Raw genomic sequence first — 57,671 nt, 5'->3', positions numbered from 1 at the left:
GTCGGGCACGGCGCGGACCTCGGCGAGTGCGTCCGCGAGGCGCTGCGCCGTGGCGTCGAGCGCGGTCTCCGCCGCGGCGGCGCGGCCGTCGGTCTCCGTGGCCGTCGGGTCGGCCGGGGCGAGGTCGGTCTGCTGCCCGGGCGGGGCGAGGTCGGCCGGGGCGAGCGGGCGGGCGTGGCCCAGTGTCCGGGCCACCTCCGACAGCAGTTCCAGTGCCTCGGCGAAGCTGCGGGCGGCGTCGCCGGGGTCCGTGTGGTCGACGGTGACGGCGGTGTCCGGCCCGTTCGCGCCGGTCACCTCCCAGGCGATCCGCCGGTCCAGTTCGGCCGGCGCGGCGCCCGCCTGGAGGGTGGCGGCGTGCAGCAGCCAGTCGACGGGCGCGAGGGCGAGATCCGCCGCGGTGACCGTGCGGGGCGCCGAGCCCTCGGCGGTGGCGACGCACCCGAGCTGCGCGGGCGGACCCAGGAGCGTGCCGAGCCAGGCGTCGAGCTCGGGCGCGGCCAGGGCCCGGGGTGTCGCGCCGAGCGCCTCCCACTCCGGCGGCGCGGGGGTCGCCGAGACGACGAGGGCCAGCCGCTGGTGCAGCACCCCGCCGCCGCGCGGCGTCCTGGCCACCTCGGGGTCGGGCGGCCGGTGGCCCTTGGCGAGGCTGTCCAGTGTGGCTCCGGCCGCGGCCGGGCCGCCCCGCAGCGTCTGGTGGACCGACTCGGCGAGCAGCAGGTCGGCGACCGCGTCGACGGCGTCGTCGAGCCGCTTCAGCTCGTCCTCGATCGCGGCGCGCTGGACCTGGTCCGGGGTGAGTCCGGCGCTGCCCCACGGGACGGTCCCGGCACGCCAGGCGGCGCGCAGCCGCAGTCCGTCGACGACGTTGCGGGCCGCCACCGACTCCGCGGGCTCCCCGCTGTCCTGCGTCTTGTTCGCGACCAGGGGGTACAGGGCCCGCAGGTCGTCGATGAAACGGTCGAGCTCCACCCCCGGATGTCCCTCGTGCAGCCCGCGTTCGAAGCGGTGGCCGAGGCCCGCGCCGAGCGGCTGGTCCGCGCGCACCCCGTCGATGAGCGCGAGTGCCTCCCGTACCCGCCGGGAGGAGAGGTCGACGGCGTACGTCTCCTCGCCGCCCCGGGTGAGCCGTGCGCCGCGCAGCACCGCCGCGGTGGCGGCGTGCGCCATCGACGGGGCGTGGACGTGGCCGCCGGGGTCCGTGCGGGCCCGGGCGGGCTCGTCCGACGGGCCGACCCTGACCGGCACCTGCCGCGGCGCGGGGTCGGGCCGCAGGTCCTCGACCCAGCCGTACGCGCCGACATGGACGCCCAGCGGCTGTGCCTGCCGCATCAGCCGGAGGCGCTCGGTGCACAGGGAGGTGATCCACGGGTCGATCCGGTGCGAGCAGGTGTCGAGGGTCTCGGTGAAGAGGCGCTCCAGTTCGGCGCCGGGCAGTTGTTCCAGGTCCCGCAGGTCCGCGCGGATCCGGGTCAGCGGCGCGAGGGCCCGGCGCACCTCGGCCGGGCCGGGCTGCCGGGCGGCGCGCGGGTCGGCGAGGAAGTCACCCAGGGTGCGGTCGCCGGTGACGCCGGCGAGGCGCTGGCCGAAGCGGGTCCAGGCGGTCGGGTCGGGGCCCGCGCGGCCCGGCGCCACGTCGATCAGTTCCGCCTCGAACCGGTCGTCGGCGGCGGCGAGACCGCGCCAGGCGAGCAGGTCCAGCGCCGCCGTGTCGTAGGCGCGCAGCAGTGCGTGGCGGAGCATCAGGAACAGCAGGGGGCGGGGCGGGCGTCCGGCGGGTGCGGTGCTCTGGTCGCGCAGGGCCGCGGGGGACGCGGTGCGCAGCCAGGAGAGGTAGTTGACGGCCAGGGGCTCGGTCTCGGACAGCGGCTCACGCTGGACCATCGGTCCGGCGAAGTCGTGGGCGAGGTCACCGAAGGTGAGCCGCAGGGCCCGTGCCCTGTGCGGCCCGTCCCCGAGGGCGTCCAGCAGTGCCCGTGCCGTCGTGCGTTCCAGGGCGTGCCAGGGGGCGGGGTCCACGCCGAGGAATCCGAACAGGTTCGTGTGCAGGTCGGGGCCGAGTGCCTTGCGGATCTGGGCGCCCTGTGCGCTGGCGTGCTGGCCGAACACCTCGATCAGGTCGGCGTCCGGGTCGGTGGAGCGCCCCAGGCGCGGGGCGGTGGCGGCGGCGGTCCGCCAGCCGCGCAGCAGACGGCGCAGCCACACGGGCAGGGCCTCGCCCAGCGGCTTGCCGGCGTCCGGCCCGGGGGTCCAGCGGGTGAGGGAGCTGACCGGCAGCAGCCCGTAGGGCACCGGTCCGGCGCGGAACGCGGGCAGCGGCCCCCGCGCCCGGACGTGGGCGTCGGCGTGGGCGCGCAGGGCTCGCGCGGTGGCGTCGCCGATGTCGGGGGTCATCATCTGATCGAGGAAGTGGCCGAGGGTGGCGGGCCACAGGGCCGAGGCCATCGCCCGTGCCGGGGTCTGCTCGTCGCGTCCGGCGCCGGCGATGTGGTCGGCGGTCCGCGGGGCGAGGCCCAGCGCGCTCGTGAAGCGGTGCCCGTCCGTGCCGGGGACGGCGGCCGGGGCGCCCCGTGCGACGGCGAAGCTCGCGGCGCCCGCCGGGTCGGCCTGCGGGTGGTCCGAGGGCGCGCCGGCGGAGTTGTTGGTCCTGGCTCCCTGGGGCACGAACGCCAGGCCGCGGCTGAACCGCAGTCCGTCGAGGAGTCCCGCCAGTTCCTCGGCCTGCCGCAGCGGATCCTGTGTGGTGCGCACGCCCGTGGCGAGGACCTGGTCGAACCCGGCGGCGAGGTCCTCGGGCGTGAGGGGGACGACGACCGCCATGCCCGCCTGGACGGCCTCGTCGAAGGAGTACGCCCACCGCAGCGCGGGTTCGACGGCGAGGCCGTCCGGCGTCAGCGCGACGGAGTCGTCGAGTCCCTCCTCCTCTCCGTCGGCGCTCATCCGCAGGGTCAGCGCCAGGCCCTCGCGCACCGGCTCGCCGGTCGCCCGGTGCACCACCGCACCGCCCCGCAGGCAGCTGACGATCCAGCGGTCGGGCAGCAGGGGTGCCTCGGGCGCCCGGTGCCAGCCCGGTGGCCGTGGCTCGCGCGGCGGGAAGAGCGGCGGTCCGTCGCCCTGCGCGGGTTCGGTGCGCTGCACGATCCACGCCGCACGCTCCGGCGTCGCCTCCGCGAGGAGCAGGGTCCAGGACCGGGCCTGCGTCATGCCGTCGCGGACCCGCCGCCAGTACGCCTCGCCCGCGTCGGCCTCCGTGTCGGTGAGCAACGGCTCGAAGCCGTGCGCGAGCAGGCTGTCGGGGTAGATCCGCACCAGCAGCCGCCCGGTCCTGCCCGCCCGCTCCCGCCGGAAACGCGTCTCCAGCCGTACGGGGAGCAGCGCCAGCGGGTAACGGGCGTCGAGGCCGCCGATCCGCTGCACCGGGTCCTTGACGAGCCGCGCCAGCTCGGCGCGGAGGGTGTCCAGGGCCCGCTGCTCGGCGGCGCGGGCCGTGTGCAGGGCCTTCAGCGCCTGCGCGTGCTCCTCGGCGAGACGCCTCCGGTCGCCCTTCGGCGCCGCGGCGAGTGCCCTGCGCGCCGCGGCGAGCCGCCCGGCCGCCCGGCCCCGCTCGTCCTGTGCCGTCGCCCGGGCCGCCCGCAGCCGCTCCGCCCTGTCGCTCATGGGGTGTTCTCCTCCGGGAGCAGGTCCGAGCCGTGGATCGCGACGCGGAACGGCCGTTGCAGGGTCACGTGGGCCAGATCGGAGCCGTTGGCCCCCTTCGCGCCGCGTCCCTGTTCGGCGTGCCAGGCCAGCTGCGGCTCGCCCGGCGCCGGAGCCACCTGGGTCGTGTCGGGCAGCTCCGCGTCCAAGTCGATGTGCCCGAGCGTGTCCAGTGCCGCCGCGTCCGCGACGAGATGGGCCCAGTTGAGGTCGTTCCAGGCCGTGGGCTGTGCCGCGTAGTGCCCGTCGTCCGGGTCGAGGCCGAACACCGGCTCGGTCGGCTGCTCCTGGAGCATGAAGTACCAGCCCTGGTCCTGCTGCGGGTCCTCGTCGCCGCGGACGTCGTCCGGCAGCAGGTCGAAGCCGTAGAAGGAGATGTCGGGGTCGAGCCGCCCTTCGAACACCGGGAACTCGCGTTCCTCGCCCAGCGCCCGTCGCCCCTGGTCGAGGACCGTACGCACCGCGTAGACCAGGGTGTTCGGGAAGCGGCGCAGGATCTCGCCCTTGACGAGCAGCACCACGTGGCCCTCGCGCGGGGCGGGGGTGCGGCCGGTGTGCGCGCCGAGTGCGGTGGCGGGCCCCCAGCGGTGGATCTCCTCGATGTCGCGCAGGGTCGCCGGGTCCGCCGCGCCGCCGCCGGGTCCGGCGACGCCGCGCACGTCCCAGAACTGGCGGAAGTACGTGCCGCGCTGGTCGGTCGGGTACTCGTGGTAGAGCAGTTCGCGCCCCATCTCGTGGCTGAGTCCGGCCATGTACGCCTCGACGAAGCGCTGGTTGGTCCTCAGCAGGGTCGCCGTATCGGGCGGGATCCGGCCCACGCCCGGCAGGAGCCACTCCTGGTCCAGGTCGCGCAGCGGCTCGTACATCGGTGCCTCGATCGACGGCGCCGCCATCACCGGCTCCAGCGGGTCCTCGTCGTCCCAGCGCACCCAGGGCGCGACGGTCAGCCGGTGGCGCAGGCCCTCGGCGACCGTGCGGCCCGGCTGCATCCGGTCGGCCAGCGAGTCCGCGAGCCCGCCGAGATCCGCGACCGTCAGCCGTGGTCCCGGCGCCGGAACGGCGTTGAGGTCGCCCAGCGCGTCGGCGAGGGCGTCCCGGAAGCGCACGGCCGCCGCCAGCCCCTGAGCGGGGGGCACGTGGTCCGCCGGCACCGGGCCCTCGTCCCATTTGCCGGGGACGCTGAGCGCGGGCACGAAACCCTTCGCCGGAGACAGGTCCTTCACGTCCTCGGGCCGTGCGTCCGGGTCCAGCACGCGGCGCCGTCCCAGGACGGCCCGCCGTGCCGTCCGGGTCCGCGCGAGGACGGCCGCCCCGGCCGCCAGTGCCGCGAGGCGCCCGGCCCGGTGCCGCGTCACCCGGGCGGCGGCGACCGTTCCCGCCGCGGCCGCGAGCCCCATGGACACCTGCCGTCCGGCGCCCGGCAGCACGCCCGCGCGGTCCAGGGCCTCGGCGACCCGGGCGCGGGTCACCAGCACGGCCGGTGTCTCCACCGGCGGCCGTGCCCGCACCGCCGCCGTGTTGAGCCGGGCGAGCAGCGGCGCCGTCCCCTCCTCCCGCAGCCGGGCCGCCCTGCGGCCCACCGGTCCGGCCGGCCGCAGCGCCCGCCGCAGCCCGCCGTCCAGGGCGCCGTCCGGCACCGGGCTGCGCCGCAGCCGCTCGTGCACGGTGATCGCCCCGGCCTGCCCGGTCGCCGGGCCCGGCGCCGTGAAATGCGCGCGCAGCGGTGCCGTGACGGTCAGGAGGTCCGGTGCGGGCAGCGGTGCCAGATGCCGTTCCAGCAGCCGCTCGGACGCGGCCCGCGAGATCTGTGCCCGGCGGAGTTCGGCGTTGGCGGCGAGGATGCCCTCGACCTGGTTCCACGCCTCCGCCATCAGCTGCTGGTCGTGGGCGCGGACGACGTCGGCGCCGAGGCCGGCCGCCGCACGCAGCCTCGGGTCGGCGTTCAGTTCGTGGAACCAGCGCGGCGGTGCGCCGTCCTGCGTCAGCAGCCGGTCGGCGGCGGCCTGCCAGCGTGCCCACAGCGGAGGGGCGACCGTCAGCGGGGCGCCGGGTGTCCGGAGCAGTTCGGCGGGCCGGTTGAGGAGCTCGGCGAGCGCCGTCACGAACGGGGCGCGCTGCTGTGCGCTCCACGGGCCGCTCTGCGTGTCCGGGGCGATCAGCGCGCCCTCCATCGCCAGCGGCGTGCCGGACGCGGGCGGCAGCGCCGGGTCCGGCGCCCCCGCGAACATGTCCCGCAGGCCCGTGCGGTCGTCGGCGGGACGTGCCCGCAGCCGCCGTGCCAGCGTCTCGAAGTCCGCGGCCTCACCGGTCCGGAAGTTCCACGCGTGGTACACGGGCAGGCGCACCCGTGCGGCGCCGGGCTGCCAGGCGGGGGTGAGCGCGTCGACCGTGTCGTCGAGCGGTTCCCGCAGCCCGGCCAGCCTGCCCCGCTCGAACGCGGGCACCAGGAACGCCCGGTAGCGGGTGCGCGGTGCCAGCCGGCGGGCGGCGAGCAGCCGTGAGCGGATCCGCCGGGGCTGGTGCCGTACGACGTCGTCCAGTGTCTCCGTGGTGGCGTCGAAGCCGTCGATCTGGACATGGGCCCACGCCCAGCTCTGCGCGAGCAGCGGCAGGCTCCCGGCGCCGTCGACGGTGATCGCGGCGAGGGTGCCGTCGCCCAGGGCGGGGCTCTCCTCCACGAGGGCGTCCTCGGGCAGCACCGCCAGGACGGTCCAGGGCCGCAGCCGCCCCCGCACGCTCTCCGCGCGGGCCGGGGTGAACCGCCAGGGGAAGTCGGGCTGCGCGAACTCCACCGCGGGGAAGACGCTCGGCTCGGCGTCGTTCTCGTCGGCCCCGGGGAGGGTGCGGATCACCACGCGCGGGTCGACGGCGGCGATCTCGCCCGGGCCGAACAGCTCGAACGGCACGGTCACGGGGCGCCGTTCGCCCGCCGCGTCGATCCCCAGCGTGATCGGGACCGCGGCCCGCGCGGCTCCGGTCGCCGTTCCGTCGGGCCGGTCGATCTCGCGTGCCAGTCCGCGCCGCAGCCAGGGCAGGAACGCGTATGACGCCGGGGTGGTCATGGCGTACCCGTCAGCTCGTGCGCGGGCACCACTTGCAGGTCCGCCCGGTCGTCCGCCCGTTTCCGCGCCCTGTGCGCCGCTCCCTCGGTCAGTCCGGTGCCGAGGCCGGGACGCGCGGAGAGGGTGTCGAGCGAGGCGACGCCGTACGTCTCCGCGGCGAGGACGACACCCCGGTCGGCGGGCACGGCGGGGGTGAACCTGCCGCTGCCGGTGTTCTCCCAGGCCGACACCGCGCGGCTGCCGCGCGGTACGGCGGCGAGCTGGAGCTCGCGTTCCAGCGGGGCGCGGGGCGCGGGGCGGTCCTGCCAGGGCGCGTCGACGATCCGGGTCTCGTACTCAAGCCGTGCGGACTTCAGCGCGGCGAGCGGGGCGTCGACGAAGTCCCCGCCCACGCTCACCCCGGCGTCCATCTCCTCGAACGAGGGCCGTGACAGCTGCTCGGTCTCGGACAGGTCCTCGAAGTCGCCGGGCGGGAAGTGCTCGCGGACCACGTCGTAGTGCGTGGTGAGGGAGTTCCCGACGGCGACGTCGTGCAGGTCGAAGCGGTCGGGGCCCTGGATCTCGTACTGCCCGAAGCGCTCCAGCGGCCGGTTGAGGGGAAGGACCGTCTGGCGCAGGGTCGCCGAGCCCATCGGGTGCAGCAGCGGGGTGCCGGGAGCGTTCGGCGGGGGCCGCAGGGCGACGGCCGCGGCGAGGTCGGGTGCCAGTCCGGGCGACCAGTTGTCGGCCCTGCGGACGGCTGCCTCGAGCAGGGGCCAGGGGTCGCTCGGCGGCAGGGAGTTCTCGCGGCGCTCGCCGAACTCGGCGTCGAAGGGCACGCAGACGTCGAAGAACAGCAGCGACAGACAGCCCTTGCCCCAGGCGTGGAACGGCGCCGGGCCGGTGAGGTGTCCTTCGACCGAGATGCCGGCGATCCGGTCGGTGCCGTGGAAGAGGCCCATCCCGGCGTCGAAGTCGACCCGGAACGACAGCGGGGCGAGCACCAGGAGCGCGTCGAAGCCCAGCCAGCCTTTGACCGCGAACCCGCCCGCCTCGGCGTAGAGCTCGGCGCGGGCGCCGAACTGCCGTGTGTTGGACGTGAGCGCGAGATACGCCTCCAGGCTCACCCGCGGGTTGTCTCCGGTGCCCAGTGCGACGGTGACCCGGCGCAGGTCGGGGAAGCCGGGCGGCGGGGTGAACTGCGGGTTCATCCCGCCGACCGCCAGCGCGAGGTTCGGCGGGTCGGCCCAGGAGAGCCGCAGCGCCATGTCTCCGGAGACCGGGAAGGCGGCCACGTACGAGTCGTGCAGCGAGGCGTCCACGGCCAGCAGCCGCTTGGCGTTGTCCAGTACGGCGACGACGTCGACCTGGAGCGAGACGACGGGCGCCTGGTCGGGCAGGGTCACGGACGCCTGTCCGACGAGGGCGAGGGTGACCGGTTCCGGCACGTCGAGCAGCACCCCGAGCTCGGCGCGGACCAGCGTCGGTGTGCCCCAGCCGAGGATCGCCATCGGCCCGAACACGGAGCGGCCCGGTGCCACGGGGAAGATCGTGGTCAGGTTGGAGACCAGTGTGTGGGCGTTCGCCACCGGGTCCTGCGGGAACAGGATCGCGTCGACGGCGCCGGTGCGCACCCCGGACAGGAACGCGTCCGTGTCCAGACGGCGGTTGACCGCCGCGAGTCCGCCGACGCCGTTCAGCGTGAACCCGTAGCCGAGCTGGATCGGCGGGAACTCCGCCGATATCGCGATCAGCAGCGAGAAGCCCGGCGCGGGCAGGGCGGCGCCCTGGGCGTCCTCGGTGTCGAGGACACCGACGGCGGTGACGCCGATGTCCAGGATCTCCAGTTCGAGGATCCCGTGGTAGCGGCCGGACTCCGGGTCCCGCCGGACGAAGCCGCCGCCCGTCACCACTCCGGCCGCGTCGACCACCAGGCCGAGACCGGAGGGCGCCAGCATCTCGAAGCCGATGTCGAACGGGCCCGCGTTGCCCGGTTCGAGACGGACCGGCAGATGCACGCCGACCTGGTCGGCGGCGTACGCGACCGGGCCCACCGCTCCGGAGAGCGCCGCCGACGCGCGGACGTCCAGTGCCGGTGTCACCCCCGCGCCAGCCTCCCCGCGCACGGCGAGGTCCACCCGGTCGAAGCGCAGCGCAGCCGGTCCGGTGTGCGGATGGAGGGTCACCTCGAAACCCGCGCCGGCCTGGAAGTCCAGCCCCGTACGGGTCGACCAGCCGAGTCCCAGGGGCAGTTCGACCCGGGTGTCCCCGGCACCCAGCATCGTGCCGAGGAAGCCGTCCAGCGAACCGGCCGACAGCACCAGCGCCGCGTCGCGCGGCTCCGCGCCGAGCACGACCTCGACGTCCCCGCCCCGCACGTCGACACCGACGGACAGGGTCGCGCCGGCCAGTTCCAGCCGGTTGCCGCCCGGCTCGCCGAGGACCACCGCCGCGGCGTCGGGGGCGAACACGAGCGAGAAGCCCAGGCCCGCCGACGGCAGGGTGTGTCCCGGTGCGAAGGGATAGCGGACCGAGGTCTCCCCGGGCCGTACGACCACGCCGAGCTGCTCCGCCAGGTCCGTGCCCGCCCTCAGCCGGAACGTCCAGTGGCCGCCCAGGTCGACGTCCTGCGCGATGCCGTCCGGCAGCATCGGCCCGATCAGGATCCCCGGCAGGGCGGCGCCCTCGGCCGGCAGCTCGGTGACCGCCAGGCCCACATCGGTGTGTCCGCCGGGCACCGGCAGGTCGAAGAACGGCACGGTCAGCCCGTGCCGCAGCGGCCGCGCCGGGGGCCCGGTCGCCAGCTCCTGGACCGCCTGCGCGTACGCCGACGGCACCGGGCCGACCGAGGACGACAGGCCGAGCGCGAGCGTCAGTTCGCCCAGCAGTTCGGCGGCCTTGCGGAACTCGAACTCCGCGGTGCCCCAGCCCAGCACCCGGGCGGGGACGTCCGCCGGGTCGGCGAGCACCTCGGGCAGCCGCTCCCACTCGAACCGGGTCCGGACGAACCCCGGCCGCTCGCCCGCGGGTTCCACCGTCTCGAACCGCACCGCGCCGAGGAGTTCGAGGACCGAGAAGAACCGTGGCACCTCGTTCAGCAGGTACTCCGCCAGCAGGTACTCGAAGAGGTTCCTGGCCAGTTCCCCCATCGCGGCCGGATCGACTCCGGGCGGCACGTCGCCGAGCGCGTCGACCGCGAGATACACGTCCCCGGCCGCCTCGATCACGGCGACGGTCTCTTCGGGCCCGGCGTCGTCGGCGAGTGCCCCGGCCGCGGCGGCGGCCTGCACGGCGGCGTCGGCGACCGCGACACAGCCGGGCGGCAGGCCCTGGACGTCCCAGCCCAGCTGCCACATGAGCCGCCGGAAGGACTCGGCGTCGCGGAATCCCCGGTCGAGCGGCTCCACGGCCGCCGCCAGATGACGTGCCACGACGTTCAGGGTGGACCGGTCGTCGCCGCTCATGCCGGATACCTGGGTGTGTAGTCGATGTCGATCTGTCCGTGCTGGGTGGGGTCGAGGAGGTCGACCATGGCGTAACGGCAGACCGGGCAGAACTGGTACGCCTGATCGTGGGTGCCGGGCACGGAGAAGTGCTGCTGCCGCATCAGGCAGATCCCGGTCGGCCGGTACACGTCGCAGTCGAAGATGACGCCGTTCTCGTACAGTCCGACGATCCAGGACGAGAAGCGGGGCGGGTTCGGGACGGTGCCCGCGGCGAAGTTGGTCGCCGGGGTCGGCGTGGGCAGGCCCGCGCCGCCGCAGGGGCCGTTGGCGGGGGCTCCGTCCGCCGCGTTGAGCGGGTTGCGGGTGGCGTTGATGCGTGCCCGGACCGTCGTGTGCATCAGTTCGAGGTCGTCGCCGAAGACCCGGGCGGCCGCGTCCGGGTCGGGCGCGCGCACGGGGCAGATGAGCACGGAACCGCCCGGGAAGTCCGCGACGGTGAAGACGGCCGCCGTCAGTGCCTCCAGCTCCAGTTCGGGATCGGCGACGGACACGACGACGAAGCGGTCGCTCGGTGGCGGGGCGGTCACGAGCGGACGCTGCCGGAACCGCACGACGTCCCCGACGGCGAACTGCTTGGCGTGACCGGCCTCCAGACGGACCCGGTAGTCGGGCGCTCCCAGATCCACCGGCTGAGCGTCGAGGACGCCCGCCCTGCGCAGCCGGGGCCAGCGCCATTTCACCTTGCCGGCGTCGAGGTTGCCGCCGGTCAGCAGGGTGCTGCGGGGCTGCACGTTGGGGGCGGAGGCGAGTTCCGCCACCCGTGTCGCGGGCAGTGCACCGCCACCGCCGTACTCGTCCTGGAGGGCCATGGAGTGGCCGAGTTCATGAGCGGCCGTGGTCCACACGTCCAGATGGACCGTGGGGATCGTGTCGGACAGGAGGTTCTTGCCGAGCCCTCCGGCGGCGTCCTCGATCCGGTGGTGGTCCTCGTCGTCGGTCGTCATGCCGATGGTGTTTCCCGAGGGGGTCCGGGGCCGGGTGCTGCCGCCGTTGCGCCGGGAGTGCACGAGCATCAGGATGCGGTCCTGGTCGGCGCCGCCGCGGATCCATCGGTGGCCGACGGTCGTTCCCGCCGGATCGGACAGCGCGCCGAGGAAGTCGTCGAAGTCCTGCTCGTCGAAGCGCGACGGGTGGGGGCCGGTACGGCGCATCTCGTGGAACCGTTCCGCCGCGGGGCGCTCGCCCAGACCGTACGCGAACGCCGTGTCCGGCTCGTTCAGCAGGAACAGGTCGTTGGTGGCCGGTGTGGGCGGGGCGGCGATGTGCACGGCACCCGCCGCGCCGCCCGCCGCGACGGCGGTGTCCTCCTCGCGTGCCTCCGCCCGGGTGCCGGACACGTTCGAACGCCGGACGACCTCGCGGGCGTTGATCCCGGCATCGGTCGACTCGACCCATGCCATGAAGTAGTTGAACCTGTCCTTCAGCAGGTCGTACGGGCGGGTCCGGCGTCGCTTGCGCAGACGGGTGACGATCCCGCGGGCGAGCTTCTCGAAGCCGGGCCGGTCGGCGGTGGTGAACCCGTCGGGCAGGATCAGCACATTGACCGAGCGCGTCATGTCGGCGAAGCCGGGGCCGTCGATCAGGGTCAGGGTGACGGGGGTGTTCCAGGGGCCGGTGGCCCTGGCCGTCGCTGTGCGGCTGATCGAGAACGGTGCCGGGAGCGTCGCCGTGATCGTGGCGTTGCCGGTGCCTGCCGCTCCGGTCAGCAGCCCCGTGGCCGAGGCGACACCGGTCGTGGCCGCCGCGCTGGTCGTCCAGACGACCGCCGGCGACACGGACCCGGACAACCGCACGTAGGTCCGGTCCGTGGCCGTGGGCGCGTTCTCCGGGCACCATGCCGTCAGATCGCCGTAGAGGCCGTCGGCGAACTTCGCGAGCAGCGTGAACCGGTTTCTGCGGACACTCTGATGCACGGTGAGCGTGCCGGGGGTGAGCCACATGTCGGTGATGGAGCTGTGGATGTGGAAACGCTTGCGGGCGGTGAACGTCGACGCGCCCTCGGTCACCGTGGCCACCACGAGGAAGTCGAGGAGCCGGGGCGAGGCCGACAGCGGCGCCGTCACCGTCACCTCGCCGTTGGTGCGGTTGACGCTGACCCCCGCGGTCCCGGCCGCACCGGACGCGAAGTTCTCCCGGAACGTGACGGTCACGCCCGGGTGCGGGTTGTTCGCCCGCCGGTTCCCGTTCGTGTCCTGGATGGCGAGGAGATGATCGAGGCGCGGGCCGACGACCCCGGGGACGAGATGCAGGTCCTGGGCGGACTCGCCGGGCCAGAACAGAGAGAGGACCGTCATGGTCAATCGCAGGGAGCTAGAGGAAGTGCGTTCTCCGCGGCACGAGTTGCGCCGCGCGGAATCGACCTGCCATCTCCATGCTGCGACGGCGTCCGCCCGACCGCAACAGCAGCCCGTCCGAGGACGGCGTCCCGGGGACCGGCGTCCGGAGCGCCCCGGACCGGAATCCCGCGCCCGGCGGGACGGCCCGCTCAGGCGCCGTCGACGTCGGGTACGCCCATGACTTGGTGGAGCAGCCGGCGGTCGATGACGATGATCGGCGTGGTCAGGCGGGCGCCGAACTCGACCAGGGCCGTCTCGATGCCGAGCAGCGCGGCGGTGAGCCTGGCCCGGCCGATCACTCCGGCCCGCACGGCCGTCTGGCCGATCAGCACCCGCATCGTGCCGATCGCTCCGGCCAGCTTCGCCGCCGCCTCACGTCCGTTGAGGGGAAGCTGTCTGAGGGAGGAGAGCACCGGCTGGAGGGCGGACTGCGTGGAGGGGATCAGCCGGGGCTCGATCCCCCGGGCGGTCAGCTGCGCGGACATGGCGTTCATCTGGTTGGTGACCAGGGCCTGCGAGGTGCGGCCGATCTCGGGGCCGAGGCCGCCCTGGCCGAGCACGACTCCCTGGAGGCGGTTGGGGTCGGTCTGCCGCAGCAGGGTCGCGGCGTTGTTCGTCTCCCGGGCGATCCTCAGGTAGTCGTCCGCGAGCTTCAGCACGGGGTCGCACAGGGCGCGCACGCGTACGCCGAGCGCGGGGCCGACGCCCTGCAGGCGGTTCAGGGCCAGCTCTGCCGCGTCACGGTTGGTCTGGATGGTGCGGGCGGTGTTGAGCACGTCGCCGAGGTGGTTGAATCCGCCGGGGCCGATGACCCCGCCCTGCGCCTCGAACAGCGCGGCCTCGTGCGAGCCCTGGTAGATGCCGTGCATCGCGCCGCGCGAGGAGTTGAAGAGTGCCAGAAGTGCCTCGGAGAGCTCCAGAATGAGTTTTTCGGTCGGATCCACGTCCTGCGCTCCTACTCCGCGACGATCGACTGTACGAGGGTGTGCAGCTCGGCGTCGTCGAGGACCGGGTCCTGCTCGACCGGCGGCTCCTCCTCGACGGGCCGGTGGGACAGCAGCAGCGCGAGCATGGTCACGGTCCGCAGTTCGTCGAGCACCGGCGCCGTCTGCCGTTCGAGGGCCGCGATGGCCTGCGCCCCGGGATCGACCCGCCCGTCGACGATCCCCGTCTCCGCCGCCTGGAACTCCTCCACCGCCCCGATGGTCAGAGGGCCGACGAGACCGTCGAGCTCCAGCGCGTCCCGGCCCTGTTCGGCGCGGAAGACGTTGAGCAGCGCCTGGACGTACTGCACTTCACGCCGCAGATTCACGCCGTCGCGGCCGACCGACTGACTGATGGGCACGGGGGCTCCTCCCCACAGGCTCAACCGGGTGTCGTCCGCCCACGATGACAGCGCCGCGGGCCGCACATCCGTGTCCCACGCGCGGGAGGGCACCGGGGTTACCCCGGCCGGAGGACACCGATCCCGGCCGCCCCGGGGCGGGTTCGGGGCGGCCGGGCGGGCGTGCGGCAGGGCAGGGCGGGATCCTGGGACACGGGGAACGGGAGCGGCGCCGCACACCGCTGCCCGGCCCTTGTGCCGTGCTCGCGCCGGCGGCTGCCCTTCCGTCCCGGCGGCCTCCCTGACCGGCCCGCCTCCCTGACCGAGCCGCTCCCCTGGCCGAGCCGCCTCCCTGACCGGCCCGCTCCCCTGACCGGCCCGCCTCCCTGACCGGCCCGCTCCGCGGGTCTCATGCGCTGCTCCGGCCCCGTCCGCCGGCCCTGTCCGCCGGTTCCGGCATGCGGGGCTCCGGCACCGGCTCGCCGTACCTCCGCGGGCGGCGCCCCTGCCGTGGGGCGGCCGGCTCGTGCGCCGGGACGGCCGGGCGCCGCCCGGGAACTCCGGGGTGTCTCGTCACAGATGCGGTACGACGGCGACGGGGCAGGTGACGTGGTGGATCGCGGCGTGGGTGACGGGCCCGGTCCGTGGGCCCAGGGGGCGTTCGGCGAGGCGGTGTCCGACGACGAGGAGACTCGCCCCGGTCGAGGCCCGCACCAGCGCGGTCGTGGGCCTGTCCTCCACCACGGTCGAAAGGACGTCCACGTCGGGGTACTTGTCGCGCCACATCCGGAGGGCGGCCTGGAGGAGGTCCAGCCATTCCTCGCCCTGCCAGGCGTCCTGCACCGGTCCGATGCCGCCGGGGCCGGGGCCGGGACCGGCGCCGACGAGACCGGCCGCCTGCCAGGCGTGCACGGCCCGCAGCCGCGCCCCGCGCAGGCGGGCCGCCTCGAAGGCGTACTCGACGACCTCGTCACGGACGTCGTGGACGTCGACGGCGAGCACGACGTCCCGGTACCCGGTCTCCGTCGACGCGCCGCCGTCACCGGCAGGGAGGTGTTCGTCGGCCGCCTCCTCGTCCGCCCGGACGAGGACGACGGGGCACGTGGCCCTCGCGACCACGCCGAGGGCGACGGACCCCACGAGGAATCCGGTGAAGCCGCTCAGGCCCCGCGAGCCCAGGACCGTCACATCGGCCTCGCCGGCCGCCTTCAGCAGGACGGGGACGGCCGGCCCCTCCGTCTGCTCGTCCACGGGACGGAGCCGGGGGCACTCGGCGCGGACGCGGTCCCGCGCCTGCCGCAGCGCGCGCAGGGCCAGGTGCCGCCGGGCGGCGTGCGCGATCTCGCGCTCGCCCGGCCGGGGGTGCCCCTCCCACGCGTGGACCAGACGCAGCGGCCGTTCCCGCCGCTCCGCCTCGCGGGCCGCCCATGCGGCGGCGGCGAGGCTCTCGGCCGATCCATCGACTCCGACGACAACCGGCGAAAGCATGTCGGCACCTCCAGCGCTCGGTCTGTCCTGTCCGGTGTCAGCGTCCCGCCGCGGCCCGGGCGGCGGGAGAGGCTCCCCGGCACCTTCCCCGGGGCCGTCCGGCCCCCTCCGCACGCCCTGCCGCGAGTCCGCGGGTGGGCCGGCTCCCCGCCTCCCGGACCCGGTGGCCGAACAGGGCCGGTCGGCCCTGGTGGCGGTGCGGCCGGCGTGCTGTGCTGGACGCGGCGGGAAGGAGCCGGCGAAGGACGCGGAGCGACGGGCCACCCGGGAGGCGTGCGCCGCGTGGCCGGGATCCGCGAGAAGCGAGTGCTCCTTTCCCGCCGCCAGCATCTGCTCTCCGGAGGAACCCGCCCTCCCGCCGGGCGGCCCTAGCGTCCCAGCGGCACCCGCCACACCAGCCTCGTGCCGCCCTTCTCGGGGTTCTCCAGTTCCAGCGTGCCGCCCAGCTGCTCCGCGCGCTCCGCCATGTTGCGCAGCCCGCTGCGCCGGCCGTCCCGCGGGATGCCCACACCGTTGTCGGTGACGGTCAGCCGGAGCTCGTGCCCGTCCGTCGCCAGCAGTACCTCCGCCCGGTCCGCGCGGGCGTGGCGGGCGATGTTGGTCAGGGCCTCGGAGAGGACGGCCATCATCTGGTCGGCGACCTCCTTCGGCACGTCGGTGTCCAGCAGGCCCTCCATGCGCACGCCGGGAGCGAAGCGCAGGACGGGTGCCGTCTCCCCCACCAGCCGCACCGCGCGGGCCCGCAGGCCCGCGTCGTCGGCGCCGTCGCGGGCCCGAAGGCTGAAGATCGTCGACCTGATGATCTTGATGGTCTCGTCCAGGTCGTCGACCGCGCGGACCACGCGTTCGGCGGCCTGCTCGTGCTCGATGAAGCGCCCGGCGCTCTGGAGCGTCATGCCGGTGGCGAACAGCCGCTGGATCGCGAGGTCGTGCAGATCCCGGGCGATGCGGTCCCGGTCCTGGAGCAGCGCCATCTGCGCGGCGTCCTGGCGGCGTTGCTCCAGCTCCATCGCGACGGCGGCCTGTGCGGCGAAGGCCACCAGGGACTCGGTGTCCGCCGCCGAGAACTCCGGCCGGCCGGCCTCCCGCGCCAGCAGGATCACCCCGCGCGGCCCCGGCTCTCCCGCGCCGATGGGCACGGCCACCGCGGGCCCGAGTCCGCCGAAGCGGGGCGGCGCGGGTGAGATCCGTGCGTCCTGGGTGACGTCCGCGCTGGTGACCGGGGCGGCGGCGGAGTACGCCAGCCCCATCAGGCTGCTGTCCATGGACAGGACGAGGCCCCGGTGCGCCTCGGCGTCCGTCCCCACGGCGATCTCCACCGCGAGCGACTCCGTGTTCTCCATGGGCAGCGCGACCGCGGACAGCGCGGAACCCGTGATCTCGCGGGCCCGCTCGGCGATCAGCGCGAGCACCTCCGCGCGGGCGCCGCCGGACATCACGCTGTGGGTGATCTCCGCGTTCGCCCGCAGCCAGCGCTCCCGCAGTCGCGACTCCTCGTACAGACGGGCGTTGTCGATGGCGACACCGGCCGCGACGGCCAGCGTCGCCGTCACGGCCTCGTCGTCCTCGTCGAACTGCGCGCCGCCGCGCTTCTCGGTCAGGTACAGGTTGCCGAAGACCTGGTCGCGCACCCGGATCGGGACACCGAGGAAGGTGTTCATCGGCGGGTGGTGGGGCGGGAAGCCGTAGGAGGCGGAGTGCGCGGAGAGCTTCGCCAGCCGCAGCGGCTCGGGGTGGCGGATCAGTTCGCCCAGGATGCCGTGCCCCTCGGGGTACGGACCGATGCGGGCGATCTCCTGCGCGGTGACGCCGACGGTGTGGAAGGCGGACAGCCGCCTGCCGTCGGGCCCGATCACACCGAGCGCCGCGTACTGCGCGTCGACCAGCGCCGCCGCGGCCTCCACGATGCTGTGCAGGGCCTGTTCCAGGTCCAGCTCCCGGCCGACGGACAGCACCGCCTCCAGCAGGCTGTGCACCCGGTCCCGGGTGCCGCGGGCCGCGTCGAGCCGGGCCTGCAGCTCCTCCAGCAGTTCGTCCAGCCTGAGCTGAGGCAGCCGTACACGCGCCTCCTCGGGGCTTTCCACCTGCGCTCCTCCATGTTCCCCTCGGTCCACGGACCCACCGGTCCGGTCATGGATCACGGTAGTGGCCGAGGGCGGGGCGCGGCAGCGGAAGTCCGCGAGCGCCCCGGCACCCGCCCTTGCGTGCCCCGGGGCCCATCGGCCCGCCGGAAGGACCATCGGGACCTCCCCCCGGTGCCCCCCGGCGGGAGACGCTGCCGGTGGAAGCGGTGCCGCGCCGTCCCGCGGTGCCGCTCCCACCCGCCGCGCCCTCTCGTGCGGCGCTCCCTTCGACGACGGAGGACCGTCCCATGACCCGCACCGCGACCACCGGCCCCGCCGTGGCGCCGTCCGACATCGCCGTCGCGGTGGACCGCCTGGTGACGAACGGGCTCAAGGCGCTCGCCGACTACGAGACGCTCGACCAGGAGCAGGTCGACCACATCGTGAAGAAGGCGTCGGTCGCCGCTCTGGACCGGCACACCGCGCTGGCCCGGCTCGCGGTGGAGGAGACCGGCCGCGGCGTCTTCGAGGACAAGGCCGCGAAGAACATGTTCGCCTGCGAGTACGTCACGCACAGCATGGGCCCGATGAGGACCGTCGGCGTCATCGCCCGCGACGACATCGACGACATGACCGAGGTCGCCGAGCCCGTCGGAGTGGTGTGCGCGGTCACCCCGGTCACCAACCCCACCTCGACCACCGTCTTCAAGGCGCTGATGGCGCTGAAGACCCGCAACCCGGTCGTGTTCGCGTTCCACCCCTCCGCGCAGCGCTGCAGCGCGCAGGCCGCCCGCATCGTGCGGGACGCGGCCGTCGCGGCGGGCGCGCCGGAGCACTGTGTGCAGTGGATCGAGACCCCGTCCGTCGAGGCGACCGGCGCCCTGATGCGGCACCCCGGTGTCTCCCTGATTCTCGCCACCGGCGGCAACGCCATGGTCAAGGCCGCCTACTCGGCCGGAAAGCCCGCCCTGGGCGTCGGCGCCGGCAACGTCCCCGCCTACGTCCACCGCAGCGCCGACATCCGCCGGGCCGTGAACGACCTGGTGCTGTCCAAGTCGTTCGACAACGGCATGATCTGCGCCTCCGAGCAGGCCGTGATCCTGGACGAGCAGATCTACGACGCGGTCCTCGGCGAGTTCCGCACCCTGCACGCCCATCTGGCCACCGCCGAGGAGAAGGCGAAACTGGAGACGTTCCTGTTCCCCCCGGGCGCCGGGGGCTCGGGCTGCGAGCCCAAGGTCAACTCCGCGGCCGTCGGACGGAGTCCGGCGTGGATCGCCGGGCAGGCCGGGTTCTCCGTGCCGAAGGACGCGTCGCTGATCCTCGTCGAGGCCGCCCGGGTCGGCCCGGACGAGCCGCTGACCCGCGAGAAGCTCTGCCCGGTCCTCGCCGTCCTGCGGGCCGGTTCCGAGGAACAGGGCTTCGACCTGGCCGCCGACATGGTCGCCTTCCACGGACAGGGCCACAGCGCCGTCGTCCACACCGGCGACCCCCGTCTGGCGGAGGCGTACGGGAAGCGGATGAAGACCGTGCGGATCATCGTCAACGCGCCGTCCTCGCAGGGCGCCATCGGCGGGATCTACAACAGCCTGCTGCCGTCGCTGACCCTGGGCTGCGGTTCCTGGGGCAGCACCTCGGTGTCCGACAACGTCTCGGCCGCCCAGCTGCTGAACGTCAAGCGTGTCTCGGTGCGCCGCAACAACCTCCAGTGGTTCAAGGTGCCGCCCAGGATCTACTTCGAGCCCCGGTCCGTCCGCTACCTCGCCTCGATGCCGGACGTCCACCGCGTCACCGTCGTCACCGACGCGACGATGACCCGCCTCGGCCTCGTCGACCGGGTGGAGCGTGTACTGCGCCGGCGCCGGGAACCGGTGACCGTCCAGATCATCGACAGCGTCGAACCCGAGCCCAGCATCGACTCCGTCCGGCGGGGCGCCCGCCTCATGGGGGACTTCCGCCCGGACACCATCATCGCTCTCGGCGGCGGCTCGCCCATGGACGCGGCCAAGGTGATGTGGCTGCTGTACGAGCAGCAGGCCGAGGGCAAGGACGTCGACTTCGCCGACATGCGGCACAAGTTCTCCGACATCCGCAAGCGGGCGTTCCGCTTCCCGGTCCTCGGCAGGCTCGCCCGGCTCGTGTGCGTCCCGACGACCTCGGGCACCGGCGCCGAGGTGACCCCGTTCGCCGTCATCTCCGACCCCGCGTCCGGCAAGAAGTACCCGCTCGCCGACTACGCGCTCACGCCCAGCGTCGCCATCGTCGATCCGCTGCTCACCACAGGTCTGCCCCGGGCGCTGGCCGCCGACAGCGGGTTCGACGCCCTCACGCACGCCGTCGAGTCCTATGTGTCGGTCTACGCCAACGACTTCACCGACGGCCTCGCCCTGCACGCGATCCGGATGATCTTCGAGAACATCGAGGCCGCGGTCAACGACCGTGCGGCCAGTGAGCGTGCGCGGGAGAAGATGCACAACGCCGGCACCATCGCCGGCATGGCGTTCGGCAACGCCTTCCTCGGCATCGTCCACGCCATGTCGCACACCCTCGGCGCCACCTTCCACATCGCGCACGGCCGCACCAACGCCGTACTGCTGCCGCACGTCGTCCGCTACAACGGCACCGTCCCGACGAAGCTCACCGGCTGGCCCAAGTACGAGAACTACCGTGCCCCCGAGCGCTTCCAGGACATCGCCCGCACGCTCGGTCTGCCCGCCGCGACCCCGGCCGAGGGCGTCGAGTCCTTCGCCTCGGCGGTGGAGCGGCTGCGCGACGCGGTCGGCATCGAGCCGACGTTCCAGGCCCTCGGCGTCGACGAGCGCGCCTTCCTCGACGCGCTGCCCCAGCAGGCCCTCAACGCCTACGAGGACCAGTGCGCACCCGCCAACCCCCGGCTGCCGATGCTCGACGACATGCAGGAACTGATGCGCGCGGCCTACTACGGCGACGCCCCGCACGACGGCCCCGGCACGACCGTGCCGCCGGGGCGCGGCGAAGACTCCGGGGCGGTGTGAACCGCCGAAGGGATCAGGCCCGGCCGACGCGGATGCGCCGGCCGGGCCGTCGTCTTCGGCGGCGGTGTGCCGCTCCCCCTCCTTCTCCCCCGGGCCGGAACGTCAGAACGGCAGGTCCACGCCGTACAGCGTGCGTCCGCCGACGAGCTGGCGGCCGGTGACGAGTTCCGGGTCGATCCGCAGGAACGCCTCCCTGGGTGCCGGTACCCAGGAACGCGGACCGTTGCGGAGCAGGCGTTCGTGCTCGGCGGAGTCGGTCACCAGGGTGGCCGCACCGGTGATCACGACGCTCCAGCCCGAATGGGTGTCCGCGTCGACGTCGTCGGCCTCGAAGGCGACCACCGCGCCGACGGCCGCGCCCAGAACCTCCGAGGAGACCGAGGTGCGCACCAGTACGGCGCCGTCGTGGTCCAGGCGGAAGTTCACCGGCAGGACGGCGGGCAGGGCGTGCCGTGTGAACACGATGCGCCCCACGGGCACCCCGGCCATCAGGCTCAGGCACTCCTGCCGGTCGAGCTCACGGAATCCGTCGTTGGCGTACATGTGGCCCTCGTCTCTCGAGTGGGCGGTTCCACAGGGCCGTTCGGCCCATGCCCCGGCAGCCGTGTGCGCGGCAGGCTGAGGTGGTGAAACCGCGTGTCCCGCTGCGGCAGAAGGGCCGACCATGACGGAACGAGTGATCCTTGCCTGTACCGACCCGTCGGCACGCGGCCGTTCCACGGTCGACTGGGCCGAGGAGGAGGCGCGGCTGCACGGTCTGACGATGCGGGCGGTGGTCGGTTCACCGCCGGACCCGGCCCCGGCCGGGACGATCGTGTGCGGGATCCCCGGCGACGCCGGAGCCTCCGGCCGGCCACCGGGCTCCCGCGTCCCGTCGGCCGCCGTCGCCTCGGACCGTCCGCTCGTGCTCGTTCCGGACGGCTTCCCCTCGGCTCCCCCGCGTCGCTCCCGGGAGGTCCTGCTCGGCGTGGACGCGCGCGACCCCTCCGGCGGTGCGATCGGCTTCGCCTTCGAGAGCGCCCGCGTACGAGGGGTGCGGCTGCACGCCGTGCACGCCTGGTCGCTTCCGCCCCGCGCCGCCGAGTGGCCCTTCGGCGTGCCGGAGGAGGAGCGGGGGGAGTGGGAGGACCAGGAGGTGCAGCTGCTGGCCGACGCGCTGCGTCCATGGCGCGGGAAGTACCCGGAGGTGCCCGTGCTGGAGGACGTCCTCCTCTTCGCTCCGGCCGATGCCCTGCTGCACCACGCCGGTGGTGCCGGCCTGATCGTGGTGGGCCGCAGACCCGGCGCCGGATGGGGCCGCGTCGTACGGGCCCTGCTGCGCGGGACGCCCTGCCCGGTCGCCGTGGTGCCCGCACGGCCGGCTCCCTGAGGACCGGCCGGGTGCGGACCGTCGGCCGAGGGGGCACCGCGGTCTCCGCCTCGTGCTGTGTCGCATGGCCGTTCCTCCTCAGCGCAGCCGGCGCAGGTACGGGTCCTGAGGGCGGCGCGGCAGCAGGCGCACCCGTGCGTCGAGCACGGTGACGCCGCCCGGTGCCGCAAGGACGGGGTTGAAGTCGGCCTCGGCGAGCTGCGGCAGGTCCGCCGCCATCCGGGACAGCCGCAGGAGCAGTTGCTCCAGTCCTTCGAGGTCGACGGGTGTGTGTCCGTTCGCGCCCAGCAGCAGCGGGGCGCACCGCGGCGAGGTGATCAGCTCGTGGACGTCACGGTCGGTGAGCGGGGCGAGGCGGGCGGCGTGGTCGGCGAGCACCTCGGTGGCCGTGCCGCCGAGCCCGAACAGGACGAGCGGGCCGAAGACCTCGTCCTGGACGACCCCCGCGAAGAGTTCGGTGCCGCGGGCGGCGAGCGGTTGCATGACGACGCCGGTCATGAGGCCGGCGAAGCGGGTCCCCAGGTCCCGGAACGCGGCCCTGACCTGGGAGTCTCCGCGCAGGTCGAGATGGACGGCGTGCTGCTGGGTCTTGTGCAGGAGCCCGGGCCAGTGCGCCTTCATGACGACCCTGCCGTCGAAGCCGCGCAGCCGGTCGGCGGCGAGCACGGCCTCGTCCTCGGTCTGGGCCCAGGCCCACGGGATCTGCGGGACGGTGTAGCAGGCCAGCAGGTCGGCGCAGGTGCGCGGGTCGAGCCAGCCGCCGTCGGGGTGGGCGGCGAGGTACTCCTCGACGACCGTGCGGGCCCGCTCGGACTCGATGTCGCCGAGGTCGGGGACCGTCCCGGCGGGCCGGGCGAGCCAGGCGGCCCGTGCGGCGGCATGGGCCAGTGCGCGGGCGGCCGCGTGGGGGTCGGCGTACGAGGGGACGGTTCCGGCGTCCTCGGTGGGCAGCAGCCGCACCGACCGGTCCTGGTCGAGGCGTACGGCGATCACCGGCCGGGCCCGTCGTGCCGGAGCCGTGGTGACGGCCCGCACCAGGTCGTCACCGGTGGCCGCGGCGACCGCGGTGGGCACCAGGGCGACGAGGACGGCGTCGATGCCGGAGCACCGGGTGAGGCGGTCGACGCACTCGGTCAGCTGTCCCTCGGAGACGGCGGCGGTCGCGTCGACCGGGTTGCCGGCGGCGGCGCCGTCCGGCAGCACGGCGAGGAGTTCGTCGACGGTCGCGGGGGTGAACGGCGGGAGGACGAGCCCCGCCTCCGCGCAGGCGTCGGCGGTGAGCACGCCGGCTCCGCCCGCGTTGGTGACGACGGCGACGCGGGAGCCTTCCGGCAGCGGCTGGGAGTGGAACAGGGCGGCTGTTTCGAGGAGTTCGCCGACCGAGCGGGTCGCGGTGATGCCGGCCTGGGTGAACAGGGCCCGGCGGGTCATGGTGGGAGTGGCGGCGGCCGCGGTGTGGGAGGCGGCCGCCTTGCGTCCGGCGTCGGTGCGTCCGGCGTCGACCGTCAGGACCGGGATGCGGCGTGAGACACGGCGGGCGGTACGGGAGAACGCACGCGGGTTGCCGAAGGACTCCAGGTGCAGCAGGGCCAGGCCGGTCCGGCCGTCGCTCTCCCACCACTGGAGCATGTCGTTGCCGCTGACGTCGTACTTGTCGCCGAGCGAGACGAAGGACGACACGCCGATGCCCATCCGGGAGAGACCGTCGAGCAGGGCGATGCCGACGCCTCCGGACTGCACGGCGACGCCTGCCGTCCCGGCGCGCGGATGCCCGGCGGCGAAGGTCGCGTCGAGGTTCAGCTCCGGGTCGGTGTGGGAGACGCCGAGGCAGTTGGGCCCGACGAGCCGCATGCCGTAGGTGCGGCAGGCGGTCAGCAGGGCCCGCGCCTGGAGGTGGTCGAGGCCGGCGGTGACGACGACGAGCGCGCGGACCCCGGCCCTGCCGCACTCCTCGGCGACGGCGGGCACCCCGGCGGCCGGTACGGCCACGATCACGAGGTCGGGTGTCCTCGGCAGAGCGGCGACCGACGGGTGGGACGGTACGCCGAGCACGGAGGTGACGCCGGGGTTCACGGCGAAGAGCCGGCGGGTGAAGCCGCCCGTGCGGAGGTGGTGCAGGACGGCCCGGCCCACCGATCCGGGTGTGCGTCCGGCTCCGACCACGGCGACCGCGGACGGCCGCAGCAGGGGCACCAGGCTGGCCACGTCGGCGGCGCGGCCGCGGGCCTCGACGGCGGAGAGGTAGGTGTCGTCCTGGTCGAGGTGGATGGTGCAGCGCACCTCGGGTCCCTCGAAGCGGCGGTCGACGCGCAGGCCGAGGTCGGCGAAGAGCCGCAGCACGGCGTGGTTCTCGCTCAGGGCGTCGGCGGTGAAGACGGTGACGCCCTCGGCGCGGGCGGCGGAGACGAGGTGCTCGATCAGCAGGGTGCCCACACCGCGGTGGTGCAGACCGTCGGCGACGGCGACGGAGATCTCCGCCGCGGCGTCCTTCTCCCCGCCGGTGTCGTACTCGGCGAGGCCGATCACCCGGCCGTCCCTCTCGGCCAGCAGGGCCCGGTGGCCCGGGCGGGCGGGGGCGCAGGCCCGGTCGGCGGCGGGGGCGGCCGAGCGCCGGCCGGCCCCGAAGAACCTCAGACGGAGGTTCTCCGGCGACATCTCCTCGTAGAACCCCCGCAGCCGCCCGTGGTCGTCCGGGAGCGCCGGCCGGATGCACACGGTGACGCCGTCGGCGAGCAGGGCGTGGACCGGGGGCCGTTCGAGCAGGTCGTCCGTCATCGCGGTCTCCTCCATGGATTTCGGTACTTCGATCGTCCGGCGGGGCGAGGGCGGGGCCCAGGGGCTGTCCGGGCCGCCCCGGGACCGGTCGGCCCTGCCGCCGCCGGCCGGCCGGCCCCGCTTCCGCGGGGCTTCACGGGAGCCGCCGCCCGGGACGGTGGTCCAGCCGTGGGGGACGACGGCGACGGGGCCGGCCGCGCGGTGCGGGACCGCGCGGGCGACATGGCCGACGGGGGTGCGGCAGGCACGGCGGCCGGCCGCGCCGAAGTCGTGGTGGTCGCGGCGGCCGGCCATCACGGGGCCGGCTCCGCGGGAGGCGTCCAGGAGGTGGACGGCGGGGCTGCCGTACCGGCGCCCGTTGCCGGACGTCCTTGTGTGCGGGCCCTGCCGGGCTCGCACGTCGCGGGCTTTGGTCAGTCGTGCGGCACGACCGCGACCGGGGCGTGGGCGTGCCGGAGCACGGCATGGGTCACCGGGCCGATGCGCGCGCCCACGGTACGGCTGCGGTCCCGCCGGCCGACGACGACCGGCGAGACGTCGCACCGCGCCGCTTCACGGGCGGCCCACCGGGCGGCGGGACTCTCGGGCGAGCCGTCGACGCCGACGGTGACGGCGGACATGCTGTGGGTCTCCTCGGGGCAGGGGGTCGCACCGCGCGCAGGGTCACACCGCGCGCAGGCCGTGGTCGCGGAACTGTTCCCGCACCCGTTCGACGAGTCCGGGATCCGGTACGGGCGTGTCCCGCAGCGGGAAGGGAAGGCCGAGGGCGTCGTACTTGTGGGCGCCGAGCTTGTGGAAGGGCAGGACGTCGACGCGCTCGACGTTGGCCAGACCGGCGAGGAAGGCTCCCAGGCCGTCGACGGCGGTGGCGTCGTCGGTCCAGCCGGGCACCAGCACGTAACGGATCCACACCGGCACCCCGAGCCGGTCGAGGCGGGTGGCGAAGCTGAGGGTGGGGGCGAGTCCGCCGCCGGTCAGCTTCCTGTACGTGCCGATGTCGAAGGACTTGATGTCCAGCAGGACCAGGTCGGTGGCGGACAGGAGGGCCTCGTCGGCGCGGGCGCCGAGGAAGCCGGAGGTGTCGAGGGCGGTGTGCAGTCCGGCCTCCTTGCAGCGGCGCAGGACCTCACCGGTGAAGGCGGGCTGGAGCAGGGGCTCGCCGCCGGTGACGGTCACTCCTCCCCCGGCCGTGCCGATGAAGGCGCGGTACTTCCCGATCTCCGCCATCACCTCGTCCACCGTCGTCTCCCGGCCGTCGCGCATGTGCCAGGTGTCGGGGTTGGCGCAGTACAGACAGCGCAGGGGGCAGCCGGACACGAAGAGGACGAACCGGGTCCCGGGACCGTCCACGCCGGTGGACAGGTCCCAGGAGTGGATCCGGCCGGCCGTCGTCGTCCTCACATCGATCCGTGGAAGGTGCGGCTGATGACGTCGAGCTGCTGCTCCCTGGTCAGCCGGACGAAGTTGACGGCGTATCCGGAGACCCGGATCGTGAGGTCCGGGTACCGCTCCGGATGCTCCATGGCGTCCTCCAGCACGGCCCGGTCCAGGACGTTGACGTTCATGTGGAAACCGCCGGCGGTCATGTAGGCGTCGAGGATGCCGACCAGATGGCCGGCGCGCTCGGCCGGGTCGTGCCCCAGCCCCTCGGGTGTGATCGTGGTGGTCAGCGAGATCCCGTCACGCGCCTGTGCGTAGGGCAGCTTGGCGACGGACAGCGCGGAGGCGGCCACTCCGTGCCGGTCCCGGCCGTTCATCGGGTTGGCGCCGGGCGCGAAGGGCGTTCCGGCACGCCGGCCGTCGGGGGTGTTGCCGGTGTGCTTGCCGTAGACGACGTTCGAGGTGATCGTCAGCACCGACTGGGTGTGCTCGGCGTCCCGGTAGGCGGGGTGGCGGCGGAGCTTGGCCATGAAGGACCCGACGAGGTCCACGGCGATGGAGTCGGCGCGGTCGTCGTTGTTGCCGTAGGCCGGGAAGTCGCCCTCGGTACGGAAGTCGACGGCCAGCCCGGTGGCGTCCCGGAACACCTTCACCCGTGCGTGCTTCACGGCGGACAGGCTGTCCGCGGCCACCGAGAGCCCGGCGATGCCGCAGGCCATGAAGCGGTGCACCGGATGGTCGTGCAGCGCCATCTCCAGGCGTTCGTAGGCGTACTTGTCGTGCATGCAGTGGATGACGTTGAGCGTGTCGACGTAGGTCGCGGCCAGCCAGTCCAGGACACGGTCGTAGGCCGCCGACAGTTCCTCGTGGTCGAGGTACTCGCCGGTCAGCGGGGCCGTCCCAGGGACGACCTGTTCGCCGGTCATCTCGTCGCGGCCGCCGTTGACGGCGTACAGGAGTGCCTTGGCGAGGTTGACCCGGGCGCCGAAGAACTGCATCTCCTTGCCCACGGCCATCGCGGAGACACAGCAGGCGATGGCGGTGTCGTCGCCGTTCCGGGGCCGGATCAGCTCGTCGGACTCGTACTGGACGGCGCTGGTGTCGACGGACACCTGTGCGCAGAACTCCTTGAAGCCGGCGGGCAGCCGGGGCGACCAGAGGACCGTGAGGTTGGGTTCGGGGGCGGGTCCGAGGTTGTACAGGGTCTGGAGGAAGCGGAAGGAGGTGCGGGTGACGAGGGGGCGGCCGTCCGTGCCGATGCCGCCGATCGACTCGGTGACCCAGGTGGGGTCGCCGGAGAACAGCGCGTCGTACTCGGGGGTGCGCAGGAAGCGCACGATCCGCAGCTTGATCACGAAGTCGTCGATCAGCTCCTGGGCGCGGGTCTCGTCGACGGTCCCCTCGTCCAGGTCGCGCCGGAGGTAGACGTCCAGGAAGGTCGAGGTGCGGCCGAGGGACATCGCTGCGCCGTTCTGCTCCTTCACGGCGGCGAGATAGCCGAGGTAGAGCCACTGGACCGCCTCGTGCGCGGTGACCGCGGGCCGGGAGACGTCACAGCCGTAGGACGCCGCCATACGGGTCAGCTCGCCCAGTGCCCTGATCTGTTCGGCGAGTTCCTCGCGGTCGCGGATGACGTGCTCGGTCGACGGCTCGTCGTCCAGGCGGGCCCGCTCGGCCCGCTTGGCCTCGGTCAGCCGGTCGGTGCCGTACAGGGCCACCCGCCGGTAGTCGCCGATGATCCGGCCCCGGCCGTAGGCGTCGGGGAGCCCGGTGATGATGCCGACCCTGCGGGCGGTGCGCATCTCGGGCGTGTACGCGTCGAAGACACCGTCGTTGTGGGTCTTGCGGTAGGTGCCGAAGACCTTCGTCACGAACGGGTCGGGTTCGTAGCCGTACGCCTTCAGGCTGTTCTCCACCATGCGCAGCCCGCCGCACGGCATGACGGCGCGCTTGAGCGGGGCGTCCGTCTGGAGGCCGACGATCAGTTCGCGGTCGCGGTCGATCCAGCCGGGCGCGTGCGAGGTGATGGTCGACGGCGTCGCCGCGTCCACGTCGAGGACACCCCGCTCCCGCTCCTGCGGGAACAGCGCGGCGACCTTCTCCCAGACGGCCCGCGTGCGGTCCGTGGGGCCGGCCAGGAAGGACGCGTCGCCCTCGTACGGGGTGTAGTTCGCCTGGATGAAGTCGCGCACGTCGATCCGCTCGCGCCAGCGGGTGCCGGCGAAGCCCCGCCAGGCTTCGGTGACCCGTTCACCGGCTGTCGTGGTCGCGGTGGTCATCGCCGATCCCCTCCTCGGTCCGTGTCCCTCCACTCCGATGCTGCTCCTGCGTGATCGCCGCGGGGAGTGCCGGACAGCGCCCCGGACCGGGCCGACCGGCCCGGGAACGAGGGGCCGGAGGACCCCACGGCGGCCGTGCCGGCGCCGGGGCCGTGCTCGCGGGGACCGACGGCCGCGGCATCCCCCGCGGCTGGTGCCGCCGGGGCCCGGCCGGGCCCCGTTGGCGGTGTGTTGGCCGCGCGTTGAGCGTCACGTGCACTCTTCCCACGTCGCCCGCACGGCCCCCGAAGCACACGCCGGGGGCCGGCGACGGAGGCCCGGCTCGGGCCTCTCCGCTCAGTACTCGACGAACATGGGACGGATCATGAAGAAGACGGGCAGCCGGATACTCACCCGGGCGCTGCCGATCGCGGCCATGGCCTTCGCCACGCTGCTGACCACGGGCAACCCCGCCTCGGCCGCCGGGCTGGGGTGCAGCGGCTACGGCTGCGACGGCTGGGACCCGGGTCCGGTGAGCTGGGACTCCGGCCCGGACACCGACGCGACGGCGACCGTCGACGGGTACGCCACCGTGGGACTGCGCTCCGGCAAGAAGGACGGCAGATGGTACGGCTGGGCGCGGACGGCCACGCGGTACTACAAGTACGGAGTGTGGATCGACCGCTCCACGGACGGCGGCAGGACCTGGGACGGGCTGCGCGGGTACCAGCACCGTGACGGGGGCGATGTGTACACGCCCATGTCGTACTGGCCCGACGGCACCTGGCTGCGCGCCTGCGTGAACGTCGAGGGCATCGAGCTGAAGTGCACCAAGTGGGTCAGCTGACGCACACCGGACAGCGGCCCTGAGCAGGCGCGGCAGGGCCGCTGTCCCGGCAGCTCAAAGGTGTTACGGCAGCGGGTCCGGGAGCCCGGCGCAGGGCGTGGCCGTCCGGGGGACCAGAGGGACGCCGTTGGCGCGCAGCACCTCGCGCACGTTCAGGATCAGCGGGAAGACCTCGTGGTTGCGGTCCTCGCCCTGCTCGTCCCAGGCCCGCTGCTCGGCCTCGACGGCCATGCGGTCCTCGGCGAACACCCGCTCGGTGAAATGCCTGATGAACGGCCAGGCCAGATGCATGACCGCGGGAATCCGCGGCTTCTCGATCGTCAGCAGTCCGTAGGTGTGGCACACGCGCTGCTCCGCGTCCTCGGGCACGTACGCGGCCCACATGCGGAAGGCCGGACGTGCGGCGCCCTCCGGGAGCAGGTCGAGGGTCTGGTACGGGTACCGGGTGCGGATCGTCATCACGTCCGCGGAGTCGCTGCCGCCGATGCCCTCGCCGGCCAGCAGGCTCGCGCCGCGGTTCCGTTTCCCGCCGGTGTGCGTGAACAGGTAGCGGGCCTCCACCCAGGTCTCCCCGGTGCGCTGTTCCAGCAGTTCGGGGCGGAGCCTGCCGACGACGCCCCGGTGGAGGAACTGGTGGTTCATGTCGAGCAGGTTCTCGTGCATGAACGAGTAGTGGCAGCGCACCGTCCGGGAGAACGTCATGGTCCGGTAGTCCGGCGAGCCGAAGGCCGGCACGTCCGGCAACGCGGTCGCCTCCGCCTTCTCCGGGTCGCCGGGGAAGACGAACACCAGGCCGTACGCCTCCCGGACCGGGTATCCGCGCACCCCGCGCGGCGGCCGCCGGTCCCCCTTGGCCAGGTACGGGATCTGCGAGATGCGGCCGTCGCCGCGGTAGGCCCAGGCGTGATAGCAGCAACGCAGCGCCTCGCCGTCCACGACGCCCATGCTCAGCGGCACCTGCCGGTGCGCGCACCGGTCCTCCAGCGCGTGGACGGCTCCGCTCCTGCCGCGGTACAGCGCGATGCGCTCCCCCGCGAACGAGGTCGCGATCACCCGCTCGCGGCGCACCCTGCGCGACAGTGCGACCGGGTACCAGTGGTCGGGGTGCACGCCGATGCGCCTCAGGTCCGCGTCGCCCGGTGCGGGAGAGCGGTGCTCCGCGGTCCGGCCGCCCCGGGCCCCGGAGGAGTCGGTCTCGGTCATGGCTCTCCCTCGGCTGGGAACGCGGTCACGGACACCCTCGCGCCGGGCCGGCGTCGCGGACCTGCGGGCGCGACAGGGCCTCAGCCCCTCCACCTTGGCGCACTCAGCCGTCGGCCTCCTGTCCGGTTCGCCCGGTGGAGTGAGCGTCCGCCGGGCGGGCGAGGGTGCAGACGCCGTCCGTGCACCGGCGCTCCAGACGGCCGCGGGAGACGGTCTGCGCCAGGCCGATCATCCAGCAGGTGGGACAGCCGCGGAACGCGACGAGGGCCAGCGGGGCCGCCAGCAGCGCGGCCGCTCCGGCGACGGGCACCAGGGCGACCGAGCCGGCGATCAGCCCGAAGCCGACGGCGCCGCGGGCGAGGTGGCGCGGGACCGACCTGCTGGCGAAATCGGGCTGCCCGGTCGCCCCGGTCCTCGCCGCCCGGGCGTGCTTCACGGTGTTCACGGCCGTGCGCCTCCCTCAGCCGGTCGGCCGGTGTCCCCGGTCATGTGTCTTCCCCCGTCGCTCGCCCGGCCGGCCGGCCGGTGGCGTGACCGGCCGACTGCCCGGGCGTCGGGTCCGTCACCGCCAGTGCGTGGCGCAGCGCCGCGCGCGCCCGGTGCAGCCGCGACTTCATCGCCGCGTCGCTCAGACCGAGCGAGCGGGCGACGGTCCTGCCGGGCAGTCCCTGCACGTCCCGCATGACCAGCACCTGCCGCTGGTCCCGCGGCAGCGCACCGACCGCGGCCGCGATCCGCCGCACCTCCAGGCGGTGCAGCACCGCGTCCTCGGCGGAGGGTCCCGCGGACTCCTCCGGTCCGGCCGCCGCCCCGTCGCTCCGCGCGGCGAACTGCCGCAGCTGCCGCAGGCATTCGTTGCGGACGATCCGGAACATCCACGAGGCGAGCGCACCGGTCGCCCGCAGGGTGCCGATCTTCCGGTAGAGGACGATCAGCGCCTCCTGTGCCGCGTCCTCCGCGTCCTGCGGCGAGGCGCACAGCGACAGGGCGAACTTGCGCACGTGCGGCTGCGATTCCATGACGACGGTGGTGAGCGAGGTGACGTCGCCGTCCTGGGCGGCCTTGATCAGCCGGTCGTCCGGCCAGGTGAAGCGTCGGTCCGTCCGCTTGCTCATGTTCGTGGGTACCTCCGTGCGGACGGTCATCAGCCTCGGCTCCGGCTCCGGTGGCGCCGCGTCAGGTGCCAGCCGCACGCGCCCACGAGCAGGACCGCGACCACCACGATTCCAGTGACCATCATCGATGTTCCCTCCGGGTTCCTCCGGCGCGTCCGGCCGGTACACGTACAAGAGGCGGGGAGAGCCGAAAAGGATTCACGGCAGGCTCCCCCGTTCCCGCCCGCTCCCGCATGGCCGGCAGTGCTCCACCCCGTACGACCCTCTGCTCGCCTACGCATGAGGCGGGCGGGGCCCGGCGATGTGCGCCGGGCCCCGCCGTCCGTGCTCGGTGATGCCGGTCAGCCGGTCAGGGTGAAGGTCTGGGCGTTCGAGGTGGAGCAGGGCTGCTGGGAGAGGCGGGCGCCGTCGGCCGCCGAGCCGTTGTCGACGGCGAGGCACTTGCCGCTGTGGCGGGCGACGAAGCGGTGGCGGCCGGTGGCTCCGACGGGCTCGGGGCGCCACTGCTGGTTGGTGCCGCCCACATAGCTCCACAGGTGGACCCGGGTGCCGTCGGCCGTGGCGTTCGGCCCTCCGGCGACGTCCCAGACCCGGGAGTTGAACTGGTTGACGACCTGGTAGTAGCCGCCGCTCGTGGGACGGAACTGCCACCTCTGGTTGGTGCCGGTGCCGCAGGCCCACTGCTGCAGTGCGGTTCCGTCACCGGTGCCCCAGTCGGCCGCGTCCAGGCAGGCGTTGCTGCCCGCGTTCACGACGCGGTACCAGGCGGCGGGGTCGACGGGACCGCCCGGGGTGTCGCCGCCGCCGGTCCAGACGACGGTCGCCACGGCGCCGGCCGGGAGGGTGTACGCGAGGGTCCTGCCGCCCTCGGTCAGCGAGAAGCGCTGGGCGGAGGAGGCGGTGTTGACCACGTAGGCGGCGAAGGAGCCGTCGGGGTTCTGGAAGGCGACGTTCTGCACGCCTCCGGCACCCTGGCTGGTGGAGCCGATGCGGGTGGCGCCGGGCTTGATGAACTTGGTGACGTGCCCGAGGACGTAGTACTCGGCGTTGCGGGTGACGTTGCCGTTCGCGATCTCGACGACGCCGTTGCACCGGTTGGTGCAGTGGCCCTGGTGCGGGCCGCCGTTCTGGTCGAGGGCGAGGTTCCAGTTGACCACGGTCTCGCCGCCGTTGCGCATGTTCTGCACGACGAGGTTCTCCGCGTGCCACCGCAGCGTGTCGCCGAAGGTGCCGGCGGTGTCGGCGCTGTCGGTGCCGGAGCACTCGGTGAAGAAGACGCGCTTGCCGGCGTTGACGACCTGCGCCTGCGCGGAGGGTGCTCCGCCGTAGCAGTGGAAGGCCGCGCCGATGACGCGCGGGATGTTCGGGGCGGCGTTGAAGACCTCGAGGGGATAGTTCGGGTGGTCCCAGTTGTGGTCGTAGGCGAGGACGTTGGTGGGCAGCCCGTTCGCCGTCAGGGTCCGGTCGAGGACCCTGAGGAAGGCGGCCTGTTCGCCCGAGGTCATCGACATCGACGGGTAACTGGTGGCGAACTCGGGCTCGTTCTGGACCGTGAGGTCGGTGAGGGTGATGCCCTGCTGCCCGTACGCCTTGATCGCCTTGACCAGGTAGTCGGCGTACGCCTGGTACTGGTCGGTGCGGAGGCTGCCGCCGTTGAGGGAGTTGCCGGACTTCATCCAGGCGGGCGGCGACCAGGGGGAGCCCATGAACCGGATCTGCGGGTTGAGGGCGGTCGCCTGCCTGATGACCGGGATGATCTCCTGCTGGTCCCGGGCGATGGAGAACGACCCCCTGGTGTCCTCGTAGGTGTAGAAGCCGCCGGAGTTGAAGTCGGTGCTGCCCAGCGGCTGGCGCAGATAGTTCAGCCCGATGCCGTCGGTGGTGGAGAACAGCGACTTCATCAGGTCGGCGCGCCGGTCCGCGGGCAGGCTCTGGACGAGGTGGGCGGACGCCTCGGTGACCGAGGCGCCCGCGCCGGTGAACCGCTGGCTCCTGCTGCCCGCGTCGACGCGGATGTCGATGGGCTGGACCGGGCTGTTGAAGGGGACGGTCTCGGCACTGAGCCTCTTGGCCCCGTCCGGGGTGGTGACCCAGACCTGTGCGGTGGGGTCGGCGGCCCGGGCGGTGGTGGTGGTGCCGGCCGCGAGGCCGGCGACGGCGAGGACGAGCGCGGCGCCCGCGGCGCGGGCCCGGACGGTCGCTCTGGTCGTTCTGGTTGACACGGTGCGGCTCTCCTTCGGTGGGGTTACCTGGTGCGAGGAGGTGGTGCACCCGGCCTGCCCCGCGGCGGGCACTTCTGTGCCCGCCCGGGCGTTCCGGAGATGGGGAGGGGTCTTGCTGCCTGAAGGTCCGTGACGGCGGCCGCTTCCCGTGCCCGGGGCGGCCGCCCGGGGCCGGTGACCGCGGCTACTTCAGGCCCGTGGTGGCGATGCCCGCGACGAAGTGGCGCTGGAAGAGGAGGAAGACGACGAGCACGGGGATCAGGACGACGGCCGCTCCGGCGAGCAGGACGCCGTAGCGGGTGAAGTCCTGGCCGCCGCTGACGAGTGCGAGGCCGACGGGCAGCGTGTACTGGTCCTCGTTCTGGGCGACGACGAGCGGCCACAGGAAGTTGTTCCAGGAACCGAGAAAGCTGATGATGCCCAGGGTGGCGAGGGCGGGCTTGGTCATCGGCAGGATGATCCGCCAGAAGATCGCGATCTCCCCGCAGCCGTCCATGCGGGCGGCGTCGATCAGCTCGTCCGGCAGCGAGCCGATGAACTGCCGCATCAGGAAGACCCCGAAGGGGGCGGCGAGGAACGGCAGGATCAGCCCGAGCAGCGAGTCGGTGAGGCCGAGATTGGTGGTGAGGACGTAGAGGGGCACGAAGGTGACCAGGCCGGGCACCATCAGGGTGGCGAGGACCAGGGTGAACACGGCTCGGCGTCCGCGGAACTCCAGCTTGGCCAGCGCGTAGCCGAGCATCGAGCAGAACAGCAGATTGCCGGCGGTGACCGCGAGGGCGACGACGAGGGAGTTGACGGACATGCCGACGAAGTCGAGGCCGTCGAAGAGTTCGGCGTAGTTGGCGGTGGTCGGCTCGGTGGGGACGAGGACCGGGGGCACCTTGCGGATGTCCGACTCGGGTTTGAAGGAGCCCGACAGCATCCAGAGGAAGGGCACGATCATGACGAGGAGGACGCCCGTCATGGGCAGGTAGAGCCAGGGGTTGCCCCAGCGCTGCCGGGTCCGGCGCCGGCCGGCGAGGCGGGTGACAGAGGTGGTGGCCATGGGTCAGTCCTTCTCCCGCAGCACGCGGAACTGGAGCGCGGTCAGGCTCGCGATGAGCACGAAGACGACGTAGCCGGCCGCCGAGGAGTAGTCGTAGTTCCCGTAGCCGAACTGGCGGTAGGAGAACATCGTGGCGGACAGCGTGGAGTCCAGCGGGCCGCCGTTGGTCATGACGAACGGCTCGTCGAAGAACTGCAGATAGCCGATGGCGGTGGTGACCGAGGTCAGCAGCAGCGCCGGGCGCAGCAGGGGGAAGGTGACGCGCCAGAACCTCTGCCAGGGGCCCGCGCCGTCGAGTTCGGCCGCCTCCATGAGGGACCGCGGCACGCCCTGGAGCCCGGCCAGCATGATGATCATGACGGTGCCGAGGTTGCGCCAGACCGCCATGACGATCATGACGGGGAGGGCGAGGCGGGTGTCGGCGAGCCAGGCCGGTCCGTCGACGCCGGCCCAGCCGAGCACGGTGTTCACCAGGCCGGCGCGGGGTTCGAGAAGGGTCTTCCACACCACGGCGACGGCGACGACGCTGGTGACGACGGGCAGATAGAGCCCGACGCGGAAGACGGCCCGGAAGCGGCGGATGCCCCGGTCGAGGACGACGGCGGCGGCGAGCCCGGCCGCGAGCGTCAGCGGCAGGCCGAACAGGACGAAGACGCCGGTGTTGCGCAGGGCGGTGAAGAACACCGGATCCTGGAACAGCCTGGCGTAGTTGTCCAGGCCGACGAAACCGACGGCGAGCGGGGTCCTCAGGTCCGCGCTCTTGGTGTCGGTGACGCTGATCAGCAGCGACCAGGCCACCGGCAGAAGCATGAACACGACGAACAGGGCGAGGAAGGGCAGGGCCAGGGTCCAGGCGGCACGGCTCTGGCGGCGGACCGTTCCGGATGCGGCGCGTCGCTCGCGCGGCGGGGCCGCCTCCTGTGCCGGTGAGGCTTTCGGTGCCGTCGTGTGCGGCGGCCCGGGGATTCGGGTGGTGGGCATGGCGGTGTGTTCCGTCCGTGGGTGGGCGGGTCAGCGTCCGGTGCCGATGGAGGTGGCCCGGGACTGCAGCGCCTTCTGCACGTCCTGGGGTGTGGCCTTGCCGAGGGCGAGCTTCTCCAGCTCCGAGTCGACGGCGGAGGCGATCTGCTGCCAGGTGGTGAGCGCCGGAGGGGCCTTGGTGACCTCCAGCTGCTTGCGGAACGGGGCGAGCTTGGTGTTGCCGGCCATGCGTGCGTCGTCCCACGCGGCGGTGGCGGCGGGCAGCTGTCCGGTGCCGGCGCCGTAGGCGGCGAGGTTCTCGCCGTCGGTGAGGAAGCGGACGAACTTCCAGGCGGCGTCCTTGTTGTCGCTGCTCTTGAAGACGGCGAGGTCGCTGCCGCCGGCCAGTCCCGCGGCCTGCTTGTTCACGGGCAGCGGCGCGGTCTGCCAGGCGGCGTCGAGTTCGGGACTGTCCTTGTGGAGGTTCCCGCCGACGCTGGCGCCCTGCTGGAGGGTGGCGATCAGACCGTCGTGGAAGCCCTGCCGGCCGTCGGTCTTGTCGGTCGGCGCCATCTTCGCCTCGAAGATCTTGGCGTAGTACTCCAGGGCCTCGGTGACCTCGGGGCTGTCGAAGGTGAACTTCTTCGTCTGCGGGTCGTAGATGTCTCCGCCGCTCTGCCACACCATGGGGAGCCAGAACAGCCAGGCGTTGAACCCGGTCTGCATGCCGGAGGCATGACGGAGCTTCGGGTTCGCCCTGCCGGCGGTCTTCTGGATGGCCCGGAGGTCGGCGTAGAAGCCGTCCCAGTCGGCGGCGGGCTTGTCGACACCGGCCTTGGCGGCGATGTCGGTGCGGTAGTAGATCACCGAGGTGTCGGCGATGAAGGGGACGCCGTACGCGGTGTCCTTGTACTCGGTGGTGGCCCACTGGCCCGGGAAGAAGGAGTCGGCGGAGATCTCCTTCGGAGTGGCCTCGAAGCCGTTCATGGCGGCCATCTCCGCCATCCAGGTCGAGCCGACGAGGGAGAGGTCGGGGCCGTTGCCGCCGGCGATCGCCGTGGTCAGCTTGTCGTGGGCGGCCTCCCACGGGACCGGGGTGATCTGTATGTCGGCGCCGGGGTTCTGCTTCTCGAACTCCTTCGCGAGGGCCTCCAGGGTGGGGTCGGCGTCGCCCATGGACCACATGGTCACCTTGCCCTTGGCGGGCCCTTCACCGAGGGAGGCCGCCTCCTTGTCCGGGCCGCTGTCCTCGGACCGGCCGCAGGCCGTGGCCAGCAGCAGGACGGCGAGGCCGGCGGTGGTGACTCTCGCGAGGCGGGTGGTGCGGGACATGGTCATCACTCCTGGTGTGCGGGACGGTGCGGGCGAGGAGGGGCCGGCGCGCCGGGGGTCAGGCCACGGGCGCCGGTGCTCGGGGGGTGTCCGGCCTGGGGTCCGTCAGGGGGCGGAGGGCCGGTGTCCGGCCGGGATCCGTCAGAGGGGGCGGGCGGGATCCCTCAGGGGGCGGGAAGGGCCGGTGTCCGGCCGGGGGTCCGTCGGCGGGCGGGCGTCCGTGCCCGGCCGGGGCTCTGTCAGGGGGCGGGACGCAGGGTGTGCCCGGTCCGTCCGGCGTCGGCCCGGACGTCGAGGCCGAGGGACAGGCGCAGGTCGCGGCTGGAGCGGCCGATGCGCAGCCGGTGCGTCCCGGTGCGCGGGCGCCAGCCCCGGTCGCCGTCCCAGTGCTGGAAGGCCCGCCACCGCAGGGTCAGGGTGACCTCGGCGGTCTCTCCCGCGCCGATCTCCGCGACGGCGAACCCGGCCAGCACACGGACGGGGTCGTCGTCGGTGGTTCCGGCGGGGGCCTCCAGGTATGCCTGGACGACCTCGCGCCCGGTCCGGGGGCCGGTGTTGGTGAGGGTCACCGTGATCCGGGGTCCGTCCCCGCCCGCGGGGCGGGCGAGGTCGGCGGGGACGGACAGCTCGTGGGCCTCTGCACGGTCGTAGGACCAGGTGGTCCACCCCAGGCCGTGGCCGAAGGGGAAGGCGGGCTCGGTGCCGGTGCGGTCGTAGGCGCGGTGGCCGATGTGGAGCCGCTCCCGGTAGTCGACGACGCCGTCCACCGGGACGGCACCGGGGACCGGCACGTCGCCGGGGTGTGCGGGCAGGGTCCACGGCAGACGGCCGGAGGGCTCGGCGCGGCCGAGCAGGACGTCGGCGAGGGCGTGTCCCGCCTCCTGGCCGGGCAGCCACGCCCAGAGCAGGGCGGGGACCTGGCCGGCCCAGGGCAGCAGGACCGGGGCGCCGGCGTTGACCACCACCGCGGTGCGGGGGTTGGCGGCGACGACCGCGCGCACCAGCCGGTGCTGCTGTGCGGTCAGTTCCAGGTCGGTGCGGTCCCAGCCCTCGGACTCGATCTCCTCGTTGGTGCCGATGACGACGATCGCGGCGTCGGCGGCGCGGGCGGCGCCGACGGCCTCGGCGATCTCCTCCTCGGCCGTCGGGCCGGGCGGCTGGTGGCGTACGTGGGCGGTGACGAAGCGGCCGTAGCCCTCGCCGTCGACGACGTGCAGATCGATCCGCAGGTGCAGTTCCACGGGGGTGTCGCCGACACGCACGGTGTGGCGGCGGGTCGCGGGGTGGCTGTGGCCGGACTCCAGGATCAGCTCGACGCCCCGGTCGTCGTCGCCGGTGTGGACGGGCTCGTGGTCCAGGGCGACGGTGAAACGTCCGGCACAGCCGAACTCCAGTGTGTGGGAGCCCTGTTCGGCGAGGGTGATCCGCCCGGTCAGCACCACGTCGGTGACGCCGTCCGGCACGCGGAAGAACCCCCAGTCGCCGGTGGGGCGGACCTCCTCCCCGAGCCGTGTGCCGTCCTCGGCGAGGTAGGCGGCGTGCAGCCCGGCCAGGCGGGAGGGTACGACGAACGGGGCGTGCCTGCGGGACGAACCGCCGCGGTGCACGGTCAGTTCCACCCCGTCCGGCAGGGCGGCCCGCAGTCCCTCCGCGATGCCCACCGTGCGTACGGCGGGGACGAAGGCGCTGCCGCCGCCCTGGAGGTAGGGCTCGACCGCGTTCGGGCCGATGAGCGCGACGCGGCCGAGCCGGCCGGCGTCCAGCGGGAGCAGGTCCCCTTCGTTGCGCAGCAGGACGGTGCCCCGGGTGACGACCTCGCGCAGCACGGCGAAGTCCTCCTCGCCGGCCGGTGCGGGCGCGGCGGAGGCCGGCAGCGGCGGGGCCTGCTCGCCGGGCGTCCAGGGCTCGGTCAGCTTGCCGACCCGCGAGGCCAGGCGCATCAGCCGCAGGATCTTGTCGTCGACGGCCGCCTCGTCCACCTCGCCGCGGCGGACCGCGTCGACGAGGGCGGCGCCCCAGGGGCCGTCGGGACCGGGCATCACGAGGTCGAGGCCGGCGCCGGCGGAGGCCGCGGCCGTCTGTGTGGCGGCCCAGTCGCTGATCACCGCGCCGTCGAAGCCCCACTCGTCCTTCAGGACACCGCGCAGGATCCGGCGGTGCTCCAGCAGCGGCGCGGCCTCCACGCCGTCGTCCAGCCCGGAGTAGGCGCCCATCACGCTCCAGGGACCGGCCTCGGCCACGATGTGCTCGAACGGCGCCAGATAGACCTCGCGCAGGGTGCGGGCGTCGATCCTGGCGCGGTACCGGGTGCGGTCGGTCTCGGAGTCGTTCGCGACGAAGTGCTTCAGGCAGGCCGCGACCCCTTCCTCCTGGAGTCCTCGTACGATCGCGGCGCCGAGGGCGCCGGACAGCAGGGGGTCCTCGGAGAAGTACTCGAAGTGGCGGCCGGCGACCGGGGTGCGCTGGAGATTGACCAGCGGCGCCAGGACGACGTCCACGTTCTTGCGGCGGGCCTCGGCGGCGAACAGCCGGCCCAGCCGCTCCGCCAGCCCGGTGTCCCAGGCGGCGCCGGTCGCGCTCGGGGCGGGGGCCAGCAGTCCGGTCTCGCCGGGCACCTCGCCGGTGCCCCGGACGCCCTGCGGCCCGTCGGAGGTGACCACCTCGTGCAGGCCGAGTCTCGGCTCCTCGTGCAGTGCCCACAGGGTCGCCCCCGTCAGCAGACGCACCTTGTCCGCCAGGTCCAGGGCCTGGACCAGCTCGGCCCAGCGGCTCTCGTCCGCCTCCTTCCTCGGCCGGGCCGGGGAGGCGGACAGTGCGGGCGACAGGACGGGCATGGGGATCCTTTCACGCCGTTTCGGCGGCATGTCGTCGTGATGACGGCCACATGAAAGCACACCTGCTAAGTACTTAGTAAGTGATGCAGATCACACTTACTGAGTACTTGGTAAGTGATGTGGGTCACATCGCGTCGACGGGCTCCCGAAGTCGATCAACAGGGATGCCGGGCGGTTTATGCTGTCGCGGGTGAGTAACCACTCGGCAGGTCGAACGGATCCCAGGAGCCGGCCCCGCACCCCCCGCAGCGCGGAGGCCAAGCGGCGCCGGCAGGACATCCTGCACATGGCCATGGACACGTTCGCCGCCCGCGGCTACAACAACGCGTCCCTCCAGGAGATCGCCGACCGCGCCGGACTCACCCAGGCAGGCGTCCTGCACTACTTCCGCACCAAGGCGCAACTGCTCACCAGCGTCCTGGAGCTGCGCGACCACAGCGACATCGAGCAGCTCGGCCCCGTCAGGCCGCACGGGCTGGAGTTCCTCCACCACCTGGTGGACACCGCCCGCCGCAACGCGGAGCGCGAGGGCATCGTGCGGCTCTACGCCGTGCTGTCGGCCGAGTCCGTCACCGACGACCACCCCGCACAGTCCTACTTCCGCGACCGCTACACCGGACTGCGCGTCTTCGTCGCCGACGCGCTGCGCGAGGCGGCCGGCCTTCCCGAGGACGACCCCCGCGTCGGGCCCGCGGCGAACGCGATCATCGCCGTCATGGACGGCCTCCAGGTCCAGTGGCTCCTGGACCCCGGCTCGGTCGACATGGCGGCGTCGACCGAACTCACCGTGACATCGCTCCTCGGCACCCTCGCGCCCGGCCGGTTCCCGGTGGCGGAGTAGCCGGGGCCACGGACGTTCAGGGGGCCGGCTCCAGCACCACGCAGCACCGGCCGGGAGCGGGCGCCGGCCGGGCCTCGAACGAGGTGTCGCCCGAAGCGGCCAGAGCCGCCCGCAGCAGATGCAGGCTCATCCCGCACACCAGGTCGGTGTGCTCCCGCGCCAGCGCGTGGAAGGGGCAGTTACCGAGCACCACGGTCTCCCCTCGGCACGCGGCTCGAAGCCGTGCCGCTCCAGCACGTCCACGATGCCGGCCTCTCGCCCAGCTCGGCCGCCCTGCGGTGCAGCACCGCGCGCACCGGGACGGGCTGCGCTGACGCGGCGGAGGGAAGCCTCCGGAGCTCCGGGGCCGGTCGCGCCGACGCCCGGGAAGGAGGAGGTCTCCGCGGCCGGCCCTACAGCGGCACGGCCGCGGGCAGCGGCTCGCGGGCCGCGTGCCAGGCGGGCGGGAGGGCGGCGACGCCCGTGCGGGCGGCGATCACCCCGCCCGCGACGGCGCAGGTGGTGTCGATGTCGCCGCGCCCCGCGACCGTGGACCACAGGCCCTCGCACAGATCGTCGAGATGTCCCGCCGCGCACCACAGGGCGTACGGGACCGTGTCGGGCCCGGACATCCTGTAGCCGGAGCCCAGGACCTCCGCGGCGTGCCGGACCGAGGTGCGCTCCGGCATACGGGCCGCGATCCGCAGCCCCGACCGGACGTCGCTGTCAGGGAGCCGTCCGGCCACGGCCCGCAGGAAGTCCGGACGGGCCGGGGCCGGGCCGCCGCGGCTGCGGGCCGCCCCTGCCGCGGCCAGCGCGACCGCCACCGCCCCGGCGACCGCCTCCGGGTGATGGTGCGAGACCACGGCCTGACGGGCGGCCTGTTCCGCGGCCGCGTCGAGGTCGTCGGCGTGCCAGGCGCCGAGCGGGGCCACGCGCATGGCCGCGCCGTTGCCCCAGGAGCCCTGGCCCCCGAACTGTCCGGCGACCACCTCCCGCCAGGGCTCGCCCGCTCCGATCCGGCGCAGCACGTCGTGCATCGAGGCCCCGTATCCGCGGTGCGTGTCCTCGGCGTAGGCCGCCGCGAGACGCAGGGCGAGACGGTCCTGGTCGACGGCGCCACCGCCCTCGGCGAGTTCCCTGACGAGAACGAGCGCCTGGGCGGTGTCGTCGCTCCACCTCCACAGCGGCTCCGGAGGCAGGGTCCGTGCCTCCAGGCTCGCCTCGCCGTCCCGGCGCAGGATGCCGAACCACCGGTCGCCGAAGGCGTCACCGAAGGCAAGGCCGTCCAACGAGTCCAGTGCGGCGGCGGGAGCGTCGGTCATCGGAGCAGTATCACAGCGGGACGGCTCCGCGGCACGCCGTTTCGGCACGGGCCCCGGGACGGCTCGCAGCCCGGCCGGCGTGCCGTGCCCCGATGTGCCCCGGTGTGCCGTGAACACCCCGGTGTGCCGTGCCCCGTCGGCCGGGCGGGCGGCCGACGCCGGGCCCGCCGCAGGGACAGCCGGGTGTCACGCGGCCGGTTCGAGGATCTCACCCGGTCGGAGCTGCACGATCTCGACACAGGTGCAGCCGATCTCCTTCAGCGCCTTCCGCCGGCGCTTGGCGGCGGGCTTGTCGTACCCGCCCGCGGAAGCCTGCGGCACGCCGTCGCGGTCGGTCCAGGTCAGACCGTAGTCGTCGTGCGTCGCGGTAGTCATGCGGCTCATCCTCCAGGGCGACACCGGTTCTCATGCATGCCGTGCGGGTCGTTCGTGGTCGGTTCGGTCCAGCAGCTTCACACGAGGCGGCGACACGGAGAAGACCACCGCGCCCGTTCGCACCGAACCATAGAGCTCTCCCCGAAGGGCTGTCAGAGAAACCCGACGACGCCTGCGTCACACGCACGGCAGGTCCATGCCCCGCGCTCTCGTCCGCGGGGCCGGCCGCTCAGGTCGGCGCTCGTCCACGAGACCGGCTCGCGGGAGCCCGGCACGCGCTCCCCGTACGGGTGGATCTGCCGCTCCGGTCCGTGCGCGGCAGCAGGCGGCGGCCCCGTCAGGGGGACTCGGACGATCGTGCCGACGGCCAGTCGGCCGGCCGCGCACGGGCCTCCTGCGCGACGACCGGCCACGGGTCGTCGGTCAGCCGCTCCACCGCCGACCGCGGCGAGCGGGGATGGCCCGTCCCGCCCGGCTCCGGCCGAGCCGGGCGGGGCGGCCGTCGTCGTACCGGCTCCGGCGGTCCGTCCGCCGCCGGGCGATGATCACCCACAGGAATGGCAGGCACATGGCGCTCGCCGCATCATGGACATGTAGGCGGATGAGCCGCTTCCCCTCATGAGGACGGGCCGCGAGGCCGTCAGGACCGCGCAGGTCCGCCGGGAACGGGGTGGCGATGGCGACAACCCTGGAACTACAGATCGGGCAGCGTCACCCGGGCGAGTACGAGGTGCGGGTGGTCAGAGCTGCCGCCGGCGGGGAGCCCCGGGCACCGCTGAGTCTCGATGTCGACCGGTTGCTGGCTCAGCGTTCCGAGCTGGAGAACAAGGTGCTCGCCTCCGCCGCCGCGGCACGCCGCGTGGTGCCGGTGGGCGAACAGGCCGTGCAGCAGATGGGACAGCAGCTGTTCGACGCGCTGTTCGCCGGCCCGGTCTCGGGCACCTACCGGGCGAGCCAGAGCGTGGCCCTGGCGCGGCAGGAGAAGCTCCAGATAGTGCTGCGGCTGGAGTCACCCGAACTGACGCTCCTGCCCTGGGAGACGCTGTTCGACCCGCTGGTGGACGCCTACGTGTGCCGGCACGAGCCGATGGTCCGGCATCTTCCCGCCTCCTACACGCCCAACCCCCTGCCGGTGGAGCCGCCGTTGCGGATCCTGGTGGTGATCGCCTCCCCCCGCGGGCTCCCCCTGCTGGACACCGAGGCCGAACGGGAACGGCTGGGGGAGGCACTCGCGGAGCAGGTCGCCGCCGGCCGCGTCGAGCTGGTCTGGCTGACGGACGCGACCTGGTCGAGCCTGCACGCGCGTCTCCTGGACGGCCCCTGGCACGTCCTCCACTTCATCGGGCACGGTGACTACGACGTCCGGTCCGAGGAGGGGCTCATCGCCCTGGTGGGCGACGGCGGCAGCGCTCACATGGTGGAGGCGTCGCGCCTGGCGGACCTCGTCGGGGAGGCGGATCCCGCGCCGCGGCTCATGGTGCTGAATTCCTGCGCGTCCGCCCAGGGCGGGAGCGACGACGGATTCTCCAGCGTGGGGGCGGCCCTCGTGCGCGGCGGGATCAGCGCGGTGGCGGCGATGCAGTTCGCGGTCAGCGACCGGGCGTCGGTGCGCTTCGCCCAGGGGTTCTACACCGCGCTGGCCCACGGGCGCAGGGTCGACAACGCCGTCAGGAGCGGGCGCATCTCGATGCTCGGCGCGGGCCAGTCCCTGGAGTGGATCACTCCGGTGCTGTACGTGCGCGGTGAGGCGAACCTCCTGTTCAATCTGCCCACCTCGGAGCGGCCGGCGCCGCAGGACGGACCGCACCGGTCGGTGGACGACGACGACCGGACCGGCGCCCGGGCGCGCGAGCTCTACGTCCTGGCCAAGGTCGAGCTGCGGATCGGCCGCCCCGGCAAGGCCGTCGAACTGCTGGACCAGGTGCTCGCGCTCAACCCGAATCACAGCGAGGCCATCAGGCTGCGCGCCGAGGCCGCCGGCCAGGATCAGCTCCTCGGGCTCCACGACCGGGCGGTGGAGGCGGAGAAGGCCGGCCGGTGGTCGTACGCGGCCGACTGCTACGAGCAGATCGCGCAGAAGGACCCTCAGTACCAAGACGCCCTGGCACGACGTGATTTCTGCCGCGAGCAGGAGCGCATCGCGCATCTCCAGGACGAACTGCGGCACCACGCGGAGGCGGAACGGTGGGAGACCGTGATCGAGGTCGGCGAGGAACTCGCCGACCTCGACCCGGCCGCCGCCGACCCCGACGGACTGACCGCACGCGCCCGCACGGAGCTGAGGAAGCACGCGGCGCACCTGGAACGCGTGTACATCCGGGCCCGCGAGGCCGAGGAGGCCGAGGACTGGCCCATGGCCATCGCCTGCTACGACGAACTCACCAAGGAGGCGGGCGAGTACGGTGACTGCGTCCGTCGCCGCAGCATGTGCCTGGAACGCCAGAGAAGGGCCGCGGAGACCTTCCAGATCCAGGATCCGTCGGCGGTCCACCCGAAGAAGATCCTGGAGATCAAGGCACCCTGCGGGGCGCTGGCCTGGGCGTCGGGCGGATGGTCCGTCGCCGTGAAGTCATGGGCCGACGCACGGATCCGCGTGTACGACATGGCCGGCTACGAGCGGTTCACCGTCAGGACGGCGAACAAGTGGGGCCCTTACGTCCTGGCGGCCAGTCCGGACGGAACGCGTCTTGTCGGCCAGGGGAAGAAGGGGGCCGCCGTATGGGACGCCAAGTCGGGTGAGCAGGCCGTCCGTTTCCCCTCCGGGCCACGGGTGACCGCGGCGGCGTTCAGCTGGGACGGCAGCCGGATCGCCACCGGCGCGGTGGACTCCGTGTGCGTCTGGGACGCCGGGAGCGCCCAGAAGATCTTCTCGTTCCGGCAACGGGCCGTGAACGCGGTGACGTTCAGCCCGGACGGGGGCCGCCTGGTGATCGCCGACCAGGACGGCCTGCACGTGTGGGACGTGGGCACCTCCCTGAAGATCTTCGAGGATCGCAGGGGCTTTCTCGGCGCGGTCGCGTACAGCCCGGACGGCAGGCGTGTCGCCACCGGCGGCCTGGACGGCACGGCCCGGCTGTGGAACCCGGGCCAGGTCGAGGAGCTGGCCCACGAGGGGTCGGTCACCTCGGTGGCCTTCAGCCCGGACGGCGCTCGTCTCGTCACCGGCAGCGAGGACCGCACAGCACGGGTCTGGGACACCGCCCACGCCCGCATGATCTGCGAGATGCCGCACGACAGTCCGGTCACCTCGGTGGCGTTCAGTCCCTACGGCACCCGTCTCGCCACCGGCACCCGGAGCGGCGTCACGCTCTGGACGCTCGGCTGAATCCGGCGGACTTCCGGGGGAACGGAGGAACTCTCATGGGGCGGCTGGTCGAATTCCCTGCCGAGGACGGCAGTACGGTGCTCGTCGAGGTGAACGACCGGTCGGCCGCGGTGGTGACACGCGGACTCGGCGGCCCCGAGATCTCCGAACGCGCCAAACGCTCCTTCGAGGACGCCGTTCACCGCGTGCAGCCCGCCATGCAGGCGGTGGTCGCCCAGATCCGGTCGGCGGCGCAGTCCCCCGACGAGGTCCAGGTCGCCTTCGGCCTCAATCTGCACACCGAGGCCGGGGCCTTCATCGCCTCGGCGAGCGCCACCGCCAACTTCACCGTCACCCTCACCTGGCACCGGACCGAGCCGTAACTCCCCGGACAGGCCCGGGGCGGGCGTGGCGGCACCGGCACGCCCCACCGGCCGATGCCGGCGAGGGCCGCGCCCTCCGGGACGTCTCCCCCACCGAGGTCACCCGGCACGGGCGGCACCGATGCCGGGCCACGACGTGTGGCCGGACACGGCGGCCGGCCGGGCGGCGGCCCCGGCCTCGCCGCCTGCCCCGGTCTCGCCGACAGGGCCGCCGTACAGCCGACGCGGTCGCCGTACGGACGAGCGTGAGGGCCGCCGGGACGACGGTGGCGGCGCCGTGGCCGGGCCGCGCCGTCCTGACGGCCCTGCGCGGCGGTCCTCGTCGCCCTGCCGCACGGGGTCGCCCTGCCGCACGGGCCGGTCAGGCCGTGGCGAGCGAGACCTCGGTCGCCTTGACCAGTGCGACGACGGAGGTGCCGACGGCCAGGCCCAGGTCCTCGACCGCCTCCTTGGTGATCGCCGCGGTCAGCTCACCGCCCTCGACCTGGACCTTCACCGACCCCATGGCGCCTCCGGTCGACACGCCGGTGACCGTGCCCGCCATCTGGTTGCGGATGGAGACACCGGAGACGGGCCCGGTCGCGAGGGCGACCTCGGTGGACTTCACGAGCGCCCTGACCGCGCTCCCCTCGGCCAGTCCCAGCTCCTTCACGGCGTCGGCGGTGATCACGGCGGTGATGTCCTGGCCGCCGGTCAGGCGCACCTTCACCGCCGCCATGGCCTCGCCGAGGGTGAGGGCCGTGACCGTGCCGGGGAGCTGGTTGCGCAGAGAAAGAGTCATGGGATCGCGCCTCGCTGAGCCGTGGCCGGAACCGTCGTCGCTTCTGCGCCCAGCGTCTCGGGCGAGGCCGCGGGACGGCGTATTTCGGCCGGCGACACGCGTCGTGTCCACCGGCCGGACGGACGCGGGGCCGTGGCCCGGCCCCTCGCCCCGCACCCCCGGACTGCTCCGAGTGGAGCCCACGAGTGGTGCTCGTCCGTCCGCCCACCGAGGCTGGCCCTACGCCGTGCCCGGTGCCCGAGGCATCCGCGGACGGGCGTGGCCGCGCGGCCGCGGTGGTCGGCCTCGGCGCGGCCGACATCGCGTGGAGAGACGGGATCACATGGCCGAACAGAGCATCACAACGGGCTGCTGCCTGCCGTCCGTTCGCGGGAGCGGCGGGTCCGGGCGGAGGCGGGCACGGCACCGGTACCCGCGGCGACGGTCCCGGGCGGCGCGGAGCCGGCTGGCGCTCGCCGCGGCGGGCCTGGCCTTCCTCGGGGCGTTCGCCCCGACACCGAGCGGTGCCGCGCCGTCCGCGGCGAACGGCCCGCGGCCGGGCGGGCCCGCGCGGTTCGTGCCCGGGCCCTGCCCGGACACGCCCGAGCCGGTCCCCGGCCGGTGCGGGTACCTGGAAGTGCCCGAGAGCCGGACCGCCCGCCACGGCGGGCGGACCCTGCGGCTCGCCGTGGCCGTCGTTCCCGCCGCGTCGGCGTCGCCGGCCGGGGATCCGGTGGTGTTCATGGAAGGCGGCCCCGGCGGAGACGCGATCGGCAGCATCCCCTTCCTGATCGCCTCGGGCGTGAACCGGGACCGCGACCTCATCGTCATGGCCCAGCGCGGCACGCTCCACTCGCAGCCGAGCCTCGCCTGCCCGGAGATCGACCGGTTCTCCGCGAAGGCCGTGGGACTGCGTTATGACGCCCCCTCGACCGGGCGGCTGCTGGTGCGGGCGGCGAAGGAGTGCCGGGACCGGCTGACGGCCGAGGGCATCCGGCTGAGCGCCTACAACACCACCGAGAACGCCGCGGACTTCGCCGATCTGCGCAGGGCGCTGGGCATCGGGCGGTGGAACGTCTACGGCTACTCCTACGGCACCGACCTGGCCCTCACCTATCTGCGCCGGCACCCGCAGGGGGTCCGCTCCGTGGCGATCGACTCCGTCGCACCGCCGCAGATCGTGAGCCTGCCGTGGACCTGGGACAGCGCCCGGGAGGGGATCGGCGCGATCTTCGCGGCGTGCGAGGCCCAGCCCCGCTGCCGGAGCCGCTACCCGGACCTCCCGCGCACGCTGACGCAGCAGGTCCGCCGTCTTGAGGCGCACCCCCTGACGCTGAGGGTGCCGCCGCCCGGGGGCGGAGCCCCGGTGAAGGTCGTCCTCGACGGGGGCGCGCTGGTGAACCTGCTGGTCGCCGACGGCTCGGCCCTGCCGGCCGTGGACGTCCCCGCGGCGCTCGACGAACTCGCCCACGGACGTCCGGAGCGCCTCGCGCAGGCCCGGGCCGGCGCCGCGACACCTGTCGTCGGGGAGTTCGCCCACGGGCTGACGAACTCGGTGGCCTGTGCCGAGTGGGCGCCGGGCTTCACCGAGTCCGACGTGCTGAGGGCTGGGCGCCGGGCCTTCCCCGGCTGGCCGGACACGGTGCTGGTGCACGCCCCGCAGCTTCCCTTCCAGTACGACGTCTGCCGCGTCTGGGACGTCCCGGACCGCACGCCGATCCAGCGGGTGGCCACCACCAGCGGTGTGCCGGCCCTCATCCTCTCCGGGACCTTCGACGCGAAGACGGGGGCGAGCTGGGGACCGTACGCGGGGCGCACACTGCCCCGTTCGACCGCCGTGCGGATTCCCGGGATCGGCCACTGGGTCGTCCCCCAGTCGCCCTGCGCGCAGCAGGTCCTGACCTCCTTCCTCGCACGGCCGGCCGCGCCCGACACCGGGTGCGTCGCAGGTCTTGCCCCACGACCGTTCACCATCACGCCCGACCCGGAGACCGCATGATGTCCCTTCGCCCGTCCCCTCGCCGCCGCTCGTGGAGACGGCTCCCGGTCGCACTGGCCGGAGCCACCGCCGGAGCCCTCGTCGCCGGCGCCGCCGCGCTGCCCGCCCGTGCCGAGCCGGGGGCCGCGGCGCCGCTCGGCACGGTCGCCCGGTCCGTGGGCGACGCCCGCTTCGTGCCGGGCCCCTGTCCGAGGACGGCGGACCCGGTCCCGGCGCTGGAGGGGGCCCGCTGCGGAACGCTCACCGTGCCCGAGAGCCGCTCCCGGGAGGCAGGGGACACGGGGTACGGAAGGCGGCCCGGACAGCGGGGGCGGAAGATCACCCTCGGAGTCGCCGTCGTTCCGGCGGCCACCCGCACCCCGGCGTCCGACCCGATCGTGTGGTTCGCCGGCGGGCCCGGCGACGACGCCGTCTCCGAGGCCCAGATGGCCGTCGACGGCGGCCTGAACCGCGACCGTGACGTGATCTTCATGTCCCAGCGGGGGACGTACTCGGCCGACCCCGCACTCACCTGCCCGAACATCGACGAGTTCAACGCACGCGCGGTCGGCCTCGTCTTCGGCGCGCGGTCCACCGGGCGCCTGCACGTCGACGCGACCCGGGAGTGCCGCGACCGGCTGGCGGGCGCCGGGGCCGACCTCGCGGCCTACAACGGCACCGAGAGCGCGGCCGACTACGCCGACCTGCGCAGGGCGCTGGGCATCAGACGGTGGAACGTCTTCGGCATCTCCTACGGCACCGACCTGGCGCTCCTCTACATGCGGCTGCACCCGCAGGGCGTCCGGTCGGTCGGCATCGACGGCGTCCTGCCGCCGTCGCTGGCCGGAGGAGCCGTGACCTGGCGTGCCGCACGCGAGGGCTTCGACGGTCTGTTCCGGGCCTGCGCCGAACAGCCCGCCTGCAACCGCCGCTACCCGCGTCTCGAAGCGACCTTCGAACGGCTCGTCCGTGAACTGGAGGCCCGGCCGCTCACGACCACCGTCACGGTCCCGGGCCGTCCGGAGCCGGTGAAGGTCGTGCTGGACGGCGGGGTCCTGGTGACCTGGCTGACCTCCGCCACCCACCTGGCGGCCGGAGTGCCCCGTTCCATCGACGAGCTGGCTCATGGCGACCCGCGGCGGATCGCCGAGCAGTGGGCGGGCGGAAAGCTCAGCCCGCAGGCCGTCGGAAGGGTCGCCCACGGGCTCGCCTACGGCATCTTCTGCAGCGAGTGGACCCCCTTCGAGAGCGAGGCCGACGTGATCCGGGCCGGGCGGCGCGCGTTCCCGTCGTTCCCCCGCTCGGTGCTGGCCAACGCCCCCCAGCTCGCCTGGCTCCACGCGGACTGCCGCGCCTGGGACGTCCCCGCCGCACCGGCTTCGGTCCGCGAGGTGACCCGCAGCGGCATCCCGAGCCTCGTCCTGTCGGGCGGCTTCGACGCCCAGACCGCGCCGAGCAACGGGGCCTACGCCGCCCGCACCCTGAGCCGCTCCACCGCCGTGACGGTCCCCTACGTCGCCCACGTCACCTTCGCCGGGTCCCGGTGCGCGCAGACGATCACCGTCTCCTTCTTCGAGACCCCGGACGCACCCGACAGGTCGTGCCTCGCGGGGCTGCAGCCACCGGAGTTCGAGATCGCGCCGTAGCAGCCGGCCGGGAAGAGCCCGCTCTTCCGGGGGGGGGCAGGCCGTTCCGCCGGGCCGCGTCCGTGTCAGCCGGGCCGCCGGTGCGCTCCGGCACGCACCGGCCGGCGGGTCCGCCGTGCCGCCGGACGGCGGTGGCGTCCCGGCCGGCTCAGGGTCACGGCCGTGACGACGGCGCCCAGGAGGACGCACCCCGCGGCGAGCCGGAGTCCGGTGTCGTAGCCGTCGAGGAACGCGCTGCGCGCATCGGCGCCGTCGCGCAGCGCGTTTCGTTCGGTGCGGGTCAGCACGACACCGACGAGGACGACCCCGAACACCCCGCTGACCTCGCGGGCCGCGCTGACCAGACCGGACGCCATGCCCGTGCGCGACGAGGGGACGGTGGCCAGGGACCGTACGGTCAGGGGCGTGGTCAGCGCCGAGCCGGCCCCCACGAGCAGCAGTCCCGGCTGGAGCTGCGCCCAGCCGGCGGCCGGTCCGGTCCGGGAGACGAGCAGGAGGCCCGCGGCGACCAGGACGAGCCCGGCGGCGACGGAGCGGTGGGCGCCCAGCAGCCGTGCGGCCCGCTCGGCGAACGGTGTGCACAGCAGCAGCGCCCCGGCCAGCGGCAGGAACGCGAGGCCCGCGTCGACCGGTGAGAAGCCGAGGATCCGCTGAAGGTACAGGGCGGTGAAGAAGAACACGCCGTTCACGCCGATGCCCCACAGCGCCTGGGTGGCGATGCCGCCGGCGAGGAACCGGTCGCCCAGCAGCCGCAGGTCCACCAGGGGCAGGGGGCTGCGCGCCTCGACCACCAGGAACGCGCAGCCCGCCGTGGCCGACAGCGCCAGGCACAGGGGCACGGGAGGGGTGCCGAAGGTGTGCTCGCCGCCTTTCACGAGACCGTAGGTGAGGAGGAACAGCGCCAGGGCTGAGAGGACGAGCCCGGGCAGGTCGAGTTCCCCCGGCCCGCGGCGGGCTGCCCGCCGGCGGGCCTCGGGAACGGCCGGTACGAGCAGCAGGGCGAGCGCTCCGAAGGGCACGTTGAGCAGGAACACCCAGCTCCAGCCCCAGTGTTCGGTGACGAACCCGCCGATCACGGGTCCCAGGGCGAGGGCGGTGGCGAGGGACGCCGTCCACAGTCCGACGGCGGTGGAACGGCGCCGGGCCGGGAGGTCCGCGGTGACGACCGCGAGCGAGGCCGGGACGACCAGCGCGGCCCCGGCGCCCTGCACGGCCCGGGCCGCGACGAGACCCGCCCCGGTGTCCGCGAGGGCCGCCGCCGCGGAGGAGACGGTGAAGACGAGGAGGCCGGCGGCGAGGACCGGGCGGCGTCCGACCAGGTCGGTGAGCCGCCCTCCGGCGAGCAGCAGCGCCCCGAACGACAGGACGTAGCCGGTGGCGACCCACTCCAGGTCCGTGACGTCCAGCCCCAGTTCGTCCCCCACGGTGGGCAGGGCCACGTTCAGCACCGTGTTGTCGAGCGTGGTCAGGAACCCCGTCAGGGACAGCAGGACCAGCAGGGCCCACAGTCTTCCGCGACGCATCCGCTCCCCCTCCGGCCGCCGGTGCCTGCGGGGATTGTGCGCGCGGCCGGAGGGCGGGGACTGCTGCGCCGGATGCCGAAACTCCGCGGCCGGTGTTGTCGGCGGGCTGACAACCCGCCCCGGACGAACTGTCAGCGGATCGACTTCTGCGGCGTCGCGGGACAACGGAACCTTGGGCCCTCAGTCGCACCGTCCGTCACCACCGTGGAGTCACCGACATGACCGAGACGCCGCCCGAGCACCCGTCGTCGCTGACCGAACGGCTGCGGCACTGGGCCACGTACCGTGGCCATGAACGGGCCCTGACCCATGTCGACTTCCCCGGTCCCGCGTCCCCCGGAACGCATCGCACGCTGAGCTGGGGCGCCCTGGACAGCCGGGCCCGCTCGGTCGCGGGGCACCTGGCGGGCACCGTGCGCCCCGGTGACAGGGTGGCACTGCTGATGCCGCAGGGACCGGACTACGTGGTGGCGTTCCTGGGCTGTCTGTACGCGGGAGCGATCGCGGTTCCGCTGTTCGGCCCCGGACTGCCCGGGCACGCGGGCCGGTTGACGGCGGTGCTGGAGGACTGCGAGCCCGCGTGCCTGCTGTCGGACGGCGCGTCCCGGGCGGCGGTGGAGGCGTTCGCGGCGGGGCGGCTGCCGGTCGTCGCCGTGGACGAGCTGCCGCCCGCGGCGCCCGCGGCGGAGCTGCCCCCGCAGGCGTCCGGCGATGTGGCGTACCTGCAGTACACCTCGGGTTCGACCGGGAACCCGTCCGGTGTGATGGTGACGCACGCCAATGTCGTCGCCAACGCACGGCAGGCCACGCACGCGTTCGGTCTCGCGCCCGGCCGCAGCACGTCGGTGGGCTGGCTGCCGCTGTACCACGACATGGGCCTGGTGCTGAGTGTCGCGGCTCCGGTGTACGCCGGGTACGCCTCCGTGCTGATGGACCCCGTCGCCTTCCTGGAGCGGCCCGCGCGCTGGCTGCGCCTGCTCGGACAGCACCCGGGGGCGATCAGCGCGGCCCCGAACTTCGCCTACGACTACTGCGTGTCGCGCGTCACCGAGGAGGAGGCGGCCGGACTGCGGCTCGACCGGGTCGCGACGCTCCTCAACGGCAGCGAGCCCGTACGGCCGGGCACGCTGGAGCGGTTCCGCGCCGCGTTCGAGGCCGCCGGGCTCGCCCCGCAGGCGCTCGGTCCGGCGTACGGGCTCGCGGAGGCGACCGTGTTCGTGACCGCGGCGGGGTCCGCCGGACCGCCGCGGGTGCTGGAGTGCGACGCGGACGCCCTCGCCGCGGGCCGGATCGAGGAGCGGCCGGGCGGGACCGCACGGCTGGCGGTGTGCGGAGGGCCGGTCGGGCAGGAGGTGCGGATCGCGGACCGGGAGAGCGGGACCGTGCTCGGCGAGGCGCGGATCGGCGAGATCCAGGTGCGCGGGCCGAACGTCGGCGCGGGCTACTGGAAGCAGCCGGAGCGCACGGCGGAGACCTTCGGCGACGGCTGGCTGCGCACCGGCGACCTCGGAGCGCTGCACGACGGGGAGCTGGTGGTGACCGGGCGGCTGAAGGACCTGATCGTCGTGGACGGCCGCAACCACTATCCGCAGGACGTCGAGGAGACGGTGCAGGGCTCGGTGGAGGTGGTGCGCAAGGACCGGCTGGCCGCGTTCTGCGTCCCGCGCCGGGACGGCTCCGGGGACGAGGACCTCGTGGTGGTGGCGGAGACCCGGCGGGACGCCGAGGCCGGCCCCGCCGTCCTGCAAAGGGCGTGCCTGACGGCCCGCGCGGCGGTGGCGGCCCGGCACGGGCTGCGCCTGGCCGAACTGGTCCTGGTGCGGCCGGGATCCGTGCCGCGCACGTCGAGCGGGAAGGTGGCGAGGTCCGCGTGCCGGGAGCGGTTCCTGTCGGGGGCCCTGCGATGAGCACCGGCGAGCGCGTGCGCGAGGTGCTGGTGGCGCGGCTGTGCGAGTGGTGCGGGGTGGCGGCCGAGGACGTCACCGACGACCGGCCGTTCGCCGAACTGGGCCTGACCTCGCGGGACGCCGTCGCGCTCGCCGGGATCCTCGGCGAGGTGACGGGACGGAAGCTGCCCGCGACCCTGCTGTGGGAGGCCCCGACACCGGCCGCCCTCGTCGCGGCCCTCACGGCGGACGCGGGGCCCGGCGGCGAGGCCGGTGAGCCCGTGCCGGGCGGGGGCGCCGGTGAGCCCGTGCCGGGCGGGGGCGCCGGTGAGCCCGTGCCGGGCGGGGGCGCCGGTGAGCCCGTGCCGGGCCGGAGCACCGACGGGCCTGCGGCGCGGGGCGGCACCGACGCGCCTTCGGCAAGCAGAAGCAGCGACGCGTCTGCGGCGAGGGGAAGCACCGGCCTGCCCGCGGCGGGCGGGAGTCCGGTGGTCGCCGTGATCGGGGTCGGCTGCCGCTTCCCGGGCGGGGCCGACTCCCCGGCCGCCTTCTGGCGGCTTCTGGCCGAGGGCCGTGACGCCGTCTCCACCGTCCCCGAGGGGCGCTGGAAGCCGTTCGTGCCCCCCGGTTCGCATCTGCCGGACGACCTCGTCCGGCACGCCGGAACACTCGGTGACATCGCCGGCTTCGACGCGGAGTTCTTCGGCATCTCCGCCGACGAGGCCGTCGTCCTCGACCCGCAGCAGCGGATGCTCCTGGAGGTCGCCCGGGAGGCCCTCGACCACGCGGCGCTGCCGGCGCCCTCGCTCGCGGGCACCCGGACGGGCGTGTTCGTCGGGATCAGCGGCACCGAGTACGCCCAGCTCACCTCCGCCCGGCCCGAGTCGGTGTCACCGTGGACCGTGACCGGGGGCGCGCTGAGCGTGGCGGCGGGCCGGCTGTCGTACGCGCTGGACCTGCGGGGCCCGAGCCTGGCCGTCGACACGGCCTGCTCGTCGTCGCTGGTGGCCGTGGACCACGCCGTGCGCAGCCTCGCCGACGGCACGTCCGACGTGGCGCTCGCGGCGGGCGTCAACGTCCTGCTCTCCCCCGCCGTGACCCTCGGTTTCCAGCGGGCCGGGGCGCTGGCCGGGGACGGACGGTGCAAGGCGTTCGACGCGGCGGCGGACGGCATGGTGCGCGGCGAGGGCTGCGGGGTCGTCGTGCTGAAGCGGCTCGCGGACGCCGAACGCGACGGCGACCGCGTCCTCGCCCTCGTCACGGCCACGGCGGTGAACTCCGACGGCCGCTCCAACGGTCTGAGCGCTCCCAGCGTCACCGCGCAGCGCGACCTGCTGACCCGGGCGCACGGCGCGGGTGCGCCGGACGTCGACTACGTGGAGGCGCACGGCACCGGCACCCCGCTCGGCGACCCGGCGGAGGCGGCCGCCCTCGGTGCCGCGCTGGGCCGGGGCCGCTCCCCCGACCGGCCGCTCCTGCTCGGCTCGGTGAAGACGAACCTCGGCCATCTGGAGGCCGCGGCGGGAATCGCCGGGCTCGTCAAGACGGTCCTCGCCCTGCACCACGACGAGCTGCCGCCGCAGCTGCACTTCACACGGCCCGGTCCGCACATCGACCTCGACGCGCTCGGCCTGCGGGTGGTGACCTCCGTGGAGCCCTGGCCGCGCTACCGCGGCACGGCGACCGCGGGCGTGTCGGCGTTCGGCATCGGCGGCACGAACGCCCACGTGGCACTCGCGGAGTACCGCGCACCGGCCTCCGTCGCCGCCGCGCCGCCGGTGCGGCCCTCCGTGCTCCTGCTGGACGCCCCGACCGGCACCCGGCTGCGGGAGCACGCGGGCGAGCTGGCGCGGTGGCTCGCCTCGCCGGACAGCCGCGGCGTACGGCTGCCGGACCTCGGCCGGACCCTGGCGGGCCGCACGGGGCGCGGCAGGCACCGCGCCGCCGTCGTGGCCGCCGACCGGGCGGCCGCCGGGGCCGCGCTGCGCGCCCTCGCCGACGGCGGACCGGCCGCGGGCCTGGTCACGGCGGACCGGCCGTCACCGGCCGCGGACACGGCAGGGCCGGTGTGGGTGTTCTCCGGATACGGGTCGCACTGGCCCGGCATGGGGCGTGCCCTCCTCGCCGCGGAGCCCGCCTTCCGCGCGGCGGTGGACCGGCTGGAACCGGTCCTGCGCGAGCACGCCGGGATCTCCCTGCGCGCGGCGACCTCGCCGGACGCCGACCTGTCCTCCCCCGCCCTGGTCATGCCGGTCCTCTACGGTCTTCAGGTGGCACTGGCCGAACTGTGGCGGTCCTGCGGCGTGGAGCCCTCGGCGGTCGTGGGCCACTCGCTGGGCGAGATCGCCGCCGCCGTCGCGGCCGGGGCCCTCGACGCGTCGACCGGGGCGCGGATCGTCGCGGTGCGCTCACGGCTCCTGGCGACCCTGCGCGGCGGCGCGATGGCCGTGGTCGACGTCCCCGGTGACGACATCGCCGCCATGACCGCGCGGTGGCCGTCGCTGGACGTCGCCGTGCACGCCTCGCCGTCGCAGTGCGTGGTGACCGGTTCGGCGGCGGACGTCGAGGCGCTGGTCGCCCGGGTCGGTGCCGACGGCGGATTCGCCCGGACCCTGCCCGTGACCGGCGCGGGCCACTCGCCCGACGTCGCCCCGCTGCTCGACCGGTTCGGGGCCGCACTGGGGGCGGTGCCGCACTCGGCGCCCGCGTGCCGCCGCTACAGCACCGTCCTGGACGACCCGCGGGCCGGCGACCCGTACGACACGGCGTACTGGCTGGCCAATCTGCGCCGCCCCGTGCGCTTCACGCAGGCGGTGCGCGCGGCGGCCGAGGACGGGCACCGGGTCTTCGTCGAGGTCGCCCCGCACACCACGCAGGCGCGCGCCCTCGCCGAGACCCTGGAGGCGGCGGGCGCGGACGCGTCCCTGGTCCTTTCGACCATGCGCCGGGACGGTGACGACGCGCGGGTGTTCCGTTCCTCGCTCGCCTCGCTGCTCGTGCACGGGCTGCGCGTGCCGGACGCGCGCGAGACCCTCGACCCGGCCGGCCGGATCGTCGACGTCCCCTCGCCGCGCTGGCACCACCGTCGCTTCTGGGCGGGCGAGACACCCGGGGCACCGGCGCTTCGGGCGCCGGTGCCCGAGCCGGACGCGCGCGGGGCCGCGGCCACCGCGCCGGACCGGCTGCGGGCGCTGATCGCGCACGTCATGGGCTTCGGTCCCGACCGGATCGCCCCCGACCTCCCGCTCACCGAACTCGGGCTCGACTCGCTCACCGCGGTCCGCCTCGCGGCCGCGGCGGAGCGGGAGTTCGGCGTCGTCCTGCCACCGGGCCCGCTGCTGCGCCGGGCCACGCCGCGGGACCTGGCGGAACTGCTGCACGACACCGACGCGCCGCATGGCGTCGCCGCGCCGCACGACACCGACGCGCCGCACGGAGTCGCCGCGCCGCACGACACCGACGCGCCGCACGGAGTCGCCGCGCCGCCGCGTGCGACGGGGCTCGCGCACCCGGCCGAGCCGGTGCACGGCACACCGGGCGTCCTGCGCGCCTTCCCCGGCACGGGCCCGCACGCCCCGCTGTTCCTGGCCCACGCCGCCGGCGGGTCGTCCGACGTGTACGGACACCTGGCGGCACGGCTGGACGGGCACCGGCCGGTCCTCGGGTTCGACCGGGTCGAGCACCCGGCCGACGTGGCGGGCCGCGCCGCGGAGTTCGCCCGCCGGGTGCGGCTGCTGCGGCCCGAGGGCCCGTGGGTGCTGGGCGGCTGGTCGTACGGCGGTGCCGTCGCCCAGGAGGCGGCACGGCAGCTGTCCCGGCACGGGGAGGTCGCGGCGCTGGTCCTCGTCGACTCGGTGCTC

35 protein-coding genes and 1 pseudogene (2 of these 36 running past the window's edge) are annotated in these 57,671 nt (G+C 74.3%); 10 read left to right on the top strand and 26 right to left on the bottom strand.

The genetic code is table 11. From position 1 onward, the window contains the following. From ACIQGV_RS32685 to ACIQGV_RS32650, 8 genes are all read right to left on the bottom strand, one after another. On the bottom strand, positions 1 to 3,657 hold the 5' portion of the coding sequence (locus ACIQGV_RS32685) for a hypothetical protein (RefSeq protein WP_402501056.1). Its footprint begins 900 nt before the window's first position; the window shows 3,657 of its 4,557 coding nt (coding positions 1-3,657); it begins with the start codon at positions 3,655 to 3,657; its stop codon lies beyond the left edge, outside the window. Then, a complete protein-coding gene (locus tag ACIQGV_RS32680) occupies positions 3,654 to 6,758 on the bottom strand; it encodes a hypothetical protein (RefSeq protein ID WP_402501053.1) in 3,105 nt (1,034 codons plus the stop codon). The genes ACIQGV_RS32685 and ACIQGV_RS32680 overlap by 4 nt, the downstream gene beginning before the upstream one ends. Then, complete coding sequence (locus ACIQGV_RS32675) at positions 6,755 to 10,201, bottom strand: DUF6603 domain-containing protein (protein WP_402501050.1); 3,447 nt, start codon at positions 10,199 to 10,201, stop codon at positions 6,755 to 6,757. The genes ACIQGV_RS32680 and ACIQGV_RS32675 overlap by 4 nt, the downstream gene beginning before the upstream one ends. After that, positions 10,198 to 12,537: a hypothetical protein gene (locus ACIQGV_RS32670; protein WP_402501047.1), complete on the bottom strand. Its 2,340-nt coding sequence runs from the start codon at positions 12,535 to 12,537 to the stop codon at positions 10,198 to 10,200. The genes ACIQGV_RS32675 and ACIQGV_RS32670 overlap by 4 nt, the downstream gene beginning before the upstream one ends. Positions 12,538 to 12,728: 191 nt before the next feature. Beyond that, positions 12,729 to 13,523 carry a hypothetical protein gene (locus ACIQGV_RS32665; RefSeq protein WP_402501044.1) on the bottom strand — a complete coding sequence of 265 codons (795 nt, stop codon included), beginning with the start codon at positions 13,521 to 13,523 and terminating at the stop codon, positions 12,729 to 12,731. Positions 13,524 to 13,534: 11 nt separating this feature from the next. After that, on the bottom strand, positions 13,535 to 13,924 hold the full coding sequence (locus ACIQGV_RS32660) for a hypothetical protein (protein WP_402501041.1): 390 nt from the start codon (positions 13,922 to 13,924) through the stop codon (positions 13,535 to 13,537). A gap of 552 nt (positions 13,925 to 14,476) precedes the next feature. Continuing rightward, complete coding sequence (locus tag ACIQGV_RS32655; RefSeq protein WP_402501038.1) at positions 14,477 to 15,391, bottom strand: universal stress protein; 915 nt, start codon at positions 15,389 to 15,391, stop codon at positions 14,477 to 14,479. A gap of 368 nt (positions 15,392 to 15,759) precedes the next feature. Then, on the bottom strand, positions 15,760 to 17,475 hold the full coding sequence (locus ACIQGV_RS32650; RefSeq protein ID WP_402501034.1) for a GAF domain-containing protein: 1,716 nt from the start codon (positions 17,473 to 17,475) through the stop codon (positions 15,760 to 15,762). A gap of 287 nt (positions 17,476 to 17,762) precedes the next feature. Between ACIQGV_RS32650 and adhE the strand changes: the two genes are divergently transcribed. Then, the gene (gene adhE, locus ACIQGV_RS32645; protein WP_402501030.1) at positions 17,763 to 20,468 is read left to right on the top strand and encodes a bifunctional acetaldehyde-CoA/alcohol dehydrogenase; all 2,706 of its coding nucleotides are present in this window, start codon (positions 17,763 to 17,765) and stop codon (positions 20,466 to 20,468) included. A gap of 102 nt (positions 20,469 to 20,570) precedes the next feature. On the opposite strand, the gene ACIQGV_RS32640 is transcribed toward adhE, so the two are convergent. Further along, positions 20,571 to 21,011, bottom strand: a complete 441-nt coding sequence (locus ACIQGV_RS32640; protein ID WP_402501025.1) for a pyridoxamine 5'-phosphate oxidase family protein — start codon at positions 21,009 to 21,011, stop codon at positions 20,571 to 20,573. 121 nt (positions 21,012 to 21,132) lie between these two features. Between ACIQGV_RS32640 and ACIQGV_RS32635 the strand changes: the two genes are divergently transcribed. Continuing rightward, positions 21,133 to 21,837, top strand: a complete 705-nt coding sequence (locus tag ACIQGV_RS32635) for a universal stress protein (protein ID WP_402501021.1) — start codon at positions 21,133 to 21,135, stop codon at positions 21,835 to 21,837. A gap of 78 nt (positions 21,838 to 21,915) precedes the next feature. Here the strand turns inward: ACIQGV_RS32635 and ACIQGV_RS32630 are convergent, their stop codons facing one another. From ACIQGV_RS32630 to pflB, 4 genes and pseudogenes are all read right to left on the bottom strand, one after another. Then, positions 21,916 to 24,612: a GNAT family N-acetyltransferase gene (locus tag ACIQGV_RS32630; protein WP_402501105.1), complete on the bottom strand. Its 2,697-nt coding sequence runs from the start codon at positions 24,610 to 24,612 to the stop codon at positions 21,916 to 21,918. Positions 24,613 to 25,025: 413 nt separating this feature from the next. Further along, positions 25,026 to 25,166: pseudogene (locus tag ACIQGV_RS32625) on the bottom strand (universal stress protein); the annotation flags it as partial. Between the two features lie 109 nt (positions 25,167 to 25,275). Next, on the bottom strand, positions 25,276 to 26,013 hold the full coding sequence (gene pflA, locus ACIQGV_RS32620) for a pyruvate formate-lyase-activating protein (protein ID WP_402501017.1): 738 nt from the start codon (positions 26,011 to 26,013) through the stop codon (positions 25,276 to 25,278). Beyond that, positions 26,010 to 28,271 (bottom strand): formate C-acetyltransferase, encoded by a 2,262-nt coding sequence (pflB, locus tag ACIQGV_RS32615; protein WP_402501014.1) that lies wholly within the window; start codon positions 28,269 to 28,271, stop codon positions 26,010 to 26,012. The genes pflA and pflB overlap by 4 nt, the downstream gene beginning before the upstream one ends. 352 nt (positions 28,272 to 28,623) lie before the next feature. Here pflB and ACIQGV_RS32610 point away from each other — a divergent pair, with 352 nt between their 5' ends. Continuing rightward, positions 28,624 to 29,097, top strand: coding sequence for a hypothetical protein (locus tag ACIQGV_RS32610; protein ID WP_402501012.1), 474 nt, complete (start codon positions 28,624 to 28,626; stop codon positions 29,095 to 29,097). 63 nt (positions 29,098 to 29,160) lie between these two features. Here ACIQGV_RS32610 and ACIQGV_RS32605 read toward each other — a convergent pair whose 3' ends face one another. From ACIQGV_RS32605 to ACIQGV_RS32570, 8 genes are all read right to left on the bottom strand, one after another. Further along, positions 29,161 to 30,300 carry a Rieske 2Fe-2S domain-containing protein gene (locus tag ACIQGV_RS32605; protein WP_402501009.1) on the bottom strand — a complete coding sequence of 380 codons (1,140 nt, stop codon included), beginning with the start codon at positions 30,298 to 30,300 and terminating at the stop codon, positions 29,161 to 29,163. 103 nt (positions 30,301 to 30,403) lie between these two features. After that, positions 30,404 to 30,745: a hypothetical protein gene (locus tag ACIQGV_RS32600; protein ID WP_402501006.1), complete on the bottom strand. Its 342-nt coding sequence runs from the start codon at positions 30,743 to 30,745 to the stop codon at positions 30,404 to 30,406. 40 nt (positions 30,746 to 30,785) lie between these two features. Continuing rightward, on the bottom strand, positions 30,786 to 31,415 hold the full coding sequence (locus tag ACIQGV_RS32595; protein WP_402501004.1) for an RNA polymerase sigma factor: 630 nt from the start codon (positions 31,413 to 31,415) through the stop codon (positions 30,786 to 30,788). A gap of 341 nt (positions 31,416 to 31,756) precedes the next feature. Further along, positions 31,757 to 33,637, bottom strand: coding sequence for an RICIN domain-containing protein (locus tag ACIQGV_RS32590; RefSeq protein WP_402501002.1), 1,881 nt, complete (start codon positions 33,635 to 33,637; stop codon positions 31,757 to 31,759). A gap of 184 nt (positions 33,638 to 33,821) precedes the next feature. Next, positions 33,822 to 34,685 (bottom strand): carbohydrate ABC transporter permease, encoded by an 864-nt coding sequence (locus tag ACIQGV_RS32585; RefSeq protein WP_402501000.1) that lies wholly within the window; start codon positions 34,683 to 34,685, stop codon positions 33,822 to 33,824. A gap of 3 nt (positions 34,686 to 34,688) precedes the next feature. Next, on the bottom strand, positions 34,689 to 35,666 hold the full coding sequence (locus tag ACIQGV_RS32580) for a carbohydrate ABC transporter permease (protein WP_402500998.1): 978 nt from the start codon (positions 35,664 to 35,666) through the stop codon (positions 34,689 to 34,691). Between the two features lie 30 nt (positions 35,667 to 35,696). Then, positions 35,697 to 36,977, bottom strand: coding sequence for an extracellular solute-binding protein (locus tag ACIQGV_RS32575; RefSeq protein WP_402500995.1), 1,281 nt, complete (start codon positions 36,975 to 36,977; stop codon positions 35,697 to 35,699). Between the two features lie 239 nt (positions 36,978 to 37,216). Continuing rightward, positions 37,217 to 39,811: a beta-glucosidase gene (locus ACIQGV_RS32570; protein WP_402500993.1), complete on the bottom strand. Its 2,595-nt coding sequence runs from the start codon at positions 39,809 to 39,811 to the stop codon at positions 37,217 to 37,219. A gap of 286 nt (positions 39,812 to 40,097) precedes the next feature. On the opposite strand from ACIQGV_RS32570, the gene ACIQGV_RS32565 reads away from it, so the two are divergent. Beyond that, complete coding sequence (locus ACIQGV_RS32565; protein WP_402501102.1) at positions 40,098 to 40,652, top strand: TetR/AcrR family transcriptional regulator; 555 nt, start codon at positions 40,098 to 40,100, stop codon at positions 40,650 to 40,652. Between the two features lie 16 nt (positions 40,653 to 40,668). Here the strand turns inward: ACIQGV_RS32565 and ACIQGV_RS32560 are convergent, their stop codons facing one another. The 3 genes from ACIQGV_RS32560 to ACIQGV_RS32550 all read right to left on the bottom strand — a co-directional run bounded on the left by ACIQGV_RS32560 (position 40,669) and on the right by ACIQGV_RS32550 (position 42,331). Further along, positions 40,669 to 40,845 (bottom strand): hypothetical protein, encoded by a 177-nt coding sequence (locus ACIQGV_RS32560; RefSeq protein WP_402500991.1) that lies wholly within the window; start codon positions 40,843 to 40,845, stop codon positions 40,669 to 40,671. Positions 40,846 to 41,044: 199 nt separating this feature from the next. Then, positions 41,045 to 41,956 carry an ADP-ribosylglycohydrolase family protein gene (locus tag ACIQGV_RS32555; RefSeq protein ID WP_402500989.1) on the bottom strand — a complete coding sequence of 304 codons (912 nt, stop codon included), beginning with the start codon at positions 41,954 to 41,956 and terminating at the stop codon, positions 41,045 to 41,047. Between the two features lie 186 nt (positions 41,957 to 42,142). Then, positions 42,143 to 42,331 (bottom strand): hypothetical protein, encoded by a 189-nt coding sequence (locus tag ACIQGV_RS32550; protein WP_402500986.1) that lies wholly within the window; start codon positions 42,329 to 42,331, stop codon positions 42,143 to 42,145. Between the two features lie 676 nt (positions 42,332 to 43,007). On the opposite strand from ACIQGV_RS32550, the gene ACIQGV_RS32545 reads away from it, so the two are divergent. Both ACIQGV_RS32545 and ACIQGV_RS32540 read left to right on the top strand, forming a co-directional pair. Next, the gene (locus ACIQGV_RS32545; RefSeq protein ID WP_402500984.1) at positions 43,008 to 45,656 is read left to right on the top strand and encodes a CHAT domain-containing protein; all 2,649 of its coding nucleotides are present in this window, start codon (positions 43,008 to 43,010) and stop codon (positions 45,654 to 45,656) included. Positions 45,657 to 45,691: 35 nt separating this feature from the next. Beyond that, entirely contained in the window at positions 45,692 to 46,018 is a 327-nt protein-coding gene (locus ACIQGV_RS32540; RefSeq protein WP_402500981.1) for a CU044_2847 family protein, read from the top strand. Positions 46,019 to 46,379: 361 nt separating this feature from the next. Here ACIQGV_RS32540 and ACIQGV_RS32535 read toward each other — a convergent pair whose 3' ends face one another. Beyond that, positions 46,380 to 46,799, bottom strand: a complete 420-nt coding sequence (locus tag ACIQGV_RS32535) for a molybdopterin-binding protein (protein ID WP_402500979.1) — start codon at positions 46,797 to 46,799, stop codon at positions 46,380 to 46,382. 616 nt (positions 46,800 to 47,415) lie between these two features. On the opposite strand from ACIQGV_RS32535, the gene ACIQGV_RS32530 reads away from it, so the two are divergent. Next, a complete protein-coding gene (locus tag ACIQGV_RS32530; protein WP_402500976.1) occupies positions 47,416 to 48,777 on the top strand; it encodes an alpha/beta fold hydrolase in 1,362 nt (453 codons plus the stop codon). Beyond that, entirely contained in the window at positions 48,777 to 50,402 is a 1,626-nt protein-coding gene (locus ACIQGV_RS32525) for an alpha/beta fold hydrolase (protein WP_402501099.1), read from the top strand. Before ACIQGV_RS32530 ends, ACIQGV_RS32525 begins: the two co-directional genes overlap by 1 nt. A 65-nt stretch (positions 50,403 to 50,467) precedes the next feature. Here the strand turns inward: ACIQGV_RS32525 and ACIQGV_RS32520 are convergent, their stop codons facing one another. Further along, the gene (locus ACIQGV_RS32520) at positions 50,468 to 51,925 is read right to left on the bottom strand and encodes an MFS transporter (RefSeq protein WP_402500973.1); all 1,458 of its coding nucleotides are present in this window, start codon (positions 51,923 to 51,925) and stop codon (positions 50,468 to 50,470) included. Positions 51,926 to 52,143: 218 nt separating this feature from the next. On the opposite strand from ACIQGV_RS32520, the gene ACIQGV_RS32515 reads away from it, so the two are divergent. Together ACIQGV_RS32515 and ACIQGV_RS32510 are read left to right on the top strand one after the other, a co-directional pair. Further along, positions 52,144 to 53,832, top strand: coding sequence for a fatty acyl-AMP ligase (locus tag ACIQGV_RS32515; protein ID WP_402500970.1), 1,689 nt, complete (start codon positions 52,144 to 52,146; stop codon positions 53,830 to 53,832). Further along, a protein-coding gene (locus ACIQGV_RS32510; RefSeq protein WP_402500966.1) for a beta-ketoacyl synthase N-terminal-like domain-containing protein crosses the window boundary here: on the top strand, positions 53,829 to 57,671 show its 5' portion. 477 nt of this gene lie beyond the right edge of the window; only the first 3,843 of its 4,320 coding nucleotides appear in the window; it begins with the start codon at positions 53,829 to 53,831; the stop codon falls past the right edge of the window. The genes ACIQGV_RS32515 and ACIQGV_RS32510 overlap by 4 nt, the downstream gene beginning before the upstream one ends.

It is taken from the genome of Streptomyces sp. NPDC093094, assembly GCF_044754345.1.
In the GTDB taxonomy this organism is placed as follows: domain Bacteria; phylum Actinomycetota; class Actinomycetes; order Streptomycetales; family Streptomycetaceae; genus Streptomyces.
The sequence above is the reverse complement of the archived record's forward strand: the minus strand, read 5'-3'. Positions and strand labels throughout refer to the sequence as shown.

What these genes read in the sequence shown, in the direction of transcription:
- ACIQGV_RS32680 (WP_402501053.1), bottom strand. Translation starts at nt 6,758, where the DNA reads ATGACCACCCCGGCGTCATACGCGTTCCTGCCCTGGCTGCGGCGCGGA.
- ACIQGV_RS32675 (WP_402501050.1), bottom strand. Translation starts at nt 10,201, where the DNA reads ATGAGCGGCGACGACCGGTCCACCCTGAACGTCGTGGCACGTCATCTG.
- ACIQGV_RS32670 (WP_402501047.1), bottom strand. Translation starts at nt 12,537, where the DNA reads ATGACGGTCCTCTCTCTGTTCTGGCCCGGCGAGTCCGCCCAGGACCTG.
- ACIQGV_RS32655 (WP_402501038.1), bottom strand. Translation starts at nt 15,391, where the DNA reads ATGCTTTCGCCGGTTGTCGTCGGAGTCGATGGATCGGCCGAGAGCCTC.
- adhE (WP_402501030.1), top strand. Translation starts at nt 17,763, where the DNA reads ATGACCCGCACCGCGACCACCGGCCCCGCCGTGGCGCCGTCCGACATC.
- ACIQGV_RS32640 (WP_402501025.1), bottom strand. Translation starts at nt 21,011, where the DNA reads ATGTACGCCAACGACGGATTCCGTGAGCTCGACCGGCAGGAGTGCCTG.
- ACIQGV_RS32635 (WP_402501021.1), top strand. Translation starts at nt 21,133, where the DNA reads ATGACGGAACGAGTGATCCTTGCCTGTACCGACCCGTCGGCACGCGGC.
- ACIQGV_RS32630 (WP_402501105.1), bottom strand. Translation starts at nt 24,612, where the DNA reads ATGACGGACGACCTGCTCGAACGGCCCCCGGTCCACGCCCTGCTCGCC.
- pflB (WP_402501014.1), bottom strand. Translation starts at nt 28,271, where the DNA reads ATGACCACCGCGACCACGACAGCCGGTGAACGGGTCACCGAAGCCTGG.
- ACIQGV_RS32610 (WP_402501012.1), top strand. Translation starts at nt 28,624, where the DNA reads ATGGGACGGATCATGAAGAAGACGGGCAGCCGGATACTCACCCGGGCG.
- ACIQGV_RS32605 (WP_402501009.1), bottom strand. Translation starts at nt 30,300, where the DNA reads ATGACCGAGACCGACTCCTCCGGGGCCCGGGGCGGCCGGACCGCGGAG.
- ACIQGV_RS32595 (WP_402501004.1), bottom strand. Translation starts at nt 31,415, where the DNA reads ATGAGCAAGCGGACGGACCGACGCTTCACCTGGCCGGACGACCGGCTG.
- ACIQGV_RS32585 (WP_402501000.1), bottom strand. Translation starts at nt 34,685, where the DNA reads ATGGCCACCACCTCTGTCACCCGCCTCGCCGGCCGGCGCCGGACCCGG.
- ACIQGV_RS32580 (WP_402500998.1), bottom strand. Translation starts at nt 35,666, where the DNA reads ATGCCCACCACCCGAATCCCCGGGCCGCCGCACACGACGGCACCGAAA.
- ACIQGV_RS32575 (WP_402500995.1), bottom strand. Translation starts at nt 36,977, where the DNA reads ATGTCCCGCACCACCCGCCTCGCGAGAGTCACCACCGCCGGCCTCGCC.
- ACIQGV_RS32570 (WP_402500993.1), bottom strand. Translation starts at nt 39,811, where the DNA reads ATGCCCGTCCTGTCGCCCGCACTGTCCGCCTCCCCGGCCCGGCCGAGG.
- ACIQGV_RS32565 (WP_402501102.1), top strand. Translation starts at nt 40,098, where the DNA reads ATGGCCATGGACACGTTCGCCGCCCGCGGCTACAACAACGCGTCCCTC.
- ACIQGV_RS32555 (WP_402500989.1), bottom strand. Translation starts at nt 41,956, where the DNA reads ATGACCGACGCTCCCGCCGCCGCACTGGACTCGTTGGACGGCCTTGCC.
- ACIQGV_RS32550 (WP_402500986.1), bottom strand. Translation starts at nt 42,331, where the DNA reads ATGACTACCGCGACGCACGACGACTACGGTCTGACCTGGACCGACCGC.
- ACIQGV_RS32545 (WP_402500984.1), top strand. Translation starts at nt 43,008, where the DNA reads ATGGCGACAACCCTGGAACTACAGATCGGGCAGCGTCACCCGGGCGAG.
- ACIQGV_RS32540 (WP_402500981.1), top strand. Translation starts at nt 45,692, where the DNA reads ATGGGGCGGCTGGTCGAATTCCCTGCCGAGGACGGCAGTACGGTGCTC.
- ACIQGV_RS32535 (WP_402500979.1), bottom strand. Translation starts at nt 46,799, where the DNA reads ATGACTCTTTCTCTGCGCAACCAGCTCCCCGGCACGGTCACGGCCCTC.
- ACIQGV_RS32525 (WP_402501099.1), top strand. Translation starts at nt 48,777, where the DNA reads ATGTCCCTTCGCCCGTCCCCTCGCCGCCGCTCGTGGAGACGGCTCCCG.
- ACIQGV_RS32520 (WP_402500973.1), bottom strand. Translation starts at nt 51,925, where the DNA reads ATGCGTCGCGGAAGACTGTGGGCCCTGCTGGTCCTGCTGTCCCTGACG.
- ACIQGV_RS32515 (WP_402500970.1), top strand. Translation starts at nt 52,144, where the DNA reads ATGACCGAGACGCCGCCCGAGCACCCGTCGTCGCTGACCGAACGGCTG.